Annotated in this window: 44 protein-coding genes (1 of these 44 running past the window's edge); 16 read left to right on the plus strand and 28 right to left on the minus strand. The window is 57.8% G+C overall.

Annotated elements, in window-relative coordinates:
- Window positions 1–666: the start of an McrB family protein gene (locus ALO43_RS27795; protein ID WP_024690067.1), read on the minus strand. 738 nt of this gene lie to the left of the window's left edge; 666 of the gene's 1,404 nt are visible here — the first part of the coding sequence; the start codon lies at window positions 664–666; its stop codon lies off the left edge, out of view.
- A gap of 282 nt (window positions 667–948) precedes the next feature.
- On the opposite strand from ALO43_RS27795, the gene ALO43_RS27800 reads away from it, so the two are divergent.
- From ALO43_RS27800 to ALO43_RS27810, 3 genes are all read left to right on the plus strand, one after another.
- Entirely contained in the window at window positions 949–1,347 is a 399-nt protein-coding gene (locus ALO43_RS27800) for a hypothetical protein (protein WP_005889775.1), read from the plus strand.
- Window positions 1,348–1,350: 3 nt separating this feature from the next.
- Complete coding sequence (locus ALO43_RS27805) at window positions 1,351–1,833, plus strand: GreA/GreB family elongation factor (protein WP_054998461.1); 483 nt, start codon at window positions 1,351–1,353, stop codon at window positions 1,831–1,833.
- A gap of 123 nt (window positions 1,834–1,956) precedes the next feature.
- Window positions 1,957–2,163 carry a hypothetical protein gene (locus ALO43_RS27810; RefSeq protein ID WP_002554553.1) on the plus strand — a complete coding sequence of 69 codons (207 nt, stop codon included), beginning with the start codon at window positions 1,957–1,959 and terminating at the stop codon, window positions 2,161–2,163.
- A 60-nt stretch (window positions 2,164–2,223) separates the two neighbouring features.
- On the opposite strand, the gene ALO43_RS27815 is transcribed toward ALO43_RS27810, so the two are convergent.
- On the minus strand, window positions 2,224–3,501 hold the full coding sequence (locus ALO43_RS27815; RefSeq protein ID WP_024669874.1) for an aromatic amino acid transport family protein: 1,278 nt from the start codon (window positions 3,499–3,501) through the stop codon (window positions 2,224–2,226).
- A gap of 409 nt (window positions 3,502–3,910) precedes the next feature.
- On the opposite strand from ALO43_RS27815, the gene ALO43_RS27820 reads away from it, so the two are divergent.
- Window positions 3,911–4,747: a TlpA disulfide reductase family protein gene (locus ALO43_RS27820; RefSeq protein ID WP_054998462.1), complete on the plus strand. Its 837-nt coding sequence runs from the start codon at window positions 3,911–3,913 to the stop codon at window positions 4,745–4,747.
- A gap of 76 nt (window positions 4,748–4,823) precedes the next feature.
- Window positions 4,824–5,387: a TetR/AcrR family transcriptional regulator gene (locus tag ALO43_RS27825; protein ID WP_005889767.1), complete on the plus strand. Its 564-nt coding sequence runs from the start codon at window positions 4,824–4,826 to the stop codon at window positions 5,385–5,387.
- Between the two features lie 107 nt (window positions 5,388–5,494).
- On the opposite strand, the gene ALO43_RS27830 is transcribed toward ALO43_RS27825, so the two are convergent.
- The 14 genes from ALO43_RS27830 to mtnA all read right to left on the minus strand — a co-directional run bounded on the left by ALO43_RS27830 (window position 5,495) and on the right by mtnA (window position 23,709).
- On the minus strand, window positions 5,495–5,836 hold the full coding sequence (locus ALO43_RS27830; protein ID WP_005889766.1) for a ComEA family DNA-binding protein: 342 nt from the start codon (window positions 5,834–5,836) through the stop codon (window positions 5,495–5,497).
- Between the two features lie 158 nt (window positions 5,837–5,994).
- Entirely contained in the window at window positions 5,995–7,989 is a 1,995-nt protein-coding gene (locus ALO43_RS27835; RefSeq protein ID WP_005889765.1) for a polysaccharide biosynthesis protein, read from the minus strand.
- Window positions 7,990–8,086: 97 nt separating this feature from the next.
- A complete protein-coding gene (locus tag ALO43_RS27840; protein ID WP_024690071.1) occupies window positions 8,087–9,103 on the minus strand; it encodes an MraY family glycosyltransferase in 1,017 nt (338 codons plus the stop codon).
- Complete coding sequence (locus ALO43_RS27845) at window positions 9,096–10,082, minus strand: UDP-glucose 4-epimerase family protein (protein ID WP_054998463.1); 987 nt, start codon at window positions 10,080–10,082, stop codon at window positions 9,096–9,098. The genes ALO43_RS27840 and ALO43_RS27845 overlap by 8 nt, the downstream gene beginning before the upstream one ends.
- 193 nt (window positions 10,083–10,275) lie before the next feature.
- Window positions 10,276–11,718 carry an MBL fold metallo-hydrolase RNA specificity domain-containing protein gene (locus ALO43_RS27850; protein WP_005889760.1) on the minus strand — a complete coding sequence of 481 codons (1,443 nt, stop codon included), beginning with the start codon at window positions 11,716–11,718 and terminating at the stop codon, window positions 10,276–10,278.
- A gap of 412 nt (window positions 11,719–12,130) precedes the next feature.
- Complete coding sequence (locus ALO43_RS27855; RefSeq protein WP_005889759.1) at window positions 12,131–12,373, minus strand: LapA family protein; 243 nt, start codon at window positions 12,371–12,373, stop codon at window positions 12,131–12,133.
- Window positions 12,374–12,397: 24 nt separating this feature from the next.
- Window positions 12,398–12,694 (minus strand): integration host factor subunit beta, encoded by a 297-nt coding sequence (ihfB, locus tag ALO43_RS27860; protein WP_002554561.1) that lies wholly within the window; start codon window positions 12,692–12,694, stop codon window positions 12,398–12,400.
- Window positions 12,695–12,999: 305 nt separating this feature from the next.
- Window positions 13,000–14,691 carry a 30S ribosomal protein S1 gene (rpsA, locus tag ALO43_RS27865; protein WP_002554562.1) on the minus strand — a complete coding sequence of 564 codons (1,692 nt, stop codon included), beginning with the start codon at window positions 14,689–14,691 and terminating at the stop codon, window positions 13,000–13,002.
- Window positions 14,692–14,812: 121 nt separating this feature from the next.
- A complete protein-coding gene (gene cmk / locus ALO43_RS27870) occupies window positions 14,813–15,502 on the minus strand; it encodes a (d)CMP kinase (protein ID WP_005889756.1) in 690 nt (229 codons plus the stop codon).
- Complete coding sequence (locus ALO43_RS27875; RefSeq protein WP_005889754.1) at window positions 15,499–17,103, minus strand: prephenate dehydrogenase/arogenate dehydrogenase family protein; 1,605 nt, start codon at window positions 17,101–17,103, stop codon at window positions 15,499–15,501. The genes cmk and ALO43_RS27875 overlap by 4 nt, the downstream gene beginning before the upstream one ends.
- A 57-nt stretch (window positions 17,104–17,160) precedes the next feature.
- Entirely contained in the window at window positions 17,161–18,255 is a 1,095-nt protein-coding gene (gene pheA, locus ALO43_RS27880) for a prephenate dehydratase (protein ID WP_005889752.1), read from the minus strand.
- Window positions 18,255–19,340: a 3-phosphoserine/phosphohydroxythreonine transaminase gene (gene serC, locus ALO43_RS27885; RefSeq protein WP_005889748.1), complete on the minus strand. Its 1,086-nt coding sequence runs from the start codon at window positions 19,338–19,340 to the stop codon at window positions 18,255–18,257. Before serC ends, pheA begins: the two co-directional genes overlap by 1 nt.
- Window positions 19,341–19,543: 203 nt before the next feature.
- Window positions 19,544–22,330 (minus strand): DNA gyrase subunit A, encoded by a 2,787-nt coding sequence (gene gyrA / locus ALO43_RS27890; protein WP_054988964.1) that lies wholly within the window; start codon window positions 22,328–22,330, stop codon window positions 19,544–19,546.
- 302 nt (window positions 22,331–22,632) lie between these two features.
- Window positions 22,633–23,709: an S-methyl-5-thioribose-1-phosphate isomerase gene (gene mtnA, locus ALO43_RS27895; RefSeq protein ID WP_054998464.1), complete on the minus strand. Its 1,077-nt coding sequence runs from the start codon at window positions 23,707–23,709 to the stop codon at window positions 22,633–22,635.
- Window positions 23,710–23,829: 120 nt separating this feature from the next.
- On the opposite strand from mtnA, the gene ALO43_RS27900 reads away from it, so the two are divergent.
- The 5 genes from ALO43_RS27900 to ALO43_RS27920 all read left to right on the plus strand — a co-directional run bounded on the left by ALO43_RS27900 (window position 23,830) and on the right by ALO43_RS27920 (window position 28,530).
- On the plus strand, window positions 23,830–25,161 hold the full coding sequence (locus ALO43_RS27900) for a TRZ/ATZ family hydrolase (protein WP_053931396.1): 1,332 nt from the start codon (window positions 23,830–23,832) through the stop codon (window positions 25,159–25,161).
- 83 nt (window positions 25,162–25,244) lie between these two features.
- A complete protein-coding gene (gene ubiG, locus ALO43_RS27905; RefSeq protein WP_024669884.1) occupies window positions 25,245–25,943 on the plus strand; it encodes a bifunctional 2-polyprenyl-6-hydroxyphenol methylase/3-demethylubiquinol 3-O-methyltransferase UbiG in 699 nt (232 codons plus the stop codon).
- 3 nt (window positions 25,944–25,946) lie between these two features.
- Window positions 25,947–26,618, plus strand: coding sequence for an N-acetylmuramic acid 6-phosphate phosphatase MupP (mupP, locus tag ALO43_RS27910; RefSeq protein ID WP_024669885.1), 672 nt, complete (start codon window positions 25,947–25,949; stop codon window positions 26,616–26,618).
- Between the two features lie 30 nt (window positions 26,619–26,648).
- Entirely contained in the window at window positions 26,649–27,389 is a 741-nt protein-coding gene (locus tag ALO43_RS27915; protein ID WP_005889736.1) for a YciK family oxidoreductase, read from the plus strand.
- A 214-nt stretch (window positions 27,390–27,603) separates the two neighbouring features.
- Complete coding sequence (locus tag ALO43_RS27920) at window positions 27,604–28,530, plus strand: GGDEF domain-containing protein (protein ID WP_005889734.1); 927 nt, start codon at window positions 27,604–27,606, stop codon at window positions 28,528–28,530.
- Between the two features lie 29 nt (window positions 28,531–28,559).
- On the opposite strand, the gene ALO43_RS27925 is transcribed toward ALO43_RS27920, so the two are convergent.
- From ALO43_RS27925 to ALO43_RS27955, 7 genes are all read right to left on the minus strand, one after another.
- Window positions 28,560–29,345 (minus strand): TenA family transcriptional regulator, encoded by a 786-nt coding sequence (locus tag ALO43_RS27925; RefSeq protein ID WP_024669886.1) that lies wholly within the window; start codon window positions 29,343–29,345, stop codon window positions 28,560–28,562.
- A 29-nt stretch (window positions 29,346–29,374) separates the two neighbouring features.
- Entirely contained in the window at window positions 29,375–31,837 is a 2,463-nt protein-coding gene (locus ALO43_RS27930; RefSeq protein WP_024669887.1) for an EAL domain-containing protein, read from the minus strand.
- Between the two features lie 123 nt (window positions 31,838–31,960).
- Complete coding sequence (locus tag ALO43_RS27935) at window positions 31,961–33,787, minus strand: ABC transporter ATP-binding protein (RefSeq protein WP_024690075.1); 1,827 nt, start codon at window positions 33,785–33,787, stop codon at window positions 31,961–31,963.
- On the minus strand, window positions 33,780–34,412 hold the full coding sequence (locus tag ALO43_RS27940; protein WP_005889730.1) for a DsbA family protein: 633 nt from the start codon (window positions 34,410–34,412) through the stop codon (window positions 33,780–33,782). Before ALO43_RS27940 ends, ALO43_RS27935 begins: the two co-directional genes overlap by 8 nt.
- Window positions 34,413–34,415: 3 nt before the next feature.
- Window positions 34,416–35,369, minus strand: a complete 954-nt coding sequence (trhO, locus tag ALO43_RS27945) for an oxygen-dependent tRNA uridine(34) hydroxylase TrhO (RefSeq protein WP_162010129.1) — start codon at window positions 35,367–35,369, stop codon at window positions 34,416–34,418.
- A gap of 188 nt (window positions 35,370–35,557) precedes the next feature.
- Entirely contained in the window at window positions 35,558–35,851 is a 294-nt protein-coding gene (locus tag ALO43_RS27950; protein WP_024690078.1) for a BolA family protein, read from the minus strand.
- A 15-nt stretch (window positions 35,852–35,866) separates the two neighbouring features.
- The gene (locus tag ALO43_RS27955; RefSeq protein WP_005889727.1) at window positions 35,867–36,400 is read right to left on the minus strand and encodes a DUF2059 domain-containing protein; all 534 of its coding nucleotides are present in this window, start codon (window positions 36,398–36,400) and stop codon (window positions 35,867–35,869) included.
- Between the two features lie 168 nt (window positions 36,401–36,568).
- Here ALO43_RS27955 and ALO43_RS27960 point away from each other — a divergent pair, with 168 nt between their 5' ends.
- A complete protein-coding gene (locus ALO43_RS27960) occupies window positions 36,569–37,963 on the plus strand; it encodes a class II fumarate hydratase (RefSeq protein ID WP_053480510.1) in 1,395 nt (464 codons plus the stop codon).
- Window positions 37,956–38,570 (plus strand): NAD(P)H-dependent oxidoreductase, encoded by a 615-nt coding sequence (locus ALO43_RS27965; protein ID WP_005889723.1) that lies wholly within the window; start codon window positions 37,956–37,958, stop codon window positions 38,568–38,570. The genes ALO43_RS27960 and ALO43_RS27965 overlap by 8 nt, the downstream gene beginning before the upstream one ends.
- A 25-nt stretch (window positions 38,571–38,595) precedes the next feature.
- Here ALO43_RS27965 and ALO43_RS27970 read toward each other — a convergent pair whose 3' ends face one another.
- Window positions 38,596–39,555 (minus strand): DMT family transporter, encoded by a 960-nt coding sequence (locus ALO43_RS27970; protein WP_005889722.1) that lies wholly within the window; start codon window positions 39,553–39,555, stop codon window positions 38,596–38,598.
- Window positions 39,556–39,653: 98 nt separating this feature from the next.
- Entirely contained in the window at window positions 39,654–40,253 is a 600-nt protein-coding gene (locus ALO43_RS27975) for a tRNA-uridine aminocarboxypropyltransferase (RefSeq protein WP_054998465.1), read from the minus strand.
- Window positions 40,254–40,495: 242 nt separating this feature from the next.
- Between ALO43_RS27975 and ALO43_RS27980 the strand changes: the two genes are divergently transcribed.
- Complete coding sequence (locus ALO43_RS27980; protein WP_024669894.1) at window positions 40,496–40,768, plus strand: acyl carrier protein; 273 nt, start codon at window positions 40,496–40,498, stop codon at window positions 40,766–40,768.
- Between the two features lie 105 nt (window positions 40,769–40,873).
- On the opposite strand, the gene ALO43_RS31930 is transcribed toward ALO43_RS27980, so the two are convergent.
- On the minus strand, window positions 40,874–40,996 hold the full coding sequence (locus tag ALO43_RS31930; RefSeq protein WP_117144034.1) for a PA1414 family protein: 123 nt from the start codon (window positions 40,994–40,996) through the stop codon (window positions 40,874–40,876).
- Between the two features lie 206 nt (window positions 40,997–41,202).
- The gene (locus ALO43_RS27985; protein ID WP_162880326.1) at window positions 41,203–42,567 is read right to left on the minus strand and encodes a DNA recombination protein RmuC; all 1,365 of its coding nucleotides are present in this window, start codon (window positions 42,565–42,567) and stop codon (window positions 41,203–41,205) included.
- 746 nt (window positions 42,568–43,313) lie between these two features.
- Between ALO43_RS27985 and ALO43_RS27990 the strand changes: the two genes are divergently transcribed.
- The 3 genes from ALO43_RS27990 to ALO43_RS28000 all read left to right on the plus strand — a co-directional run bounded on the left by ALO43_RS27990 (window position 43,314) and on the right by ALO43_RS28000 (window position 45,838).
- On the plus strand, window positions 43,314–43,616 hold the full coding sequence (locus tag ALO43_RS27990) for a hypothetical protein (RefSeq protein ID WP_024669896.1): 303 nt from the start codon (window positions 43,314–43,316) through the stop codon (window positions 43,614–43,616).
- 482 nt (window positions 43,617–44,098) lie between these two features.
- Complete coding sequence (locus tag ALO43_RS27995; RefSeq protein WP_002554588.1) at window positions 44,099–44,317, plus strand: hypothetical protein; 219 nt, start codon at window positions 44,099–44,101, stop codon at window positions 44,315–44,317.
- Between the two features lie 237 nt (window positions 44,318–44,554).
- On the plus strand, window positions 44,555–45,838 hold the full coding sequence (locus tag ALO43_RS28000) for an OmpP1/FadL family transporter (protein WP_024690082.1): 1,284 nt from the start codon (window positions 44,555–44,557) through the stop codon (window positions 45,836–45,838).
- Between the two features lie 254 nt (window positions 45,839–46,092).
- Here the strand turns inward: ALO43_RS28000 and ALO43_RS28005 are convergent, their stop codons facing one another.
- The gene (locus ALO43_RS28005; RefSeq protein WP_005889708.1) at window positions 46,093–46,644 is read right to left on the minus strand and encodes a glutathione peroxidase; all 552 of its coding nucleotides are present in this window, start codon (window positions 46,642–46,644) and stop codon (window positions 46,093–46,095) included.
- Window positions 46,645–46,843 lie beyond the last annotated feature (199 nt).

Consider the following 46,843-nt stretch of genomic DNA (forward strand, 5'->3'; position numbering starts at 1 on the left):
TGGCATAAGTGCATCGCGCTGTTCGGCGGGCACTTGAACAAAACCTTCGGCACAAAACTCGAAATGCCAACGCCGCTTGAACGCCGAGTCCATGAAGAATATGGATTCATCACTGGTGTTCATGGTGCCGATCATGTGCAGGTTCGGCGGCAGGCACAGCTGCCGCAATTCCAGACAGGTTTGCAGCTTGTCGGTCAACTCAGGATAAGGCCAGGAATGACCGAGCACGCGTTCAAGCTCTGCTTTGAAAGCACATAACACCAGTTCGGAAACACTGATCTCGTAACTGGACCAGCCCGACTCATCGCGGTCCAGCAGTTGGAACACATCGCCGAATATTTCCGCGCAGTTGCCCCGGTTGATTTCATCCAGTAACAGCACAACGTTTTTCGGTGCCTGACCGGCAGAGTCTTGAAGCTGGTAAGCGAATGCCATCGCCAGCGCCCGGATGAAAGGACCTGCGTGAACGTGGTACTCGATTTGCCCACTCTTGTTGGTGGTAGGCAGCAGCCTTGCGACGAATTCGCCGTAACTGTAATCGGGATGAAAGGTGAGCGGCACAATACGCGCCTTGTCCACGCCAAGTGCCAGTGCTTTTTCCGCTCGTGCCCGATGGCTTTTGCTGGTACCGGGCGGACCGAAAAGTATTGATTGGTGCTCAACCATGAACGATGCCTCTCCTTGAACGAATGCCGGTGCCAGAACAGTCTCTCGATCTGGGGACTGCCTCACATCGCAGGCGTTGTCAGCCATGCAAACCCAGCGCAAAGTACCATCAAAGATCAATGGTTTGAATGGCCATGCGGTTACTGTATGACGGCTCGTGCGCCGGACTGCAAGGCAGTCGGCGCAAAACATTGCATCTACCCTTCGCTACCGTGGACTATGGCCGCTACGCTGCGCCTGCGTGATACCGAGAGCATTTGTCGCCCTGAAAGGAGTTCAGCCATGCCATCCACCACCCGCCGTCGCGACCTGTATGTGTCATTGAAGTTGATTGTCTGCATTGCACTGGGCATCTGGCTGGGCGCAATGGCTGTTTTTTTCACGGGTATGCTGTACTTCAAGAACTTGCCGCCCGCGCAAAGCCAGGCGCTGGAAAATGCTGCCGCGCAACTGACCGCCCCGCCCGCGCAGAAAACCACCCCGCCGTCTGAGCCGGAAACTGAAATGTTCCGCAAATACGAGCAAAGCCTGCGTGAAAGCGAGGCCCGGCAGGCCCGCGAGCAGGTTCAGGAACAACAGCAGCGCACGTTCAGCCGCTCCAAGTGTGACTTCTGGATACAGCAGGATCGCACCGCTCCGAGCGAGAAAAGTCGTGCGAGCATCGATCAATATTGTGGATAACTCATGAACAAGCAGGACGTGTTGCAGCTGATCATCGATAAACTGGAAATTGATCTGGACGTTGCGCAGCGGGCTGCGCAGACCGCTTACGAAACGGCTACCCACGAAGAAAACATCGCTGAAAACAAATACGACACGCTGGGCCTGGAAGCCTCTTATCTGGCAACTGGCCAGGCACGACGGGTAGAGGAAATACGCCAGTCACTGACGCTTTATCAGAAGTGGTCACTCAAACCTTTCGATGAATCGCGAGGCATTCAGACCGGTGATCTGATAATCGTCGAAGCCCAGGGCGGGCAGACTCACTACCTGTTTCTGGGGCCGGATGCTGCAGGCCTGAAGGTCAGCGCGGGCGACCAGTTAATCACGGTGATCACCGCACGCGCGCCACTGGGGCAAAGCTTGTTGGGCAAATTCGAAGACGATGCCGTACAGATTGTCATCAACGGCACAGGACAATCCTACGAGATTACACAAACGTTGTGACAAAGCGGCCATCTGCGGGGTTGCCCGCGCCGAGTTTTTATGGGTAAGGTGGGCCGTCGCTACAACCAGCGCAACCGGGGCTACATCAAAGCGAACAAGGACTAACACCCAAGGAGATTTTTCATGACAAACGTCATCGCATTCCCTGACGCCCATGAACGTGATCGCCTGAAGTCCAGTCAAGATCCGGCGTTGAGGTACCTGAACAAGAAAGAGCGACAACTGATCGACCAACTGCGTTCGACCAGCCATGCGGGACGCCAGTACGTTTACGACTACGCAAGCATCATGCACCTGTCCAGGCCGCTATACCCTGAACCTGTGGATTGACTGCACTCCGTACAGCCTGACCGTGAGCTGCACCGATACGCCGGCGCAGCTCACAGAGGTTCAGCGTGTCAGCGAAAAGATCAGTGCCGAGATAGCCACCAAACCGGCGGCAATTACAAAATAGTTGGACCATGCGCCTGCATACTTTCGCATGGCCGGCACTTTGTAGATCGCATACATCGGCATCAGGAACAGCAGCGCCGAAATAACCGGCCCGCCCAGCGTTTCGATCATGCCCAGGATGCTCGGGTTAAGCGTTGCCACCAGCCAGCACACTACCAGCATGAACATCGCAGTCATCCGGTCCAGAGCCTTGGGGGCCGGACGACGACCGGATTTCAAAACCAGCCCTTTCAGACCCTCGCTGGCACCGATGTAGTGCCCGAGGAACGACTTGGAGATGGCCACGAACGCAATCAGCGGCGCGACAAAAGCGATTGTCGGGTTATTGAAGTGGTTGGCCAGGTAAGACAGGATCGAGATGTTCTGCGCCTTGGCTTCGGCTAACTGGGCTGGTGAAAGGGTCAGTACGCAGCTGAAGACGAAAAACAGCACCATCACCACCATCAGGCCGTGAGCACGAGCCAGAATCTGCGAACTGCGCACCTCAGCGTTCTCGCCGTACTGACGTTTCTGGTCTACCGCGAAGGCAGAGATGATCGGTGTGTGGTTGAAGGAAAACACCATCACCGGGATAGCCAGCCACAGGGTCGGCAGAAATGCCGAGGGCTCAGGCAAGGTGGTCGCGGTGCTCAGGATACCGCCGGTCCAGTGCGGAATGAGGAATACCGCAAGGAACAGCAGCGCGACGATAAACGGGTAAACCATCAAGCTCATGGCCTTGACGATGAATCGCTCGCCACACCGCACTACGGCCAGCAAACCCATGATCAGCACAAAAGCCAGCACCGCACGTGGGGGCGGCATTACGTGCAACTGATGCTCGAGAAAACTGCCTACGGTGTTGGTGAGTGCGACGCTGTAGATCAGCAGAATCGGAAAGATTGCAAAGAAGTACAGCAAGGTGATCATCGCGCCAGCGCCCTTGCCGAAATGCTGCTCGACCACTTCTGTGATATCGGCCCCTTCGCGTCCGGACAGCACGAACCGGGTCAAGCCACGGTGCGCGTAGAACGTCATCGGGAATGCCAGCAATGCCAAGGCCATGAGTGGCCAGAAACCGCCAATGCCTGCATTGATGGGTAGAAACAGAGTACCTGCGCCGATGGCGGTACCGAACAATCCGAGCATCCAGGTGGTGTCATTACGATTCCAAGAGGCGATGCTCTCGGGAGCTACGTCCAGACGTTCTACGACGCCATTAGCCTGATCATTCATCCGGTCGACTCTCCGTGGCCGGTTTATCAAAAAGGAAGACGCGTCGAAAAAGCGGGCAGTTCCGCGCCTCCCTCGAAAACAGCGCGGCAGATTCTCCGGGATTGGCAGCAGAAGTCAAAGGCTTGTAGGACAATACTTGCAAGGCGGCGATGTCTTTACGTTACGCACGCCTTGCATACCAAGGGCTGGCGATCAATTGTCCTTCTGTCGTGAGCCGTGCGTTTCTAGCCTTTCTGGCTTATCCAGACGCCATCAACCGCCATCAACCGCCACACACTCAGGCACAGTTGCGCGTTATGCGAAAAAAACACCGAGCGATACCATCACCGCGCGAAGGCTCGGCCAGCGAGCTTTCAACTGCGAGCATGATCGCGCGCGCAGACCAAAGCCTTTCAAGAGCCAAAACAAAATGTTGAGTATCAATGCAGGCCCGTTCGCCATCGCGGTTTCACACGTGCTACTGCTGACGGCCCTTGTGCTGGCGACGCTGATAGAAGCCCGTTGCCTGCGCCATGTCGAACCCAAAAAGACAGCTGTATTCGGGCTGTTCATTCTTGGCCTCATCACTGCACGTGCGGCCTTCGTTGCTGCCTACTTCGCTGAGTACTGCGACGCGCCCTGGAAGGCGCTGGACATCCGGGATAGCGGCTTTCTGGTCTGGCCGGGTGTTATCGGGGCCGTGATGGGCGGTTTGATCATCGGCTGGCGACACCCCAAGCGACGTCGTGCGCTAGCGTTGGGCCTCGGCACCGGGCTGCTCGTATGGCTGCTGGGCGGCCTGATTCTGAGCAGCTACCAACAGGGGGCGCCACTGCCCGAAACAACGCTGCTGGACACGACTGGCAAACCGGTCAGAGTCTCTGACTACCGAGGCAGGCCTATTGTCATAAACCTTTGGGCAACATGGTGCCCTCCGTGCAGAAGGGAAATGCCAGTGCTGCGAGATATGCAACTGGCGCGAACGGACATCGTATTCCTGTTCGTCAATCAAGCCGAAAGTGCCGATACAGTCAGCCGCTACCTGTCGACACAGGGCCTGCCGCTGCGCAACAGCTTACTTGACCCGGACGGGGAGTTTGCCCGGCAAGTCGGCTCGGTCGCGCTCCCGACTACACTGTTCTATTCGCCTGAAGGGCGCTTGACGGGCAGCCATCTGGGTGAAATATCCAAGGCCAGCCTGATACATTATCTGGACATTCAAAACGGAAGTGGTTCGCAGGATTCGGTATCGACTGGCAATCATTAGCGAAAGCCTGCTGCATCGATTCACCTATCCATGTATAAATGCCCTGACACATTGGTCATCTCTGGAGACTCAGCGCATGCGTTACGCGCTCGATCATAAGGCCCAAACCCACCAACGCATCGTCAAGGAAGCGTCGATGCGCTTTCGGCGCGACGGCATTGGTGCTACAGGCTTACAACCTTTGATGAAAGCACTCGGCTTGACCCATGGCGGTTTTTACGCGCATTTCAAATCCAAGGATGATCTGGTCGAACAGGCATTGAATCACGCCCTCGACGAGGTAAAAGGAATCACCAGCGAAGTTTTCGCCAAACAGGACTCGCTCAGTGAATTCATTGATCTATATCTTTCTCTTGACAGTCGTGACGCACCGGATGGCGGATGCCCGTTACCGAGCATGTGCCTGGAACTGGGACATCGCGATCAACCCAGCGAGGTAACTGACAAGATCATTCTTCATTTGCTTGAGCTGTTCGACAAGGCACCTTCTGGTGACAAATCCAGAAGCTTGCCAACATTGTCTACTCTGGTAGGTGGCTTGGTACTGGCGCGCAGCGCTTTCGACGACGCGTTGTCGAAACGCATTCTTGACGAGACACGCGACTTCCTCAAACAGGAGCTGAGAAAAACCGCAAACTGACACATTGAAGATGTGGACGTTGTCGCTGTATCAACGCTTATTTAACGATGCACCCAAAGACAGGCCGATCAATGATCGGCCTGTCTTTTTTCAGGCGCCTTTAATACTTAGTTAACGGACAGCTTATCGCGGTTCCTGTCCAGAATGGCCTTGCCAATGCCCTTTACTTCAATCAGCTCATCGACCGACGTGAACTCGCCGTTGGCGTCTCTGTACGCAACGATGGCATCGGCTTTGCTCTTGCCAATACCGGCCAGCTGCTTCTGGAGGGTTTGTGCATCGGCAGTGTTGAGATTGACCCGATCTTCGCGCTGCTCATGAACGACAGCGGGTGCTGCGTCCATGGTCATCATGGGCGGCGGCTGAGCCGGTTGTTGGGCGGCGCTGACCGCAACCGAGGCTGTGGTCAGCAAGGCAAAAACAAGAGAGCTGAAAAAAGGGGTTCGCATAGATGAAGCTCCATAGCAGTTCAAGGCAGCACTCCAAATGCTGTGCCTAAAACTTAAACCACTGTTTCTCTCGGGAAAAGAAACGGAGCATTGCGACCTGTTTCGACATCAATCAACGTATGTCTGCGCCTGACAAACCTCAGTAAAAGCGAGGGAAATCACGGTTCTCCGCTGCGTTCCTGATACATCCAGTCAACGATTTCGCCTTCTGGTGTATAGCCGTTGACTGTTTCACGCAGTAATTGACGCACACTGTTGTAATCGTCCCGATCAACCGCATCCAGCAACTTTGTCAGGCGGCCTTTCAGCACATCCCATTGCAGGTAATCTTCGTTCGCACTCATGATCATCGGATGTTCGGTGGCGACGACGTTGTCTCCGATCAGCAGCTCTTCGTAGAGTTTCTCGCCCGGACGCAGCCCGGTAAACTCGATCGAAATGTCACCGTGCGGGTTCTTCTCGGAACGAATGGCCAGACCTGACAGGTGAATCATCTTTTCGGCAAGTTCGATGATCTTGACCGGCTCGCCCATGTCCAGAACGAACACATCACCGCCATGGCCCATGGAACCCGCCTGAATGACCAACTGGGCAGCCTCGGGGATAGTCATGAAGTAGCGGGTGATCTTCGGGTGGGTGACCGTCAGAGGTCCGCCTGACTGAATCTGCTTGTGAAACAGCGGTATCACCGAGCCTGACGACCCCAACACATTGCCGAAGCGGACCATGGTGAAGCGGGTCTTGTTCACCTGATACACATTGGCCTTGTCGCCAAATATGACCGGCGCCGTTTCGCGACTCAGGGCCTGCAGTATCAACTCGGCAAGGCGCTTGGTGCTGCCCATTACGTTGGTCGGCCTGACCGCCTTGTCGGTAGAGATCAGGACAAAGTTGGAAACACCCGATTGCAAGGCCGCCTGGGCGGTATTGAGCGTACCGACCACGTTGTTGAGCACACCCTCGGCAATGTTGTGTTCGACCATCGGCACATGCTTGTAAGCGGCCGCGTGATAAACCGTGTCGACCCTCCAGGTTTTCATGATCGACAGCAGCTTGGGGTGGTTGCGTACTGAACCGAGAATGGGCAGCAACTTGACCGAAAGCGATTCGCGCGCCGAACGCTGCTCAAGCTCGGAAAGAATGCTGTAAAGGTTGAATTCGCTGTGATCCAGCAACAGCAGCTGGGTGGGCTGCAGCAGGAGGATCTGGCGGCAGAGCTCTGAACCGATCGACCCGCCGGCGCCAGTCACCAGGACCGTCTTGCCCTTGATGCAATGCTCCAGCAGGTTGTCCCGCGCAGGTACCGAGTCACGTCCCAGAAGGTCGGCGATATCGACTTCCTGGAGGTCGTCCACCTTTACCCTGCCGGCCGCCAGATCCATGAAACCGGGAACACTTCGCACGTGAAGCGGGAAGCCTTCCAGAAAACCGAGAATTTCCCGACGCCGCCCACGTGATGATGATGGAATTGCCAGAAGAATCTCTTGAGCGCCGGTTGAATCTATCATTCGCTGAATGTTTCGCGGCTTATAAACCTGAAGGCCTGAAATCACTCGATTGGAGATTGATTCGTCATCATCGATGAACGCCACGGGATGCATGAGGCGCCCCATGCGCAATGCAGCGACCAACTGATTACCAGCAGCACCGGCACCGTAGATGGCGACTTTTTGCAGACCATTGTCACTTTTGGCAAAGGGCACGTGCTGCGCTGCCGCAAACCAGTCACCGAGAAAATATTGGCGCATGGCAAGGCGTAGACCGCCGATCATGACCATGCTCAGCCACCAGTAGTTGAAGATGACCGAGCGCGGGACCAGTTGCTGATGGTTGCTGTAGACGTAAACCATGCACCCCAGTATCAGGGATGACATCGTGACCGCCTTGATGATCGCAATCAGGGCATCATTGCCGAAATAGCGCATGACCGCCCGATACATGCCAAAACGGATAAACAGGGGAATGGCGGCGAGCGGCGCACTGATGAAAAGCCAGGTGTGTTTTTCCAGCGGGTTGATCAGTTCGTCGATACCCAGTCGCACGACAAACGCCATCCACAGAGCCAGCCAGACGAGCAGCACGTCGGCAGCAACCTGAATTATCCGTTTTTTGCGGCGGGGTAACGCCAGCAAACTGGACCGCAACCTACTCATCAATTGTTTAATGCTCCGTTATGCTGCCGGTTGAACATCACTGGAACCGGCGCCTGAGAAACAACTACGTGTCTGAGACAACCGGAAACCCGCTTCGTTACATCCTTTCCGCTTCACCCGCCCTGAACCTCAGGGCCAGACAAACCAGCGGTACGTAGGCAATTGCCGTCCATGTCAGCCCATCGCCCCCCATCAGCGCTACCCACAGTGCCACGGGTAGCAGCCATACCAGATTGATCATCACGACGGCCAGCGTCACAGGCAGGTGCTTGCCGTAATCCCGCGAAGCGAACTGATAGGCGTGACTTCGGTGGGCTTCGTAGACTTTCTCTCTACGCAACAATCGGCGAATCAGGGTCAGGGTCGCATCGACGATAAACACGCCCAGCAGGATCAGCCAGCACCAGAATAGCTGAGGCGAAGCCCAGGAACCCTGAATGGATAGCAAACCGAGGACGATTCCGAGAAAACCGCTGCCCGCATCCCCCATGAATATCTTGGCCGGGGGAAAGTTCCAGCACAGAAAACCTGCCGCAGCAGCGGCCAGCAGCAGAGACTCCCACGATAACCCGACATGGCCCCCCAATGCATAAATGATGCTCATGCCCAGGCACACGGTCACCGCCTCGACGCCAGCAATTCCGTCGATGCCGTCCATGAAGTTGTAGAGGTTCAACATCCACACCAGATAGAACGCGGCAAGTACCTGGCCGAGCGGCCCCGGATCGAAGCTCCAGCCCATGATGCTGAGTGGCGCAAGTCCGCCCAGCCAGAACAAGGTCCAGCCGGCAGCGACAAAATGCCCGAGAAGCCGCCAGCGTGCAGCAATGTGCCCATGGTCGTCCATGAAACCGACCAGTGCCACCAGGCCTCCCGAACCGATGATGGCGGTAAGAGCAGACGCTGACAGGTGCCCGATCCCGGTCAGTAACGTTACGGCCAGGAGAAACGCGATGACAATGGCAACGCCGCCACCACGGGGAGTAGGCAAGGAGTGAGAGCTGCGCGCATTGGGCACATCAATCAGGCTTCTGGCCAGTGCGTATTTGCGCAGCAACCCCGTCAACGCCAGAGACAGGAGCGCAACCACCGCTACCGATAGCCACTCAATCATGCTTGTCATGTTCCAGATAATACCGAGCCGTATCGCGCATCGCGTGTTCAACACTCACAGGTGGATGCCAGTCCAGCATCGTACAGGTTTTACTGATATCGACCTGCAACGAGCTGCATAAACGCTGGGAAAACGCGCTCTTGCCCAACAACGTTGCCGCCCCTTTCAACACACCGGCCGGAACGGGCAGTAATCTGGCCGGTTTGCCAAGCGCCTTGCCCATCTCACGCAAGAGCCGACTGGTGGAAAGATCATCCCCGTCACTCACCAGAAACGTCTGCCCCGCAGCAGCAGGGTGCTCGACACAGCGCATTAGCAGATCAGCCAGATTGTCGACGGCGACCAGGCTTCGACGGTTATCAATGGCCCCGAGCGGCAACGGCACGCGCTTATCGAGCCAGCGCATCATGCTTTTGAAGTTGGCTTTGACCCCAGGGCCATAGACCAGCACCGGGCGAATGATCACGACCTCCAGGCCCGTTCGGACAGACAACTCGCGCAGCCCCTCCTCGGCCTTCAACTTGGAAACGCCGTAGGCGTCCAGCGGCTTGCAGGTGTCGTCGGCCGTGAACGGCGCGTTCGGCGCTGTAACCTCGCCATGGGCCTTGATGGAACTGAGGAAGATGAAGCGCTTCACACCTGCAGCTGCCGCCTGTTCGGCCAGGTTCAGGGTGGCGCTGACGTTGGCGCGAAAATATTCCTGGTCTGGCTCGGAAGCAGTTTCGGCGAGTACATGAACGCGCGCTGCACAATGCACAACTACCTTCGCATCACGCAGAAATGCCGCCCAATCATTATCCGGCGCAAGGGACTTTACCTGAACGACCTCCACACGTTGCGCAGGGCACTGATACGCACCTGCGTTCCGGACAGCGACCCTTGCGGAATAACCGGTACGATCAATCAAATAACGAACGACAGCGCTGCCGACGAACCCTGTCGCACCTGTTATCGCAACCAATGCAACATCATCGCTCATGCAAGAACGCCCTTCCAAATCGGCCAAATATTCCTTATGTGACTCTTTTTGACAACTAAAATATTTTCAATCTATCTTGCCACTTCTCCAACCGCCTTCTTTACAACAGTTATGCCAGAACGCCGAGTGGTTAAAATGAACAGGCCGTTTTCGCCAGACAACTAGAACGCCCGCTCGGACCTATAAAAAACCGTCAGGGAATGACAAGATCCACAGCATGTTTTTGAAGAGCGTACTTACGGGATAACACAGTCCCCAGCGCTTCTTTGGCGGAGGCCTCGCCATGCACCAGGCGGACCTGCGCAGGCCACTCTTTCATACCAGTGACAAACTCGACAAGTTCAGCCTGATCTGCGTGGGCAGAATAACCGTTGGCGGTGTGAATACCCGCACGAATATCAAAACGCTCGCGGTCCAGCTCGACGTAGCCTCCCAGCGGGCCATGAGACTGAATGGCTGCACCCGGTGTGCCTTTGCCCTGATAACCGACAAACACCACATTATGTCGACGGTCGCCCAACATGGCTTTCAGGTAATTGACGATCCTGCCTCCTGCACACATGCCATTACCGGCAATGACAATGGCGGGACGCGCAGTACTTGCGAGGTAATTGACGGTGCGCAGGTGCTGCTCGTGAGTGTCTATACCGATCAACTGATCAAAACCCAACGGCTTTCTTCCGGCCCCCGAGCGAAGCCGGGCATCGTTATCCCAATAATCTTCAAATGACTGGTAGAGCTTCGTGAAACGACTTGCCAGCGGTGAATCGAGAATGACCGGCAACCGTGACCAGTCGCCAGGCAGGATGTCGTCGCCGTCGAGCCGAGCAGAGCCTTCGCCGGCCTGACTCAGCAGCATCTTGCGCCGCAGAATGTCCTCCAGCTCATAGAGCAACTCCTGAGTACGACCGATACTGAAGGCTGGAATCAGGACCGTGCCGTTGTCTTCCAGCGCCTTGTCAATGATTCGCTCGAGCCCTTGCTGGCGAGTACTGCGATCCTCATGAAGACGATCACCGTATGTGCTTTCCAGAACCAGAATGTCTGCGCGCTCCGGAGGCTTTGGCGCAGGCAGGAACGGCGTATGACTGGCGCCCAGGTCTCCGGAAAAAACCACGCGGATGGAGCGCCCTTCCAGCGGGTAGTGCAGGTCGCATTCCACATATGCCGAACCCAGAATATGCCCGGCACGCTGCAGGCGAACCTTGCAATGCAGCGATTCGTGATCGATCAGGCTGAACCAGTTATCGAACGGCAACGCAATGACCCGCTTGTTAATGGTCTCGAGGTGTCGCTCGGCCTGTGCGGGATCGTGGGCGAATGCAATTTTAAGCGTGTCCTCCATGACCAGCGGCAGCATGTGAGCGCTGGGCTCGCTGCACAGTATCGGCCCTGTATAGCCTGCCGCCAGCAATTCGGGAATACGTCCGACATGGTCATTATGGACGTGAGTGACCAGCAGCGCCCTGATGCTCTCGGGGTCGAAATCGAACGATGCTGACTCGACCCGCCCTTCGCGCCCCTGGACCGAACCGCAGTCGATCAACAGGCTGCTTGAACTGTTCATGAGCAGTTGATGGCATGAGCCGGTGACAGTATCGACAGCGCCGTGGTGAATGATTTCCGGGTAAGACATGCAGTTACCTTTTGTTGCCTTCCTGAATCGGTGGCGAGTGCCACAATCCGACTTCAGGCCTGGGCCGTTATTTCGGCGCATTCTGCACTTGAACAACTTATTTTCAAGACTTGACACAACGCTGTTACAGAAACGGCTATCGTCACTGAATGCAACTATAGCCGTACGCCCCTTGAGAATGGGCACTCTGTTTTAAAAAGAGAATATTCCTACGCGCAGCAGTAACATTTACTCAACTAACGCGAGAATAAACTGACGATATTATAAGTACGAATTTCGGTAAAAAACCGGATGGTGTGCTGAAATACACTACAGCACACGTGCAAGGCGTGCCGTTTTATCGAGGAGAGAAGTCGGCTGGCTTTCAGATGACATCGTCACACCAGCAACCGAAGAGGCCTGAAGACTCTACTCAGGCAGAACGAACGGAAGGCGAACGTTTTTTACGAAAGCTGGTAATCCACGCCAGAAACGGGCCTATGAGCATGCCCAGAAGCAGCGCTATGACTACAGGCAAAGCCAAAGGAAGCTCCGGCGCTGACCAGCCAAACAGGTTCACGGCAACGGACTGCCGATTTTCAAGCACAAATACGGTTGTCGCCAAGGCAACGAAAAGGACGGCAACGATCAGAATGACTCGTTTGAAAATACGCATCTGTTGATCCTTTGGTGGGCGGCTTCAAAAGCCCTCTTCTTCATCTTCGTTCACCCGGTCTCGAAGCTCTTTGCCCGGCTTGAAATGCGGTACAAATTTACCATCGAGACTGACCGATTGGCCGGTCTTCGGGTTACGCCCTACTCGCGGTGCACGGTAATGCAGAGAGAAGCTGCCAAAACCCCGAATCTCGATTCGGTCACCGGTTGCGAGGCACTGAGACATTTGTTCAAGCATGGTCTTGATGGCCAGCTCGACATCCTTGGATGAGAGCAGCCCTTGATGGGTGACAATTCGTTCGATCAACTCCGACTTCGTCATATTTTTCCCTTCTTTTTCAAGCAGCTAGATCAGCGCTCCGAAGGTTTTAGCATGACCGGATGAATTTGAACAGCCCATGTATTGACTTATGTTCAACGCTGCCAACCAGGCACAAAGCGTTTACACCCTTGTTACAGGAAAGAGACACCAGAACCCACGATGAGCTGACAGGGCCCGAGAGGCTATTGAAGGCGTTTTACGACCAAAGCCGTACATGACAGGCTGAAGGGATAACAGCGGTGTGGCCCGAATGGCGAGCATGAAAAAGGGCGACCGAAGTCGCCCCTTTTATGGTCAAGCAGAACTTAGTTCTGTTTTTCCATTTGCGCGCGCAGCAGGTCACCAATAGTGGTAGGACCAGTGCTTTCAGCAACTTCAGGCTTGCTACGCAGGCTCTGGATTGCTTCTTTCTCGTCTTCAACGTCTTTCGACTTGATGGACAAGCTGATTACGCGGCTCTTGCGGTCAACGCTGATGATCTTGGCTTCGATCTCTTCGCCTTCTTTCAAAACGTTACGCGCGTCTTCAACGCGGTCACGGCTGATTTCGGAGGCTTTGAGGGTCGCTTCGATGTCGTCGGCCAGAGTGATGATGGCGCCTTTGGCGTCAACTTCTTTAACGATACCGCGAACGATTGCGCCTTTGTCATTGACAGTGACGTACTCGGAGAAAGGATCGCTTTCCAGCTGCTTGATACCCAGCGAGATGCGCTCACGCTCAGGATCAACCGACAGAATCACAGTGTCGAGCTCGTCGCCCTTCTTGAAGCGACGTACGGCTTCTTCGCCCACTTCGTTCCAGGAGATGTCGGACAGGTGAACCAGACCGTCGATGCCGCCGTCCAGACCAATGAAGATACCGAAATCGGTGATCGACTTGATGGTGCCGGAGATTTTATCGCCCTTGTTGAACTGGCCAGAGAAATCTTCCCATGGGTTGGATTTGCACTGCTTGATGCCGAGGGAGATACGACGACGCTCTTCGTCGATGTCCAGAACCATGACTTCCACTTCGTCGCCAACCTGAACGACTTTCGAAGGGTGGATGTTCTTGTTGGTCCAGTCCATTTCGGAAACGTGTACCAGGCCTTCCACGCCTTCTTCCAGCTCTGCGAAGCAGCCGTAGTCGGTCAGGTTGGTAACACGCGCGGTAACGCGGGTGCTTTCCGGGTAGCGAGCCTTGATAGCAACCCATGGGTCTTCACCCAGTTGCTTCAGACCCAGGGAAACACGATTGCGCTCGCGATCATACTTCAGGACCTTTACATCGATCTCATCGCCAACATTGACGATTTCCGATGGATGCTTGATGCGCTTCCAGGCCATGTCGGTGATGTGCAGCAGGCCATCGACGCCACCCAGATCGACGAATGCGCCGTAATCGGTGAGGTTCTTGACGATACCTTTGACTTGCTGGCCTTCCTGCAGGGACTCGAGCAGAGCTTCGCGCTCGGCACTGTTCTCGGCTTCCAGGACACTGCGACGGGAAACGACAACGTTGTTGCGCTTCTGGTCCAGCTTGATGACCTTGAACTCGAGCTCTTTGCCTTCCAGGTGAGTCGTGTCACGCACAGGGCGGACGTCAACCAGAGAACCAGGCAAGAACGCACGGATGCCGTTAACGTCGACAGTGAAGCCGCCCTTAACCTTACCGTTGATAACGCCCTTGACCACTTCTTCAGCTGCGAAAGCCGCTTCCAGAACGATCCAGCACTCGGCACGCTTGGCTTTTTCGCGGGACAGCTTGGTTTCGCCAAAGCCATCTTCGACCGCGTCCAGCGCAACGTGAACTTCATCGCCGATCTTGATGGTCAGCTCGCCAGCGTCGTTGTGGAACTGTTCCAGCGGGATGAGGCCTTCAGATTTCAGACCGGCGTGAACCGTAACCCAACCAGCCTGGTAGTCGATATCCACGATTATCGCGGTGATGATCGAACCGGCCTGAAGGTTGAGGGTCTTTAGGCTTTCTTCAAAAAGTTCTGCAAAGCTTTCGCTCATTTTAATTCCTGTTGATCAAGGGCGAAGAATACGCCCATCTGCCACGCTCCAGACAACGTGGGTTTCGTTCAAGTAAAAGAAAGCCTGCGGGACTATGACTGGTCTCCCGCATGCTTCTTCGTCACCCGGCAATATCGCGGAGTGCGATTTCGCTCAGAATGCGTTCAAGCACCTGCTCGATGGACAACTCGGTGGAATCCAGCTGTATGGCGTCGTGCGCCGGCTTGAGCGGTGCTACCGCTCGCTGGGTGTCGCGCTCGTCGCGCGCACATATCTCATCTAGCAGACTCGACAGACTAACATCATCGCCCTTGGCCTTCAACTGCAAGTAACGTCGGCGCGCACGCTCCTCGGCACTGGCGGTGAGGAATATTTTCAGCGGGGCGTCCGGAAACACGACCGTTCCCATGTCGCGGCCATCAGCCACAAGCCCCGGTTCTTCCTGAAAGGCGCGCTGGCGCAACAACAGGGCATCGCGTACCGCCGGCAATGATGCAACTTGCGAAGCGCCGCTTCCGACCTGCTCATTGCGAATGGCCTGAGTGACATCTTCGCCCTCAAGGATGATGCGCTGCCCCTGCCCTTCCCGGGTCGCCTCGAATTGCACGTCCAGGTGAGCGGCAAGGACCTTGAGCGCTTCTTCGTTGGTCAGGTCGACGCCATGATTGCGCGCGGCAAAAGCCAGCAAGCGATACAAGGCACCGGAATCAAGCAGGCACCAGCCAAGCTTTCTGGCCAGCAATCCGGCAACCGTGCCTTTTCCGGAACCGCTAGGTCCGTCGATGGTAATAACGGGGGGTTTGATCTTCACTTTTTGTCCTCTTGCGCTACACGCATGCCGACTTGAGCGCACAGCGCCAGAAAATGGGGAAACACTGTGGCGGCATCCGCACAATTCTGAATACGGATGGGCGCCGAAGCCCGTAACGATGCAACGCGAAACGCCATGACGATACGCTGATCACCGCGAGCATCAACCTCGCCGCCATCTGGCGTGCCGCCTTCGATAATAATGCCATCCAGCACGGGCTCGGCCTCGATTCCGAGGGTGAGCAGCCCGTCAGCCATCAGCCTCACACGCTCTGCCTGTTCAGCCTGCAGCGCCTGTGCGCCGCGCAGAATGGTACGCCCTTCTGCGCAGGCTGCGGCAACCAGAAGCACTGGAAACGTGTCGATGGCCAGCGGAACCAGCGCCTCCGGGACATCGACGCCTTTCAGCCTGGCAGAGCGCACGTGCAGGTCTGCCAGCGTTCCGCCTGCCGTTGCACGGACGTTTTGCAGCGCAATATCGCCACCCATAAGGCGCAGAACATCTATAGCCCCCTCGCACGCCGGGCTGACGCCGACATCTTCCAGCAGCAAGTCACAGCCTTCGCTGATCGAGGTGGCGACCATAAACAGCACCGAGGACGTGACATCAATTGGCCCTTTGATGCGATGACTTACACCGTCACCGGAGCGGACTGCGGCGTTACGCTGATCGCCGGGCGCCGCATCCACGCGCGCGCGGCTGGCCAGAATTCTGCCGAAATGCTCGCGAGCCGCGCGAGCACGCGTGAATACGTCCAGCAACTGCGGCCCATCGCCCGCATCGACAGCATCGCGCAAGGCATCGAGATCACTGCGAAAGGTATCCAGCGTTCGCAACACCGCCTCGCGATTGGCCATGAAGATGTCATGCCACATGGTCGGATCACTGCCTGCGATACGTGTGAAATCACGAAAGCCGCCGGCAGCGTACCTGAATATTTCGAGGTTTTCGTTACGCTTGGCCAGCGAGTCCACCAGACCGAACGCCAACAGGTGCGGCAGATGGCTGGTTGCGGCCAGCACTTCGTCGTGGCGCTCGACCTGCATGTGCTCTACGTCGGCGCCCAGAGCGGACCACAACTGATCAACGACTGCAACGGCATGCGGGTCGGTTTCGGCCAGCGGAGTCAGGATGACCTTGTGGCGCCTGAACAGCGCAGCATTGGAGGCCTCGACGCCGCTTTGCTCGGACCCGGCGATCGGGTGCCCCGGCACGAAACGCGACGGCATCTGCCCGAATGCCTGTCGCGCAGCCCGGACCACGTTGCCCTTGGCACTGCCGACATCGGTCAGTATTGCGCCGCCGAGGTCAAGTGGCGCGAGCAACGCAAGCAGCTTCTCCATCGCCAGAATCGGCACAGCCAGTTGAATAACGTCGGCGCCGCAGCAGGCCAGGGCCAGATCCGCTTCACAGCGGTCCACAACGCCCAGCTCGACTGCCAGCTCACGTGACCTTGGGTCGAGATCGACCCCGACCACTTCCCGGCAAAGACCGCTCTCGCGCACACCCTTGGCAAACGAGCCGCCAATCAACCCGAGCCCTACCACCACCAGTCGACCGATCAGAGGCCGGACAGGCTGTTCTGAAATCACATCAACCACGCGAACACACCTGACAGACCGGCAAGGCAAAAAACAGACAGATCATGTACCGCCCCCTCAAAGAACCGCTTTAGGGTAAGAACCCAGCACCTTCAAGGCCACGGCTTCGCTACTGATTTTTTCCAGCACGGACTTGACCAGCGGATCCTGATGGTGACCGACGAAGTCGATGAAGAACACATAGGTCCACTTGCCACTGCGTGACGGACGGGTTTCGATCCGCGTGAGGTCCAGCCCGCTCTCGTGGAACGGCACCAGCAATTCATGCAGCGCGCCCGGCTTGTTGCTCATCGAAACAATGATCGAGGTCTTGTCATCGCCGGTAGGCGGGACTTCCTGATTACCAATGATAAGGAACCGTGTCGAGTTGTCCGGGCGGTCTTCGATCTTTTCTGCAAGGCGGCTCAGGCCATAAAGGCCTGCTGCCATATCGCCGGCAATGGCCGCAGAGTTCCACTCACCCTTGACCCGCTTGGCGGCCTCGGCATTGCTGGCCACCGCAACCCGCTCGACATTCGGGTAATGCGCATCCAGCCATTTACGGCACTGCGCCAGCGACTGGGCATGTGAATAGATACGCGAGATGCTCTGCGTCTTGGTGCTTTCGCCCACCAGCAAATGGTGGTGGATGCGCAGCTCGACTTCGCCACAGATCACCATGTCGTGCTCGAGAAAGCTGTCCAGCGTGTGGTTGACGGCGCCTTCGGTGGAGTTTTCCACCGGGACCACGCCAAAATTCACCGCACCGGCGACCACCTCGCGAAACACTTCGTCGATGGCGGCCATCGGCAGGCTGATGACCGCATGACCGAAGTGCTTCATCGCGGCAGCCTGAGTAAACGTGCCTTCCGGACCGAGGTAGGCGACCTTGAGCGGCTGCTCAAGGGCCAGGCAGGAAGACATGATCTCGCGGAACAGACGCGCCATCTCTTCGTTGCTCAACGGCCCGCGGTTACGCTCCATCACCCGCCTGAGCACCGCAGCTTCGCGCTCGGGACGATAGAACACCGGCACCTCGCCTTCAGCCAGCGAGGACATTTTCACCCTGGCCACTTCCTGTGCGCAGCGAGCCCGCTCACTGATCAGCTCCAGAACCTTTTCATCGAGGCTGTCGATACGGACGCGAAGCGCCTTGAGTTCTTGCTCGGACATCAACCGTGCTCCTTCTCGAAGTCTTTCATATAGGCCACCAATGCATTGACCGCATTGAGATCCACCGCATTGTAGATAGAAGCGCGCATGCCACCGACCGAACGGTGGCCCTTCAGGTTGAGCAGGCCATTCGCATCGGCACCGGCCAGAAACGGCTTGTCGAGACGATCATCCGCCAGACGGAACGGGACGTTCATCCACGAACGGTCAGGCTTGTTAATGGGGTTGCTATACAGCCCGCTGGCATCGATGAAGTCATACAGCGTGCGCTGCTTGATGTCGTTCAGCTTGCCGATTGCCTCCACACCGCCTTGCTCTTTCAGCCATTCAAACACCAGCCCCGACAGATACCAGGCCAGCGTCGGCGGCGTGTTGTACATCGAGCCGTTGTCGGCAGCGACCTTGTAATTGAGCATGGTCGGGCACAGCGAACGCGCGCGCCCCAGCAGGTCCTCGCGAATGATCACCACCACGATGCCACTGGGGCCGATATTCTTCTGCGCACCCGCGTAGATCATGCCGAAACGCGATATATCTACCGGACGCGAGAGAATGTCCGAAGACATGTCGGCTACCAGCGGCACATCACCGATCTCCGGGATCCAGTCGAATTGCAGGCCACCGATGGTTTCGTTCGGTGCGTAGTGAACGTAGGCCGCGTCCCGGGACAGCTTCCAGTCGTTCTGGCCAGGGATGGCGAAGTAATCGTAAGCCTTGGCGCTGGCCGCGACATTGACTGCGCCGTAACGCGACGCCTCATCAATAGCCTTCTGCGACCAGATACCGGTGTCGATGTAATCGGCCTTGCCGTCTTCAGGCAACAGGTTCAGCGGGATCTGCGCGAACTGCTGGCTGGCGCCGCCCTGCAGGAACAGCACCTTGTAATGGGAGGGAATGGACAGCAGATCGCGAAAATCCTGCTCGGCCTTGGTGGCAATGGAGACAAACTCGTCGCTGCGGTGGCTCATCTCCATGACCGACAAGCCTTTGCCGTGCCAGTCGAGGAGCTCCGCCTGGGCACGCAGCAGAACAGCTTCAGGAAGCGCAGCAGGACCTGCGCAGAAGTTAAAGGCTCGCTTGCTCATATCCACTCTCGTCAAATACGTTGGGTCTGTACGCGCTTGTTTCTGGATGCTGCATCACGAGCAGGCAGCCGCCATGGCGGTCGGCAGCTCGTTACGAAAATTCTGATCCGGTTCAGGCTGGCCGAATGCCGCAAGGGCTGGACTTGCCCGTGACGCAGATGCAATCACAGACGAGCCAGCCCTTACCTGATTTACGTTACAACTCAGTTCTGAGGTTCGTCATCATCGGCTGCTGCGTCGGCCTGCAGGTCTTCACCTGCATCCTCGACGTCCGCATCAATAACACCTGCAACCAAACCATCAACAACCTCTTCGCCCTCAAGCTCTTCGCCTTCGACTAACGATGGTTCCTGAACACGCTCCAGGCCAACCAGTTTTTCGTCGCTGGCCAGCTTGATCAGGGTCACGCCTTGAGTGTTACGACCCAGGCTGGACACTTCTCCGACGCGGGTACGCACCAGTGTGCCCTGGTCGGAGATCAGCATGATTTCCTCGCCATCAAGCACTTGAACTGCACCGACCAGGCGGCCGTTTCGCTCGTTGCTGACCATGGCGATAACGCCCTGCCCGCCGCGCTTGTACTCGGGGAACTCGGAGATGGCCGTACGCTTGCCGTAGCCGCGCTCGGAAGCGGTAAGGATCTGGCTGCCTTCTTCCGGGATCAGCATCGAAATCAGCTTCTGCCCTTCAGGCAGACGCATGCCACGCACACCGCGAGCCGTACGGCCCATGGCGCGAACGTCGGATTCCTTGAAGCGGGTAACCTTGCCGCCGTCGGAGAACAGCATGATTTCCTGTTCGCCGTCAGTGATGGCAGCAGAAATCAGGATGTCGCCTTCGTCCAGCTCAAGGGCGATCAGACCGACGCTGCGCTGACGGCTGAATGCCACCAGCGGAGTCTTCTTGACCGTGCCGTTGGCCGTGGACATGAAGATGAACGGAGCCTTCTTCTTGTCGGCAGCCTTGATGCGGGCCTTGCGCTCTTCTTCGGTTTCGTTGCTGTTTTCCGCGTCGTCCAGCTCGCCTTCGAGGGCTTCGCCTTCTTCGTCGGCACGCTTGCGCATGGCTTCGAGATCGACCGGCAGCATGGTGGTGATGTACTCACCGTCGCTCAATGGCAACAGGTTGACCAGCGGGCGACCACGTGCAGCGCGCGAGGCTTCCGGGATCTCGTAGGTCTTGAGCCAGTAAACCTTGCCCTTGCTGGAGAACATCAGCAACGTGGTATGGCTGTTGGCAACCAGCAGGTGAGCGATGTAGTCCTCATCCTTGATGCCGGTAGCCGACTTGCCCTTGCCACCGCGACGCTGGGCCTGATAGACCGCCAATGGCTGGGTCTTGGCGTAGCCACCGTGAGAAATGGTGACAACGCGCTCTTCTTCGGTGATCAGATCACCCAGGGTCAGGTCCAGACGCGCATCGAGAATTTCGGTGCGACGGGCATCGCCGTACTCGGAACGGATGAGTTCGAGCTCTTCGCGGATCACTTCCATGAGGCGCGTGGCGCTGTTCAGGATGCGGATCAGCTCGCCGATCTGAGTCAGGATTTCCTGATATTCGCCCAGCAGCTTCTCGTGCTCCAGACCGGTCAGACGATGCAGACGCAGCTCCAGGATGGCCTGAGCCTGTTCCGGCGAAAGGAAATACTTGCCTTCACGCAGACCGTATTGCGGATCGAGGTTTTCAGGACGGCATGAGTCGGCACCGGCACGCTCGACCATTTCGACCACGGCGCTCGATTCCCAAGGCGTCTTGATCAGCGCTTCCTTGGCTTCGGCAGGTGTCGGCGAGGCCTTGATCAGCGCGATGACCGGGTCGATGTTGGACAGCGCCACGGCCTGACCTTCAAGGATATGGCCACGCTCACGCGCCTTGCGCAGTTCGAAGACGGTACGACGGGTGACCACTTCACGGCGGTGGCGAACGAACGCTTCCAGCAGATCCTTGAGGTTAAGGATGCGCGGGCGACCGTCGATCAACGCAACGATGTTGATACCGAAGACGCTTTGCAGCTGGGTCTGGGCGTAGAGGTTATTGAGAATGACCTCAGGCACTTCGCCACGGCGCAGTTCGATGACCACGCGCATGCCGTCCTTGTCGGACTCATCGCGCAGTTCGGTGATGCCTTCGAGTTTCTTTTCCTTGACCAGTTCGGCGATCTTTTCGATCAGCCGCGCCTTGTTCAACTGGTAAGGCAGCTCGGTGATGACGATCTGCTGGCGACCACCCACCTTGTCGATGTCTTCGACGATGGAGCGGGCACGCATGTAAATGCGTCCACGGCCGGTACGATAGGCTTCGATGATGCCGGCGCGACCATTGATGATCGCTGCGGTCGGGAAGTCCGGGCCGGGGATGTATTGCATCAGTTCGTCGATCGTCAACTCGGGGTTGTCGATCAGCGCCAGACAACCGTCGATGACTTCACCGAGGTTGTGCGGCGGGATGTTGGTCGCCATGCCCACGGCGATACCGCTGGAACCGTTGACCAGCAGGTTGGGAATACGGGTCGGCATGACCGCGGGGATCATTTCGGTGCCGTCGTAGTTCGGCACCCAGTCCACTGTTTCCTTGTGCAGGTCGGCCAGCAGCTCGTGAGCCAGCTTGGTCATGCGCACTTCGGTGTATCGCATGGCCGCAGCGTTGTCGCCGTCGACCGAACCGAAGTTGCCCTGGCCGTCTACCAGCAGGTAGCGCAGCGAGAATGGCTGAGCCATACGAACGATGGTGTCGTACACAGCCGTGTCGCCGTGCGGGTGATATTTACCGATCACGTCACCAACCACACGGGCGGATTTCTTGTACGGCTTGTTCCAGTCGTTACCCAGCTCGCTCATTGCGAACAACACGCGCCGGTGCACGGGCTTCAAGCCGTCGCGCGCATCGGGCAGTGCCCGACCCACAATTACGCTCATTGCGTAGTCGAGGTAGGACTGCTTCAGCTCGTCTTCGATATTGACCGGGAGGATTTCTTTGGCCAGTTCGCCCATGAGAAGCCTGATTCCTTTTTCTGGTGAAACCTCATAAATCCATTCGGGATTTACAAAGCTCGCCGCTGCCAGCATTTGCAGGCAGCGACTTACGACAAATCAACGAGTTATGCCATGAATCTACGCAGCGTGGACGACCATTGTCAGTGTCCCCGGAAACCGCCGGATGTTACCACAATCGCGGAGGCGCTCACATCCTTTGCAGGCCCTGAAAGCGAGCCATCAGCCCACAAGACGCCTGAGAGACGCTTACAGGCTCGCGCAGCCGCTTTGCGCAAGCGGCGAGGCGTGGAGCCCGGGGATCAATGAAGGTGTTTGCGGCTCATCAATTGCGCCATGCGTGCAGTGTCGGGACGCTCGACAATGCCTTTTTCGGTCACGATGGCGTCGATGAGGTCTGCCGGCGTCACATCGAACACCGGATTGAAGGCCTCTACGTCAGCGCCGACCCGCTGCCCGCCTACCTCAAGCAGCTCACGACCATCACGCTCTTCGATGATGATGTCGTCGCCGCTGGCCATATCCATATCGATGGTCGAACTCGGCGCCACGACCATGAAGCGCACGCCGTGATGCATGGCAGCGACCGCCAGCTGATACGTGCCGATCTTGTTCGCCACATCGCCATTGGCCGTGATGCGGTCGGCGCCGACGATCACCCAGGTAATGCCTTTGGTGCGCATCAGGTGGGCGGCGGCAGAGTCGGCATTGAGGGTCACCGGGACGCCTTCGTTGGCCAGTTCCCATGCGGTAAGCCGCGAACCCTGCAGCCAGGGCCGGGTTTCACCGGCGTAGACCCGCTCGATCATGCCTTCAAGGTGCGCGGCGCGAATCACGCCCAGCGCGGTGCCGAAACCGCCCGTGGCCAGCGCCCCGGTATTGCAGTGGGTCAGCACTGTCTGGAGATTGCCTTGGTGCCGGCGAATCAGATCGGCGCCCAGCTGCGCCATGGTCAGATTGGCTTCGCGGTCGCTCAGGTGAATGGCCACGGCTTCGGCCTCCAGCGCCGCCAGCGGGTTGTCGCCGTTCTTGACCCGCATCAACCGGTCACGCATACGGTTCAATGCCCAGAACAGGTTCACTGCGGTCGGTCGCGAATCGGCCAGCAACTGCAGGTCTTCTTCCAGCACCGGATACCAGTCGCCGCCCTCTTCGATACGTGCACGAGCGCCCAGCACCGCGCCATAGGCGGCACTGATGCCTATAGCAGGCGCACCCCTGACCACCATTGTGCGAATCGCCTCGGCGACCCCGGCGGCAGTGGTGTAGCGGTGCCAGACCTCCTCGAAAGGCAGCACCCGCTGGTCAAGCAGGTACAACGCGTTGTCTCGCCAATCGATGGCCTTTACCTTCTCTGCAGCCAACAGTCGATCGCGCATCGCCAACTCCATCTTGAACATCCGAAACCCAGCATCAAAAGCCGCTGATTATAGCGAGCAGTCCGCGAAGACGCTCGGGTATACTTCGACATCAACGTAATAAGCTTTGGAAACCTTCTCATGCCGAACGCCACGCCACCGCTCGACCTGCTGCTCCTGCCCACCTGGCTGGTGCCGGTCGAGCCCGCGGGCGTAGTGCTCAAGGACCACGGTATCGGCATCTACGACGGCCTCATCGTCTATATCGGCCCACGGGCCGAGGCATTGCGCCACGATGCCCTGCAGGTGCAAGAGCTGCCCGGCATGCTGCTCAGCCCCGGCCTGATCAACGCCCATGGCCACGCAGCAATGACACTGTTTCGCGGCCTGGCCGACGACCTGCCGCTGATGACCTGGCTGCAGGACCACATCTGGCCTGCCGAAGGCAAGTGGGTCGATGAAGACTTCGTGCGCGATGGCACCGATCTGGCCATCGCCGAGCAGCTCAAGGGCGGCATCACCTGTTTCTCGGACATGTATTTCTACCCCAAAGTGGCTGCCGAACGCGTCCACCTCAGCGGTATGCGCGCGCAAATCACCGTGCCGGTGCTGGACTTTCCGATTCCGGGTGCCCGGACCACCGATGAAGCACTGCACAACGGCATCGAACTGTTCAACGACCTGGCCCACCACCCGCGTATCAAAATTGCCTTTGGCCCGCACGCGCCCTACACCGTGGGCGATGAAAACCTGGAAAAGATCCGTGTCATCGCCGACGAACTCGATGCCATGATCCAGATGCATGTCCACGAAACCGCCTTTGAAGTCGAACAGGCCGTCGAGCAACATCAGGAACGCCCCCTTGCCCGGCTCAATCGCCTGGGCATGCTCGGCCCGCGGTTTCAGGCCGTACACATGACGCAAATCAGCGATGAAGACCTCGAACTGCTGGTGGAAAGCAATTCCAGCGTTATCCATTGCCCCGAGTCCAACCTCAAGCTGGCCAGCGGTTTTTGCCCGGTCGAGCGACTATGGCAGGCGGGTGTGAACGTTGCAGTGGGCACCGACGGCGCGGCCAGCAACAATGACCTCGATCTGCTCGGCGAAACGCGCACTGCCGCCCTGCTCGCCAAGGCGGTCGCCGGTTCGGCCACAGCTCTGGATGCCCACCGGGCATTGCGCATGGCAACCCTCAATGGTGCCCGCGCGCTGGGCTTGCAGGACGAAACCGGCTCGCTGGAGCTTGGCAAGGCCGCAGACATGGTCGCTTTCGACTTGTCCAGGCTGGCCCAGCAACCGATCTATGATCCGGTGTCTCAGCTTATATATGCCACGGGACGCGACTGTGTGAGCCACGTCTGGGTGGCAGGCAAACAGTTGCTCGACGATGGCCACCTGACCCGCATGGATGAGCATGCACTGCGCGACACTGCCATTGCCTGGGGCCAGCGTATTTCCGGCAAAGTCGAATAATTCGATCCGGACCGAACACATGCCAGTCTGGTTCATCTATACCAGACTGATGAAAACGAATTTTGAGTTCAAGAGGGACACCCATGAGCAACGTCGACCGCGCAGAAATCGCCAAATTCGAGGCCCTGGCCCATCGCTGGTGGGACCGCGAAAGCGAATTCAAGCCGCTGCATGACATCAACCCCTTGCGCGTCAACTGGATCGACGAGCGCGCCAGTCTGGCCGGCAAGAAGGTTTTGGACGTCGGTTGCGGCGGCGGCATTCTGAGCGAGGCGATGGCAATGCGCGGCGCAACCGTCACCGGGATCGACATGGGCGAAGCGCCACTGGCAGTGGCGCAGTTGCATCAGCTCGAATCCGGTGTCAGCGTCGAGTATCGGCAGATCACCGCCGAAGACATGGCCGAAGAAATGCCCGAGCAGTTCGATGTGGTGACCTGCCTGGAAATGCTCGAGCACGTCCCGGACCCTTCCTCGGTGATTCGAGCCTGCTACCGCATGGTCAAGCCCGGCGGCCAGGTATTTTTCTCGACCATCAACCGTAATCCCAAGGCCTACCTGTTTGCCGTGATCGGTGCCGAATACATTCTCGGCCTGCTGCCGCGCGGCACTCACGACTTCAAGAAATTCATCCGCCCTTCCGAGCTGGGCGCTTGGAGCCGCGATGCAGGCCTGCAGGTCAAGGACATCACCGGCCTGACCTATAACCCGCTGACCAAGCATTACAAACTTGCCTCCGACGTTGACGTCAACTACATGATCCATACCCTGCGGGAGGCATAAGACATGCGCTTGAGAGCAGTTTTATTCGACATGGATGGCACCCTGCTCGACACCGCGCCCGACTTCATCGCCATTGCTCAGGCGATGCTGGCGGAACGCGGCCTTCCCGGCGTGCCGGACAAACTGATCCGCGACGTCGTCTCCGGGGGCGCCAAAGCAATGGTCGCCGCCGCCTTCGCAATGTCTGCCGATGCACCGGAGTTCGAGGCATTGCGTGTGGAGTTTCTGGAACGCTACCAGCGTGACTGCGCCACCCACAGCAGGCTTTTCGACGGCATGCCCGAGTTGCTGGCCGATATCGAGAAAGCCGGCCTGATCTGGGGCGTGGTGACCAACAAACCGGTGCGATTTGCGCAGCCAATCATGGATCAGCTCAAGCTCTCGGAGCGCTCGGCGGTACTGATCTGCCCCGATCACGTCACGCACAGCAAACCGCACCCAGAGCCAATGATCCTGGCTTGCAAGATGCTCGACCTGGACCCAGCCAGCGTGTTGTTCGTAGGCGATGACCTGCGCGATATCGAATCAGGGCGGGACGCGGGCACCAAGACTGCTGCTGTTCGCTACGGCTACATCCACCCCGACGACAACCCCGACCACTGGGGCGCCGATGTGGTGGTCGACCATCCGCTGGAACTGCGCAAGGTGCTGGATAACGCCGTGTGCAGTTGCTGAACCCGCCATTATTAATGAAAGAGGCCATTCATGTTTGATTACTCCGCGCGCCCGGACCTGCTCAAAGGCCGGATCGTTCTGGTTACCGGAGCCGGTCGCGGGATTGGCGCAGCGGCTGCCAGAAGCTATGCCGCACACGGCGCAACCGTCCTGCTGCTGGGCAGAACCGAGAGCAGCCTGTCCGAGGTGTACGACCAGATCGAGGCGGCAGGCCAGCCACGACCGGTAGTCATACCGTTCGACCTCGAAATCGCCGGCCCGGGCCACTACCAGGAACTGGCAGGCATGATCGAGACCGAGTTCGGTCGTCTCGACGGTTTGCTGCACAACGCATCGATCATTGGTCCGCGCACCCCGCTGGAACAGATATCCGCCGAGGAATTCGCGCAGGTCATGCACATCAATGTGAATGCCACTTTCATGCTGACCCAGGCGATGCTGCCGCTGCTCGAACTCTCGGAAGATGCCTCTATCGCGTTCACATCCAGCAGCGTCGGCCGCAAGGGACGTGCAAACTGGGGCGCCTACAGCGTGTCGAAATTCGCTACCGAAGGGCTGATGCAAACCCTCGCTGACGAGCTCGATGGCGTGACCGCCATACGCGCCAACAGCATCAACCCGGGTGCCACGCGCACTGGAATGCGAGCACAGGCCTACCCCTCCGAAAACCCTCTGGACAACCCTGCACCCGAGGACATCATGCCGGTCTACCTGTACCTCATGGGGCCGGACAGCAAGGGCATCAACGGACAAGCCCTGAACGCTCAATAAACTGACACGCCCCCGTGTGCTTGTGACAAAAAACTGTCACAAGCGCGGCTTTTTGCGCTTCTTAAAGCCAAGGAATTGCCGAAAATTCGTCACTGTCAGAGAGCTGACGTCAGCTAAACCACTGATTTCAATATGTCTAGGCAAAAATGAACCGAATCGCGACACGTCCCCTCTAACCCAGCCAAGCCAGCAATATGTGCTGAGGAGCGAAGAGATGAATTTTCCTACCCAGACCCATGCAATCGATTTCGATACGGCTGAATTGCAGAGACTTGGCTTTCGAAATCGACCTGACGCCGTACTCCCACCCCCGTCACTGCCCGAGCTGATTTACCAGCTTGGGCGCCAACTGCAGACCAGTCTGGAGGCAGAGCGGATATTGACCCTGTTCTTTCAGGGAGTGCAGCGGTTCCTGCCATTAAGCGGTCTGATCTATAGACACGTTGAAAGTGACCTGCACCTGCGGCTGGGCGAGGTGTCATCCAACAGTGCGAGTTTTCACTTGCGTCATGAAGGTAAATTCATCGGCGAACTGGAGTTCCAGTGTGCCAAGCCCTTTGACACCCGGCAATTGAGCGACCTTGAGTCCTTGCTGGTCTGCCTGCTGTACCCGCTGCTCAATGCATTGCTGTACCGCATCGCCACTCAGAGCGCACTTCGTGACTCGCTGACCGATACCGGCAACCGTATCGCAATGGACCAGAGCCTGGCCCGGGAAATAGAGGTTTCTCGTCGCCACAAGCAGCCGCTGTCGCTGCTCATGCTGGACATTGATCACTTCAAGAAAGTGAATGATGAATACGGCCATCACACGGGTGACGACGTGCTGAAAACCGTCGCGCACAGTCTGAAGACGCAGTTGCGTAATATTGACCGCGTGTTCCGCTATGGCGGGGAAGAGTTTGTGGTGATTCTGTCGAACACCGACTCCGATTCAGCTGAACTGATCGGCGAACGATTACGCCAAGCGGTACGAGACCTCGAGTTTCAGGAGCTTGACCCGACGCTGAACATGACTGTCAGTCTCGGCTGTTCGACGCTGCTGTCAACGGAAACGGCCGACAGCCTGCTGCGCCGGGCCGACAACGCTCTTTATGTTGCAAAGCGTCAAGGCCGAAACCGCCTTGCGATGGCCAGCTAGCGTCGCGACCTCTCCCGCCTTCCTCCTCCCTACGCTTCCAGTGCGGCGACCCGTCCGCGCGCAGACTTGATCTTGTCGAGCTGCATGCAGCGCTCCAGGAACAAGTGCATGTAATCGTAGCTTTTGGTAACGGCCTGACGCAGCTCGGCCTGCAACTGTTGACTCGGTTTGTTACCCACCAGCGTACAAATGATCTCAAGCGCTTCCCAAGGATGCGCATCATCGTACTGTGCATGCATTTTGAGCCATTTCATGGCTTTCTTGCGGGTCTCTTCAGGGAACGCTTCAGCGTAGGCACCTGACGAACAGACCACCGCCGACCACTCCCCCGTTGCACCTTCGATGGCGTAGTTGGTGGCAGCCATCGCTACTGCCAGAGAATCCGAGGAACTGGTCTGCCAGCACCAGTGGCTCAGCGCGTGCAGCTCCGGGGCTACGTGCTGATCATGAAGATCCTCAAGCGTCACATCGTGAGATGCGCACCAGTTGACCCAGTAATCAGCGTGGTTGAGTTCGACTCGAATGTTGCGCATAAGCCAGCGACGCGCCATGTCTTCGCCAGGATGACGGCCGAAGCGGGTCTTGGTCAGGTTCTTGGCCATGTACACCGCAAACTGCTCTACGACGGGCCAGCCACCAATCAGGTAATGGCGCATGATCAGCGGGTTCAGTCTTGCGTCACGCATCTGCTGATACAACTCGTGTTCGACGACCCGCGCCTTGGCAGCACTGCAATCCTTGATCAGCTGCTGCGCCCAGGCCGGGTAGCTGCTGGCTTCCATGAGCGGACCTGTTCTCTCGAAAGTGTCGATCACTGGGTATCTCCTTATAAGGTTTCGACTGATTAACGTAGCGTTCCTGGCGCGCCGAACATCAGGGGGTCAGGCCGTACGGGCTGAATGTACAGGCTTTCACAAGTGAACAATTCAGGACGCGAAATCAGATAGCCCTGTGCAAAATCCACGCCCATTTCCAGCAACGCAGACTCTATCTGGGGCGTCTCGACGTACTCGGCAATGGTGCGTTTACCCATCACATGGCCAATATTATTGATGACCTCGACCATGGCCTTGTTGATCGGATTGTCGAGCATGTCCTTTACAAAACTGCCATCAATTTTCAGAAAGTCCACTGGCAAATGCTTAAGGTAGGCAAAGGACGACATCCCGGAACAGAAATCATCCAGAGAAAACCTGCAGCCCAGTGACTTCAGCTCGTTGATGAATCTGATGGCGCTTTGCAAATCGGCAATGGCACTGGTTTCAGTGATCTCGAAGCAGATCATCTCCGGCGCCACATCAAAAGCCACGAACTGATGCTTCAGATACTCGAGAAACGTATCATCTCCAATGCTTGAACCAGACAAATTTATAGCACACAGCGCCTGAGGTGCCTGATGCCTGTCATCACTCTGGCACTGGGCGATGACCTTGAAAACGTTCTGTACCACCCAGCGATCCAGGGTGGTCATCAGCCCGTAACGCTCGGCAGCCGGGATAAAGCTGTCCGGCACCACCATCCTCCCGGATTCGTCACGCAGACGCAGAAGAATCTCGATGTGGCGTACCTCATTGCCCTCTCCGCTCATGGCGGCGATTTCCTGAGCATAAAGACAGAACCGGTTTTCATCCATTGCCATATGCAAGCGTTGTATCCAGGCCATCTCGCCGAAACGCATGGACAGCTTCAGGTCGTCGACGCTGTACACCTGAACCCGGTTACGGCCCTTTTCCTTGGCCATGTAACAGGCCATGTCGGCGGCGGACAGTGATGCTTCGAGGGTGACAGGTACGTCGCCCAGATGCACAAGACCAATACTGACGGTGGTCATGAACGGCCGGCCTTTCCACATGAAATGCAGGCTCTGCACAATTTCGCGCAAGGCCTCGGCAATGTCGTTAGCCTTGCTGGCCGGACAGTCGACGAGCAGAACGCCAAACTCGTCGCCACCCAGACGTGCCAGTGTGTCGCTGTCGCGCAGGCCCTGCGGCAAGGCCTGACACAGCTGGCGTAACAGTTCGTCGCCTGCGGCATGACCACCGGTGTCATTGACCAGTTTGAACTGGTCAAGGTCAAGGAACATCAGGCAATGAGTGCCTGAGCCGTCGCCGCGCTCATCAAGCACCTGTTGCAAGCGTCGCTCGAACTCGCTGCGGTTGACCAGCCCGGTCAGCGGGTCGTGGGCAGCCTGCCATGACAGCTCGGCGATGTACTGACGCTCCTGGGTCATGTCATGCAGCACCAGCACTGCACCACTGATCACGCCGGAGGTGTGGATAGGTGTTCCGACCAGTGCTACCGAAACCGTACTGCCATCCAGCCGCTGGATCAATTTGCTGCTGGCGCTGCCGCCCTTGAGCCTTCCGGAGGCAATCTGATCGATCAGCGTCGAGCTGTCTTTCTGGTCGTGTTCATCCAGCAGGTTGAACAGCGCTGCCAGAGGAAGCCCGCTGGCCTGTGAGCTCTTCCAGTGCGTCAGACCTTCGGCCGCAGGGTTCATGTACACAATGGCACCCGCCACATCGATGGTGATCACTCCGTCGCCGATCGATTCAAGGGTAATTTGCGCCCGCTCCTTCTCCAGTTGCAGCGCGTCGGCGAACAGCCGTCGTTGGGCAATCAGGCGGCGCACACGCATCAGCGCCAGTACAATCAGCACAATGGCGGTCACCAGATTGACCGCTATCAGCAGGTTGAGGATAAACCGCGACCCTTCGCCCAGCGCGTCGCTGAATGCCTTGGCTGCAGGCGTGACACCGTCATTGATGACGTTGATCTGCACGCGCCACTGTTCGACATCGGCAGGTGTGACATCGCCCTGAATAACACGCTCATGGATATGCTGTGCAAGCTCGTTGAGCTGCATCAGGTAGCCATCCCCCACTTCCCAGAAGTGAATGGCCTGCTTCATGAAACTGAAATTGTGGAAATTCAGGTACATCCAGATGATGCCGTTGACATCGTCCGGGTGATTGCCGCCCTGGATGATGCCGGCCCGCGCATCCGACAGAGAGGGAATGGGCTGGTCAAGCGCCTTGCGCAATGCATGGCCGCCCTGCGGCACAGCAAAGGCACGCTGATACTTCAGGTAATCGCCTTCATCGTGCGTATTGGCGTAAAGACTCAGGTAGTGGATGGCGTCCTTCTGCCCCTTGGACCAGAGGCTTTCACCCGCGACATAGCTTCGCACGGCAGACATGGTATAGAGGCTTACGCAGCCCAACAACGCCTGAAACAGTGCGACGGCAATGAAAGGCCATACGATGCCCAACAGACGGGGCTTGGAGAAGGTCCATGGTTGTTTCATGGGTTTCACGTCACCACATGCCTGAATAAACGTCTAGCGCAGAGACTAGGCTAAATTCCGCAATGATGGCAGTTGAATCTCCCAAAATTGAAGCAACTTGAACACTGATCAAGGCGAAGCACATCAAATTTGTTGTAAATGTCCGTACAGTTTGGCGTACAGACCTCCATCGGCAATCAGTTGCTGATGATCACCGTCTTCCACAATTCGGCCGCCGTCGAACACCAGCACCCGGTCAGCCTGCTTAACGGCAGAAAGACGATGCGCGATGATCAACGTGGTGCGACTGCGCAGAAAGCGTGCGAGGGCCTGATGGAGGTTGTACTCCGTGGCAGCGTCCAGCGCCGAAGTCGCTTCATCGAGGATCACCACTTTAGGATCGGATAACACCATGCGCGCAATCGCCATGCGCTGGCGCTGCCCGCCAGACATCCTGACCCCGGAGCGCCCCACCACACTGTCCAGGCCTTGCGGCAGCTCGCGTATGGCGCAATCCAGTTGCGCGACTTCCAGTGCCCGCCAGCAGGCGTCATCACTGCAGTCGCGGCCCATGGTCAGATTGGCCCGCACGGTGTCGTTGAACAGCGCCGGATGCTGCAGGACTACGGCGACGTTCTCGCGCACTTTTTCCAGGCCGATATCCTGCTGGCTGACGCCACCAAAACGAATGATCCCGGTGCGCGCCGTGTACAGGCCCAGTAGCAACTGCACCAGCGTACTCTTGCCCCCGCCACTGGCGCCGACAACCGCAACCTTCTCCCCCGGCGCGATATTCAGATTCAACTGATCCAGCACCAGATCATCGCCATAGCCGAAGCTCAGGCCGCGTACTTCGATGCCCACGGTATCGCGTCCCTTGAAGGGGTCGACACCGCCGGGGTATTGCGGCTCGTCGGCTCGAGCCAGCAACTCGTTGATACGCGTGAGTGCGCCGCCCGCTGCGTAATACGCGTACTGCAGGTTCAGCAATTGCTCCACCGGCGTCATCATGAACCACAGGTAGCTGAAGACTGCGAGCATCTGCCCGATGGAGAGGTTCGAGAACAGCACAGTGAGCATCGCAGCGGCGCGAAAGATATCGATGCCGAATTGAAACAGCAGGCCGCTTGCACGCCCCGAAGCGTCGCTCTTCCATTGCGAGTTGATGGCGTAGTCGCGAACTTCCTGCGCCTTTGACCCCAGACGCCCCAGAAAGAACCCCTGCCGATTGCCGGCCCTGACTTCCTGGATCGAATCCAGCGTTTCACTCAACGCCTGGGTAAAGCGCGAGGTGCTGTCGTTCTCAAGCTTCTTGAGGTGTTTGACCCGCTTGCCGAGCTTGACTGTGAGGAGGATCACCAGCGGGTTGAACAGCATGATCAGCAGCGCGAGCTTCCAGTGCATCCACATCAGAATGCCCGCCGTGCCGGCCAGCGTCAGGGTCGCCACCAACAGGCGACTGAGCGTTTCACCGACAAATTTGTCCAGAGTGTCCAGATCGGTCACCAGGTGCGTGGTGACAGTGCCGCTGCCCAGGCTTTCGTATTCTCGCAGTGAAATTCGCTTGAGCCGCTCAATCAGGCGCAGCCGGATACGGTAGACGATGTCCTTCGCCAGCCCGGCAAACAACCTCGCCTGCAAGACGTTGAAAACCAGCGCCCCTACGCGCAGCAGCAGTGTCAGCAAAAGCATCAGGCCGATATAGCCCACCGCCTTCTGCAGGCTGTCGGGCAACAGATGATTCATGACTTTCAGCGCGGCATCGCCCCGGCCCAGCAGCACTTCGTCAACCAGCAACGGCAGCAACAGGGGGATCGGCACACTGCACAGAGTCGCCAGAACCGCGACACCATTTGCCAGCCACAGCGCTTTTTTATGACGTAACGCGAGGCGGCGGATTTCAGCCCAGCTCAATGCATCGCCACGGCCTGCATGCGCTTGTCGGTGCGCGTCGGGGGGATCATCACGCACTGACTGCACGCTCCAACCATCGCCCCAGCAGCGGCGAAAGGCTGCTCAGCGGCTGATAACCATTGGTCAGCAGCGCCAATTGGCCATTGCGTTCGGCGAGCAGGGTCGGAAACCCGGCAATGCCCAAGTCCTGCGCCCAGGCGAAATCAGCGACCGTGGCCGCCTGCCGCTCCGGGCTTTCAAATTCATCGGCGAATGCCTGACGCGAAAAACCCGCCTGCCCGGCCAACTCGGCCAGCACCGAAGGAAGCGTCACATCACGACCCTCGCCATAGAACGCTTGCTGAATCAGCCCCGCCAGCAGCCAGGCACCTTCAGGGTCGAGATGCCGCGCGGCGGCGACCGCCAGACAGGCTGGAGTGGTGTCGTAGACAAAACCTTCCGGCAGTGCGCCTTCGAGATGAAACACCTGCCCGGTGGCCTCCTCGACCGCCCGCCAGTGTTCAAGAATGTAGCGGCGCTTGGCGGGCTCCAGAACGGTCTTTTCAGAACGCAGGCCGCCCATGACCAGGTGCAACGGCACGCCCGCCTCGCGCGCCTGAGTGACCAGTGCGTCGGCAACCGGGGCAAACCCCCAGCACCATGAACACATAGGGTCCATGACATAGATCAGGCGGGCGGACATGGCTCAGGCCTCTGAAGTTGGATGCTCGGATGGTAAACGGTAATTACGACCGATTGGATGAGGCTGGTTACGCGCCTTGGCCAATTCGATCTGTTTCTGCCTGTCAATGGCACTGCGCCTGGTTTTCTCGCTCAACGAATCCCAGCAATGCGGGCAACTGACACCCGGCGAGTAGTGCTCGCTGGCGCGGTCCTCGGCACTGATAGGGGTACGGCAGGCATGGCACTGATCGTAATCGCCTTCGGTCAGGTCATGACGAACTGTCACCCGGTTGTCGAAGACAAAACATTCGCCGCGCCACTGACTCTCTTTCTCTGGGACTTCCTCGAGGTATTTGAGAATCCCGCCCTTGAGGTGATAAACCTCCTCGAAACCCTCGCCCAGCATATAGCTCGAGGCTTTTTCGCAGCGGATGCCACCGGTACAGAACATTGCGACCTTTTTGTGTACCGCAGGGTCGAAATGCGCCTTGATGTATTCGGGAAACTCACGAAACGACGTGGTCTTTGGATCAATGGCGCCTTCGAAAGTGCCAATTGATACCTCGTAATCGTTACGGGTATCGATCAACAGCACTTCGGGGTCAGTGATCAGGTCGTTCCAGTCTTTCGGCTCGACGTAAGTGCCCACGTTTTTGTTAGGGTCCACGCCCTCCACACCCAGGGTCACGATCTCTTTCTTGAGCTTGACCTTGGTACGGTAGAACGGCTGCTCGTCGCAGTAGGACTCCTTGTGATCGATATCGATCAGGCGTGGGTCACTCTTCAGCCACGCCATCAGGCCATCAATGCCTTCACGGCTGCCGGAAACCGTGCCGTTGATGCCCTCATCGGCAATCAACAGAGTGCCCTTGATGCCGTTGTCGACCATCGCCTGCAACAGCGGCTCGCGCAGTGCCACGTAATCGCTGAGGGTCACGAACTTGTATAGCGCCGCTACGACGATCGGCTGAGTCATCGGCTCTTGAGTCATGTATCTCTCCAGTGGCGACCCTCGCAAAGGGCCTACCGGGTAAAAAATTGCGGACAAAAAAAACGCACCGGCCAGTCGGCGCGGTGCGGATTCTAGCAAAAAGCGCGGTTCAGCAGGCAGCTCGGCGGATCAATTGCCCCCGCAGAGGGGGCGTGATCGGCAAAGCGTGCCTGTCAATGACCGCCAGCACAGGTGGGCGAAGCAGGCGCAGCACCGGTTTTCGCCCATTCTTCAGGCGTGTACGTGTGCAAGGCCAGCGCGTGAAACTCGCCCATCAGAGCCCCCAGCGTGGCATAGACCTTCTGGTGCCTCTTGACCTGGCTCAGGCCCTCGAACTGATCACTGACCAGCACGGCCTTGTAATGCGTCTGCTGACCACGACTGTGCATGTGGCTCTCATCGAGCACTTGCTGATGATGCGGTTGCAGCAGCGCAAGCGCCGACTCGATTCGTTGTTGCATGGTCATGTCAAAAACCGCCTGTCAGGGCTTCTTGGCCGGAGCGGCAGCAGGAGCAGCGGCCTTGGCAGGTTCCAGCTCGGCAGTCATGTCAGCCAGCAGCTTGTTGACGACCGGCACTGCGCTTTCCAGCTTGCTCTGGGTCAACTGAGCGGATTGTTGCGCCAGCTCAGGCATCTTGGTCATCACTTTCTTGCCCAGCGGGGACTGGTAGAACGCAACCAGATCCTTCAACTCGCTTTCAGTGAAGTTGGTGGTGTAGAGCTTGACCATTTCAGGCTTGAGCTTGTTCCAGCCGATGGCCTGATCAAGTGCGGTGTTGGCTTTGGCCTGATAGGTTTCAAGCAGCGCCTTTTTCGAGGCAGGTGCCTTGGTTTCAGCGAAACGCTGGGCAAACATCTGCTGAACCTGCGCGTAGACCGGAGCGCCCAGGCGATCGGCGTTGGCAAGCTTCAGGAATGTTTCGGCGCTCGCATTGTGACTGGCGGTGTCGGCAAAGACCTGACCACTGGCACACACCAGCGCTACCGCGGTACAAATGGCACGAAGACGGGTCATCGAGTTTCCTTATCTAGCGAACGAGGCATTACCCCAGGGCCGACCATTCTGCGCTTATGTGGGCTTTTGTCTCAACCCCCGGTTCACCGAGCGGTTAAAAAGCAGTGCTCGGGAACCCTCTCCGCATATGGCTACCTAACCTGCAACGTACTTAAAGGAGTAAGACCTGTGAGCCGCACCGAAACCGACAGCATCGGCCCGATCGAAGTCCCCGAGGATGCCTACTGGGGGGCGCAGACCCAACGCTCACTGATCAATTTCGCGATTGGCGATCAGCGCATGCCGCTGCCCGTCCTGCACGCCCTGACCCTGATCAAGAAGGCCGCTGCGCGCGTCAACAATCGCAATGGAGACTTGCCTGCCGACATCGCGCGCCTGATCGAACAGGCCGCCGATGAAGTACTTGAAGGGCAGCACGATGCGCAGTTCCCGCTGGTGGTCTGGCAAACCGGCAGCGGCACGCAGAGCAACATGAACGTCAACGAGGTGATTGCCGGTCGTGCCAACGAACTGGCCGGTCAGGGCCGTGGCGGCAAATCGCCAGTCCACCCCAACGATCACGTCAATCGCTCGCAAAGCTCCAACGACTGCTTCCCGACGGCCATGCACATTGCCACTGCTCAGGCGGTCAAGGAACACCTCCTGCCGGCCATAGCCGAACTGTCTGCCGGACTGGCCGAGCAATCCGCGCGCCACATGAAACTGGTCAAGACCGGACGTACGCACATGATGGACGCGACGCCGATCACCTTTGGCCAGGAGCTTTCAGGCTTTGTGGCCCAATTGGATTACGCTGAAAAAGCCATTCGCGCCACCCTGCCTGCGGTCTACGAGCTGGCGCAAGGCGGCACGGCAGTGGGCACCGGGCTCAACTCGCCGAAGGGCTTTGCTGAAGCGATCGCTGCAGAACTGGCCGCATTGTCCGGCCTGCCGTTCGTCACCGCGCCCAATAAGTTCGCCGCACTGGCGGGTCACGAGCCGCTGGCAGCGCTTTCCGGCGCGCTGAAAACACTGGCCGGCACCCTGATGAAAATCGCCAATGACTTGCGCCTGCTGGGTTCAGGCCCACGCGCCGGGCTGGCAGAAGTCAGGCTGCCAGCCAACGAGCCCGGCAGTTCGATCATGCCCGGCAAGGTCAACCCGACTCAGTGCGAAGCGCTGTCGATGCTGGCCTGTCAGGTCATGGGCAACGATGTGACGATAGGCTTTGCCGCCAGTCAGGGGCACTTGCAACTGAACGTGTACAAGCCGGTAATCATCCACAACGTCCTGCAATCGATTCGCCTACTGGCCGATGGCTGCAGCAACTTCAACGAACACTGCGTCGCCGGCATGGAGCCAGACGCCGAGAAGATGGCCGAGCACCTCGAGCGCGGCTTGATGCTAGTCACTGCGCTCAATCCGCATATCGGCTACGACAAGTCGGCGCAAATTGCCAAGAAAGCCTATACCGAGGGTTTGACCCTGCGCGAGGCGGCACTTGCGCTGGGCTACCTGACCGATGAGGAATTCGACGCCTGGGTACGCCCGGACAAAATGCTGGAGGCAGGCAGCAATGGCTGATGCCAGATCCGGTGCAACGCCACTGGAAGGCAATGGCAAACGGATACTGATGGTGTACGGCACGCCGAAAACCATCAGCCTCTGCCATGCCCTGGGTGATGCCTACGCGCAGGCCGCACGAAGCGAAGGCCATGTGGTGCGGGTCATCAAGCTGGGCGAACTGGATTTCGATCCGGTTCTGCACAGTGGCTACGACCAGACCCAGACGCTGGAGCCTGACCTGCTTGAAGCCCAGCGTCAGATTCACTGGGCCGAGCACCTGGTATTTGTCTATCCGGTCTGGTGGGGCGGCCTGCCTGCGTTGCTGACCGGGTTCTTCGACCGGGTGTTGATGCCGGGCTTTGCGTTCAAGGCCCACGGACGCAGGCATCGCGCCAACGAACTGCTCAAAGGTCGGACGGCAGAGCTGCTGGTGACTCTGGATACCCCGCCGCGTTATTTTCGCTGGATATACGGCGCCCCTGCACATCGGCAGATGGTTCGGACAATCCTGGGCTTTTGCGGGATCAAGACGAAGCGCCTGACCGAATTCGCGCCGGTACACAGTGCCACCGAACAACAGCGGCAGGAATGGATTCTTCAGGCCCAGGCGCTGGGCAAGCGCTGAACGGCTTACCCTGCATCAATGCCTCTTAAACCTGAGCCAGCCTCGCCCTTCTTGCCCGGTAACCAGCGACCAGAGAAGGCCCAAGCGCGGTCAACGCCGACCCTGAAACCACCAGCAAGGCACCGCCGTAACCCAGCACGTTCAGGGTTTCGGCCTGCACGTAAGCAGGCCAAAGCCAGGCAGACGCCGCTACTGCGGCCAGAGTGACCAGAGGCGTCAACGCCAGGGTCGCACTGACCCGCGACGCTTCCCAGTGGGCCAATGCTTCAGCAAACGCACCGTAGGCCACCAACGTATTCAGGCAGCAGGCCAGCAGCAGCCAGCCTTGCAACGGGCTCAGCAGCAACGCTTCGGCGGGGTGCGCCCAAGGTGTCAGCAATAATGCGCAGAACAGGTAGATCACCATCATGACCTGCAGTGAGTTCCATACCGTGAGCAACTGCTTCTGGCTCAGCCCGTAAAAGGTCCAGACCGTCGAAGCAAGAAGCACGATCAGCACACCGGTGGTGTAATCACCCAGCGAGGTAAACAGCTCGAGCAGACGCTGATTGAAGAAAAAGCCAAAGCCGACCATCAGCACCAGCAAGCCGATGCCCTGCCCCACACTGAAGCGTTCCTTGAACAGAAAGATACTGCTGATCAGCAGAAAGATCGGGCCTACCTGCACCAATAGCTGCGTGGTACCCGGGCTCAGCAGGCGCAAACCGATCAGGTACAACACGTAGTTACCTACCAGCCCGAACACAGCCAGCCCCACCAGCACCTTGCCTTTGCGACCCAGCATCTTGAAGCTGGGCAGACGCTTGACCGACGCCAGCCACACAAACAACAGCACGCCGGAGACGAACAGCCTGAACCAGGTAACTGTTACCGGATCCATCACCTGCAGAACCTGCTTGAGTTTGATCGGCAGAATGCCCCAGAGCAGCGCCGTCAGCAGTGACAGGCACAGGCCGTAGACCCAACGACCAGAAGAGATGTGCATCGGCAATTCCGCGAGAAATAGAACACCCGCTTATTCTAGGCGCTGTCCTGAAAAGCAACAGTTACAGCTGAGCGCGCTTAACGCTGCAAATTGTTTTATCAAGCCTTGTCGCCATGATTACGCTGATACGTCTCGTCGCCCATGGCCTGAATCTGACCGTCGATCAATGCATCGAACGGATTCAGCAGCGCCTCGAACGAGCCCGGTGCTTCAAGTGCCTGCAACGCATGCACGATTGCCTCCAGCGTCGACAATGCATTCGGGGCAGGCGCCTTGCGCAAGCGATAACGCGAAGCAGGCACGGCACCCAGACTGACGCGCGGCAAGGCAGCCAACAGAGGGTTGAGGTGCAGCATTTTTCGCGCCTTGCGCCAAGTGCCGTCCGGCACGACCAGCAGCATCGGCAGCGAATCGCCCGCGTAAGGCGCCAGCGTTTCGGCAGTTTCACCCGGGAACAGCAATCGTGCCTGATAGCCGGGCGGGTTCAGGAGTGTTTGCAGATCATCGAACACCTCCCCGACACACAGTTGCGCATTGACCAGCCCGAGCGCTGCCAGCCGTGCGGTGTTCAATGCATGACTGACTTCGCCAGGATGCTGCAGGATCAACACCCGGGTGCGGCTGTCCAGACGCGGGATCAACGCACACAGGCAATGCAGGGAGGGGCGCAAACAACGTTCACAGCGGGCGCGGGGCATCGGTTCTCTCTGGGACGGGCCTGCCGCGCAACCAGAAACGGCACGCCTGGAGGGCAACAAGGATGACAGCTCGGCCATGCAGAGAGCCGCCTGTCGAACAATCAGGCAGTTTAAACAACTTCGTCCGTCCGCGCCGGTGCAATCCGCAGCCGTCTCCCCTGCTTGAGCTAGTCTAATCAGTCCAAGCTGGTGACATGAAGTACGCCTGCCCCATCCTGACAAGGCCAACATCAGGAATACTCATGAATCGCGAGGCAATCAGTCAGGGAGTGTTTGACGAGTTGGGCGTTATCCTGGTGGATAAGTCCGAAATTCACATGGCAGCCACTTTCGACGACCTGGCTATGGATCAAGACGACATCGAGAAACTGCTCGATGCTCTGCAGACGAAGTTCAAAGTCGAGTTTCCGGATTCGGTGAAGTTACAGACCACGCCGCTGACACAGGTGATCGACACCATTCTGTTGATAAGACGGGAAACGCTGCCGGACGACAGCAAAAGCGAGGGGTTATGAGTGTAACCGGGACACCGACTCTGGAAAAAACGTCTTGTGTCGGGACGCTTTTACGCCCCGTTGCTATAGGTAACGTGACCAGGCACACGCTGTGCAGCGAGGTGCTTACCGGCGTGGACGACGACGATCGTCGTTGGTACGAACCGGAATAGGCTGCAGTTTTGGTCGTTCGATAAGACCCAGTGCAACGCCAAGATCATGGAGCCATTCTTGCATTTTGCTATTCATAGAGCCCCCTTGAGGGAAAAACCTGATCTGTATCCATCACTCACTAAAGATCGTAGAAGCAAATTGAACATTTAGCCGAGTGCTACGGAAAAAAATTTCCCCGATGGAGCCAATGTGACAGTTGTGCAGGATCGCTTCTAGTCTTTGCGACGGACGGCTCATTGCCGGATATTGCAGCGGGCTTTTGCAACTGCCTGCGCCCTGCCTCACTCAGGCTGCCGAATCAGGCCTTCCCCGTCCGTCATGGCCCTTTCGAGCAGGTCGGGCGGCAGGCTCTTGCTGGCCCGTGCGCCCAGCAATTTGAGCTGCTCGCTGCGACTGATCAGGTTGCCGCGCCCTTCGGTCAGCTTGTTGCGTGCGGCCGAATACGCTTTGTCCAGTTGCTGCAAGCGGTTGCCCACTTCGTCCAGGTCCTGAATGAACAGCACGAATTTGTCATACAGCCAGCCTGCCCGCTCGGCGATCTCGCGCGCGTTCTGGCTCTGCCGCTCCTGTTTCCAGAGGCTGTCGATTACCCGCAAAGTGGCCAGCAACGTGGTTGGGCTGACAATCACGATATTGCGATCAAAAGCCTCTTGAAACAGATTGGGCTCAGCCTGCAATGCCGCTGAAAACGCCGCTTCGATGGGCACGAACAGCAGCACGAAATCCAGGCTGTGCAGACCTTCAAGGCGCTTGTAATCCTTGCCCGACAAGCCTTTGACGTGATTGCGCAGTGACAGCACATGCTGCTTGAGCGCGGTCTGGCCGATAACCTCGTCATCGGCAGACACATATTGCTGGTAAGCGGTCAGGCTCACCTTGGCGTCGACCACCACCTGTTTGTCACCCGGCAGCATGATCAGCACGTCAGGTTGAAAACGTTCGCCATCAGGCCCTTTGAGGCTGACTTGCGTCTGGTACTCGCGGCCTTTTTCCAACCCTGCATGCTCCAGCACCCGCTCGAGAATCAGCTCGCCCCAGTTGCCCTGGGTTTTCTGCCCTTTTAGCGCGCGCGTCAGGTTGGTGGCTTCATCACTCAGGCGCTGGTTCAGTTGCTGCAGACGCTCCAGCTCCTTGGCCAGCGAAAAACGCTCGCGAGCTTCATTCTGGTAGCTTTCTTCGACACGCTTTTCGAACGACTGAATACGTTCCTTGAGCGGTGTCAGCAATTGCCCCAATTGCTGCTGGCTGGTTTCGGCGAAGCGCTGCTCACGTTCGTCGAAGATCTTGCCTGCCAGCTCGGCGAACTGGGCGCGCAGTTCGTCTCTGGACCCTTGAAGATCGTTCAGACGCTGTTGATGGCTGTCCTGCTGCTCGCGCAGTTCGGCATTCAGTGCTGCGCACTGCGCATCCAGCCGACGCAACTCGGCTTCTCTGCCGGCACGCTCGACTGTCCAGCCTTGTGCCATTTCGCGGGCATTGTCGCTTTCCTCGCGCAGCAATTCGACTTCACGGCGCAGCGCAGCAAGGTCGGCCTGCTTGGCCGAGTTGGCATGCCCCAGATCGCTGACTTCGTCACGGCAGGCGTCCAGTTGCGCGTTCAGGCCTTCCTGCGCCATCTGCGCCATGCTCAGACGCTCATCCAGCAACGCGCTTTCAGCCTGGCGCGAGGCCAGACGACGCTGCATCTGCCAGAGCAATGCCAACAAGGGCAATGCGGCTGCAGCAAGCCCAAGTAACAGGCTGTTCAGGTCCAGTGCCATAAAGACTCCATGCAGGCCGAATCACCGCCAGCGGCATTGTAGGTAGAAACACGAATAGTGCAGCAGAAACAGCCTCTCTAGCGAGGCAAGATCAAAAGGCGGGGGCAAATCGGGGTGACGGATTCTACGCGTTTTTGCGCAGTCGCACAGCCCCCATTACCGGGACATCACCACCGGGACAATCCACAGAAGCTGTGGATAACTCAGTGGACAACCTTCCTTTAACTTCCGCAAACGCAGACAGAATGGGGCTTGCGCTCAAACTGACGATTTTTTCACCAGCAAAAAAAAGCGATGTTTTTCATTGACTTAATAAATCACCATCATAAATCAAACCCTTAGCAACACTTGTGACAGTGATGTGGCAGCTTGTGGCGCTAATGTGCACAACGCTCGCGTAGGCGTTTTTTCAGGGATGTGGTGCGTCAGGTAATCTGCGCACGATGTCACCTAAATCCCCATACACACTGGCTTGTAGCGGTCGTTTCAAAAGAAGGCGCCACGCCCCCGAGCGCTTTCCTGCACGGCGCAGTCCCCTAAAGTTGCTGCAAGCGATAGACTGCGCGCGCTTCGGCAGAAGTCATCTTGAAAAACACCCGCCGTCAGCCATCAATGATTCAGTGAAGGGTTCCATGAGGGAGATACTGAAGTTCTTCGTGTTATTGATAGCAGTCTGTATAACTGCTATCGCGACCAGCCTACTGCTGCCCTCACCGGACGGCGTGGTGTTCGCCTGCAGCGTGCTGTTATCTGCCATCGTCCTGAACCTGATCATCTGCAGGGACCTGAGCAAGGGCCGCATCAATCAGGCAGGCGATATAATGCGCGCCATCGAACGCCGCGAGTCGACTCGACTGACCATCGCAGCCTACCTGCTGGGATGTTCGATGGTTGCCTCCGTGGCGGTGCTGGCCTATCGACTGCTTGTGCATTGAGAATTATTTTTCACGTAGCCTATTGCATTACCTGTTCGCCGTCGGTAGCATTGCCGCCGTTAGTACCAAGCTGAAAATCAATTCCGGTCGACAAGTCCCCCGACAGACACTCCTCCATGCGACGAGAATGTTGGCAACAAGGGATCGACCACCTCGATGGTTTCCAGACATGAACCTTCTCGCTGAAGCACCATAAAGGTGTCAGTGCAGTAACGGCTCTCATGGCCTGCTTCAACCAGCCTGCAATTGATCAGGATCTTCACCTGGAGCGTAGAACCTTTGCTCCTGTCGTGTTGCCTGCCCTCCTAAGTACCTACCGGTCAGCCAGAGCGCCATACGATAAAGCGCGCTTCAACTGCCTGTCTTGTTCCAGTCAGGTTCTCCGCCCAGCCAGGCTTTTTTATCAAATGTCGGCCCGCGTTTACTGGAATCTTTATTTATGCACGGTATTGTTCCGTGTTGTTTCAGGAAACACCTTGAATATGAATACTCAAACTCAGCACGCGATTCACACGCTTACCAATGCTTTTGCCCCGATGAACTGCCTGATCATGGCAGCTCGCAAAGGTTGCTTCAGCTTTACCATCGTCAATGAACACGGCATCGCCCGCCACAGCGAACGCCTGTACCCCGATCAGTACGCAAGCGCCGAACCGCTGCAAGCCGTGATCGAGCGTACCCGTCAGGCTCTCATCGCCTGACGACAGCTGTAACGCAAGCCCGAAGCCCCGCCTTACACGCGGGGCTTTTTAATGCCCGTGATAAAAGTGACCGACCTGACGAGTAAGCACGACAACAGAACTTCGAAAAAAGTGCATTTCCTACTGCTTTTTCAGGATTGTCCTACAAGAATAGCTCTAAATCGGGCTATTCAGGCTATAGCGCGCCGTTCAAAATGTTGGTAATTTCCGAGCGGTGAACAACAAGGAGTTCTAATAATGAAAATAATGACAAAAGCACTGAACCGGACAACGCTGGGACTCGCTCTGGGCCTGGCTTCTTCTCAATTGCTCGCTGCCGGCTTCGCCCTCAATGAACAAAGTATCAGCGGCATGGGCACCGGTTTCGCAGGTCGCTCCTCCTCAGCCGATGACGCAAGCACTGTATTCGGCAACCCTGCCGGCATGTCGCGCATAAAACGCGAACAAATCAGCGGAGGCGCCGCAGCCGTTATCGCCAAGACCGACATCGACAATGGTCGCGGCACATTTGGCGGTAGCAACGACGGTGACATGGTCCCGGTCGTCGGCGTGCCAATGGGCTACTACGTAAAACCTATCGATGATCACTGGGCATTTGGTCTGGGCGTGTACGTGCCGTTCGGCCTGGTCACCGATTACGAAAAAGGCTTCGCAGGCCGCTACTGGGGCGACAAGAGCCACGTCCAGGTCGTGACCTTTCAGCCGACCGTCAGCTATGCATTCAACGACAAGGTCTCCATCGGTTTCGGCCCGACCATCAACCGTATCGACGGCGAGCTGACGTCTGCCACGCTGAACGCAAGAAGCCCTGGCCTGAACGACGGCAAGGTGAAGATCGAAGGCGATGACACCGCGATCGGCTTCAATGCCGGTATTCTGGTGCAAGCCACCGACACCACACGCCTTGGCCTGACCTACCACTCGAAGGTCGATTACAAGCTCAAAGGCAAGACCAAGATCGAAGGCTCGGGCTTCGGCGGATTCTCCGGCCAGAAGTACGACGCTTCGCTGGATATTTCCACGCCTGAGTCCGTGGACTTCTCCATCACTCAGCAGCTCGACGAAAACTGGACTGTCTATGCAGGCAGCACCTGGACCCGCTGGAGCCGCTTGCAAGACATCACCGTCAACAACGATGGCGTTCCTGCCCTGCTCGGCGGTTCCGTCGGCCCGATCGGCACTATCTCTGAAGAACAGAACTGGCACGACACCTGGGCACACGCCATTGGTGCATCGTACAAGGTCAATAAAGAGTGGACGCTGCGCACTGGCTTCTCCGTTGATCAGTCGCCAACCAACAACGTCAACCGCTCCCCACGCATCCCGACTGGCGATCGCAAGATCATTAGCTTCGGTGCCGGTTGGAGCCCGACCGACGACCTGACCATCGACGTGGCGTATTCGTACCTGCGTGAAGAAGAAACCAAGATCCGCGACAGCAGCGCGACCAAGGGTTCTTACAGCGCCGACTACCGCAACACTGCTCACGGCCTGGGCACCTCGGTTACCTATCGCTTCTGACAGGCGACCGCCAAGCTGAAAAAGCCCGCGACCAGTGATGATCGCGGGCTTTTTATTGCGCGCCTGACACCCTTGAAAGCGGATGCAAAGCGCCTGGGGCTGCGCTCCCCGATGGGGTGCGGGAACAGCATTCATACTCCATGAGTATCGTGCCAATGCTCCGCGTTGGCATGCATTTCGTAACGCTCTGCGTCATACCGTGCTGCGAATCAGCGAGATTCGGGCTCGACTTGAGCTTCGCACTCCCCTGCAACCTAGGGCTTCGATGCAATCGCCTTTTCGATGGCCGCAATCAGTTCAGGATCATCGGGCTTGGTCATGCTGGAAAAGTTGGCGATGACCTTGCCCTGGCGATCGACCACGTACTTATAGAAGTTCCAGCGTGGCGCGCTGCTTTGCTCGGCAAGCACTTTAAACAGGTGAGTGGCATCGTCACCGCGCACAGCCTGCGGCTCGGTCATGGTGAAGGTCACGCCGTAATTGACGTAGCAAACCTTGGCGGTTTCTTCACCGTCCTTGGCCTCCTGCTTGAAGTCGTTGGACGGCACGCCCAGCACCTCAAGCCCCTGCCCCTTGTAACGCTGGCTGAGTTCTTCAAGCCCTTTGAACTGCGGCGCGAAGCCACAGAAGCTGGCCGTGTTGACCACCACCAGCGGCTTGCCGGCAAAGCGCTTGCACAGGTCGATGTTTTCCTTGGCGCGCAGCTTGGGCAGCTCGCCTTGCAACAGCGGCGGGCAATCGGCGGCCATTGCAGCGCCGCTCATGGCCAGCAACAAAAGAGAAATCGAAGCAAAGCGAATATTCATCATGGTGGCCCTGAAGATTATTGTGGTCTACCGACACGCTACCGCAAGCCAGGCCTTCTGCCTAGCAAGCGCCCAGGCCCAGTTGTAATGCTGCCAGCCCGACATGTTGCCAGGCCCACCACAGCAGCCCCAACAGCACCGCCACCGCCACCGCCACCGCCACCGCCACCAAGGCCGAGGCTAATGGCCAGCGCCCGGT

Source organism: Pseudomonas tremae (assembly GCF_001401155.1).
Lineage (GTDB): Bacteria > Pseudomonadota > Gammaproteobacteria > Pseudomonadales > Pseudomonadaceae > Aquipseudomonas > Aquipseudomonas tremae.

Excerpts from the sequence above, each read along its gene's own strand:
- ALO43_RS27920 (WP_005889734.1), top strand. The coding sequence starts at position 27,604 with ATGAATTTTCCTACCCAGACCCATGCAATCGATTTCGATACGGCTGAA.
- ALO43_RS28000 (WP_024690082.1), top strand. The coding sequence starts at position 44,555 with ATGAAAATAATGACAAAAGCACTGAACCGGACAACGCTGGGACTCGCT.
- ALO43_RS27990 (WP_024669896.1), top strand. The coding sequence starts at position 43,314 with ATGAGGGAGATACTGAAGTTCTTCGTGTTATTGATAGCAGTCTGTATA.
- ALO43_RS27815 (WP_024669874.1), bottom strand. The coding sequence starts at position 3,501 with ATGAATGATCAGGCTAATGGCGTCGTAGAACGTCTGGACGTAGCTCCC.
- ALO43_RS27955 (WP_005889727.1), bottom strand. The coding sequence starts at position 36,400 with ATGACCCGTCTTCGTGCCATTTGTACCGCGGTAGCGCTGGTGTGTGCC.
- ALO43_RS27950 (WP_024690078.1), bottom strand. The coding sequence starts at position 35,851 with ATGACCATGCAACAACGAATCGAGTCGGCGCTTGCGCTGCTGCAACCG.
- ALO43_RS27970 (WP_005889722.1), bottom strand. The coding sequence starts at position 39,555 with ATGCACATCTCTTCTGGTCGTTGGGTCTACGGCCTGTGCCTGTCACTG.
- rpsA (WP_002554562.1), bottom strand. The coding sequence starts at position 14,691 with ATGAGCGAAAGCTTTGCAGAACTTTTTGAAGAAAGCCTAAAGACCCTC.
- ALO43_RS27825 (WP_005889767.1), top strand. The coding sequence starts at position 4,824 with ATGCGTTACGCGCTCGATCATAAGGCCCAAACCCACCAACGCATCGTC.
- mtnA (WP_054998464.1), bottom strand. The coding sequence starts at position 23,709 with ATGCGCGATCGACTGTTGGCTGCAGAGAAGGTAAAGGCCATCGATTGG.
- ALO43_RS31930 (WP_117144034.1), bottom strand. The coding sequence starts at position 40,996 with ATGAATAGCAAAATGCAAGAATGGCTCCATGATCTTGGCGTTGCACTG.
- ALO43_RS27855 (WP_005889759.1), bottom strand. The coding sequence starts at position 12,373 with ATGCGTATTTTCAAACGAGTCATTCTGATCGTTGCCGTCCTTTTCGTT.
- serC (WP_005889748.1), bottom strand. The coding sequence starts at position 19,340 with ATGAGCAAGCGAGCCTTTAACTTCTGCGCAGGTCCTGCTGCGCTTCCT.
- ALO43_RS27810 (WP_002554553.1), top strand. The coding sequence starts at position 1,957 with ATGACAAACGTCATCGCATTCCCTGACGCCCATGAACGTGATCGCCTG.
- ihfB (WP_002554561.1), bottom strand. The coding sequence starts at position 12,694 with ATGACGAAGTCGGAGTTGATCGAACGAATTGTCACCCATCAAGGGCTG.
- ALO43_RS27995 (WP_002554588.1), top strand. The coding sequence starts at position 44,099 with ATGAATACTCAAACTCAGCACGCGATTCACACGCTTACCAATGCTTTT.
- ALO43_RS27820 (WP_054998462.1), top strand. The coding sequence starts at position 3,911 with ATGTTGAGTATCAATGCAGGCCCGTTCGCCATCGCGGTTTCACACGTG.
- ALO43_RS27940 (WP_005889730.1), bottom strand. The coding sequence starts at position 34,412 with ATGTCCGCCCGCCTGATCTATGTCATGGACCCTATGTGTTCATGGTGC.
- ALO43_RS28005 (WP_005889708.1), bottom strand. The coding sequence starts at position 46,644 with ATGAATATTCGCTTTGCTTCGATTTCTCTTTTGTTGCTGGCCATGAGC.
- ALO43_RS27840 (WP_024690071.1), bottom strand. The coding sequence starts at position 9,103 with ATGATTGAGTGGCTATCGGTAGCGGTGGTTGCGCTCCTGTCTCTGGCG.
- ALO43_RS27845 (WP_054998463.1), bottom strand. The coding sequence starts at position 10,082 with ATGAGCGATGATGTTGCATTGGTTGCGATAACAGGTGCGACAGGGTTC.
- ubiG (WP_024669884.1), top strand. The coding sequence starts at position 25,245 with ATGAGCAACGTCGACCGCGCAGAAATCGCCAAATTCGAGGCCCTGGCC.
- mupP (WP_024669885.1), top strand. The coding sequence starts at position 25,947 with ATGCGCTTGAGAGCAGTTTTATTCGACATGGATGGCACCCTGCTCGAC.
- ALO43_RS27975 (WP_054998465.1), bottom strand. The coding sequence starts at position 40,253 with ATGCCCCGCGCCCGCTGTGAACGTTGTTTGCGCCCCTCCCTGCATTGC.
- ALO43_RS27800 (WP_005889775.1), top strand. The coding sequence starts at position 949 with ATGCCATCCACCACCCGCCGTCGCGACCTGTATGTGTCATTGAAGTTG.
- ALO43_RS27980 (WP_024669894.1), top strand. The coding sequence starts at position 40,496 with ATGAATCGCGAGGCAATCAGTCAGGGAGTGTTTGACGAGTTGGGCGTT.
- ALO43_RS27835 (WP_005889765.1), bottom strand. The coding sequence starts at position 7,989 with ATGAGTAGGTTGCGGTCCAGTTTGCTGGCGTTACCCCGCCGCAAAAAA.
- ALO43_RS27805 (WP_054998461.1), top strand. The coding sequence starts at position 1,351 with ATGAACAAGCAGGACGTGTTGCAGCTGATCATCGATAAACTGGAAATT.
- gyrA (WP_054988964.1), bottom strand. The coding sequence starts at position 22,330 with ATGGGCGAACTGGCCAAAGAAATCCTCCCGGTCAATATCGAAGACGAG.
- ALO43_RS27930 (WP_024669887.1), bottom strand. The coding sequence starts at position 31,837 with ATGAAACAACCATGGACCTTCTCCAAGCCCCGTCTGTTGGGCATCGTA.
- ALO43_RS27900 (WP_053931396.1), top strand. The coding sequence starts at position 23,830 with ATGCCGAACGCCACGCCACCGCTCGACCTGCTGCTCCTGCCCACCTGG.
- trhO (WP_162010129.1), bottom strand. The coding sequence starts at position 35,369 with ATGACTCAGCCGATCGTCGTAGCGGCGCTATACAAGTTCGTGACCCTC.
- ALO43_RS27830 (WP_005889766.1), bottom strand. The coding sequence starts at position 5,836 with ATGCGAACCCCTTTTTTCAGCTCTCTTGTTTTTGCCTTGCTGACCACA.
- ALO43_RS27965 (WP_005889723.1), top strand. The coding sequence starts at position 37,956 with ATGGCTGATGCCAGATCCGGTGCAACGCCACTGGAAGGCAATGGCAAA.
- pheA (WP_005889752.1), bottom strand. The coding sequence starts at position 18,255 with ATGTCCGAGCAAGAACTCAAGGCGCTTCGCGTCCGTATCGACAGCCTC.
- ALO43_RS27850 (WP_005889760.1), bottom strand. The coding sequence starts at position 11,718 with ATGTCTTACCCGGAAATCATTCACCACGGCGCTGTCGATACTGTCACC.
- ALO43_RS27915 (WP_005889736.1), top strand. The coding sequence starts at position 26,649 with ATGTTTGATTACTCCGCGCGCCCGGACCTGCTCAAAGGCCGGATCGTT.